The organism is Achromobacter aloeverae (genome assembly GCF_004121055.1).
Lineage (GTDB): Bacteria > Pseudomonadota > Gammaproteobacteria > Burkholderiales > Burkholderiaceae_B > Bordetella_C > Bordetella_C aloeverae.
The window spans coordinates 1-47,224 of record NZ_PYAL01000011.1; the positions used below are offsets into that span (position 1 = coordinate 1).

At 65.8% G+C, this 47,224-nt stretch carries 39 protein-coding genes and 3 pseudogenes; 14 read left to right on the forward strand and 28 right to left on the reverse strand.

Annotated features, from left to right (window positions below; translation table 11 throughout):
- Window positions 1-206, reverse strand: a pseudogene (locus tag C7R54_RS29090) (hypothetical protein); the annotation flags it as partial.
- A 777-nt stretch (window positions 207-983) separates the two neighbouring features.
- Between C7R54_RS29090 and C7R54_RS28535 the strand changes: the two are divergent.
- A complete protein-coding gene (locus C7R54_RS28535; protein WP_240039770.1) occupies window positions 984-1,520 on the forward strand; it encodes a carboxymuconolactone decarboxylase family protein in 537 nt (178 codons plus the stop codon).
- Window positions 1,521-1,533: 13 nt separating this feature from the next.
- Here C7R54_RS28535 and C7R54_RS28540 read toward each other — a convergent pair whose 3' ends face one another.
- Entirely contained in the window at window positions 1,534-1,770 is a 237-nt protein-coding gene (locus C7R54_RS28540; RefSeq protein ID WP_129154320.1) for a hypothetical protein, read from the reverse strand.
- Between the two features lie 153 nt (window positions 1,771-1,923).
- Between C7R54_RS28540 and C7R54_RS28545 the strand changes: the two genes are divergently transcribed.
- On the forward strand, window positions 1,924-2,895 hold the full coding sequence (locus C7R54_RS28545; RefSeq protein WP_129154321.1) for a LysR substrate-binding domain-containing protein: 972 nt from the start codon (window positions 1,924-1,926) through the stop codon (window positions 2,893-2,895).
- Here the strand turns inward: C7R54_RS28545 and C7R54_RS28550 are convergent.
- Complete coding sequence (locus C7R54_RS28550; protein WP_129154322.1) at window positions 2,871-3,578, reverse strand: glutathione S-transferase; 708 nt, start codon at window positions 3,576-3,578, stop codon at window positions 2,871-2,873. The two genes, C7R54_RS28545 and C7R54_RS28550, sit on opposite strands and share 25 nt — an antisense overlap.
- A 356-nt stretch (window positions 3,579-3,934) precedes the next feature.
- Here C7R54_RS28550 and C7R54_RS28555 point away from each other — a divergent pair, with 356 nt between their 5' ends.
- Entirely contained in the window at window positions 3,935-6,361 is a 2,427-nt protein-coding gene (locus C7R54_RS28555) for a DUF3772 domain-containing protein (protein WP_129154351.1), read from the forward strand.
- A gap of 65 nt (window positions 6,362-6,426) precedes the next feature.
- On the opposite strand, the gene C7R54_RS28560 is transcribed toward C7R54_RS28555, so the two are convergent.
- Window positions 6,427-7,038 carry a transglycosylase SLT domain-containing protein gene (locus tag C7R54_RS28560; protein WP_204524398.1) on the reverse strand — a complete coding sequence of 204 codons (612 nt, stop codon included), beginning with the start codon at window positions 7,036-7,038 and terminating at the stop codon, window positions 6,427-6,429.
- A gap of 264 nt (window positions 7,039-7,302) precedes the next feature.
- On the opposite strand from C7R54_RS28560, the gene acnB reads away from it, so the two are divergent.
- Window positions 7,303-9,888, forward strand: a complete 2,586-nt coding sequence (acnB, locus tag C7R54_RS28565; protein ID WP_129154324.1) for a bifunctional aconitate hydratase 2/2-methylisocitrate dehydratase — start codon at window positions 7,303-7,305, stop codon at window positions 9,886-9,888.
- Window positions 9,889-10,012: 124 nt separating this feature from the next.
- Window positions 10,013-10,192 (forward strand): annotated as a pseudogene (locus C7R54_RS29525) (Arm DNA-binding domain-containing protein); the annotation flags it as partial.
- On the opposite strand, the pseudogene C7R54_RS29360 reads toward C7R54_RS29525, so the two are convergent.
- Window positions 10,181-10,750 (reverse strand): annotated as a pseudogene (locus C7R54_RS29360) (LysR family transcriptional regulator); the annotation flags it as partial. The pseudogenes C7R54_RS29525 and C7R54_RS29360 overlap by 12 nt on opposite strands.
- Window positions 10,751-10,760: 10 nt before the next feature.
- Window positions 10,761-11,723, reverse strand: coding sequence for an SDR family NAD(P)-dependent oxidoreductase (locus C7R54_RS28580; RefSeq protein ID WP_129154325.1), 963 nt, complete (start codon window positions 11,721-11,723; stop codon window positions 10,761-10,763).
- Between the two features lie 122 nt (window positions 11,724-11,845).
- Here C7R54_RS28580 and C7R54_RS28585 point away from each other — a divergent pair, with 122 nt between their 5' ends.
- Both C7R54_RS28585 and C7R54_RS28590 read left to right on the forward strand, forming a co-directional pair.
- Window positions 11,846-12,766 (forward strand): AraC family transcriptional regulator, encoded by a 921-nt coding sequence (locus C7R54_RS28585; protein WP_129154326.1) that lies wholly within the window; start codon window positions 11,846-11,848, stop codon window positions 12,764-12,766.
- Between the two features lie 419 nt (window positions 12,767-13,185).
- Window positions 13,186-13,827 (forward strand): HD domain-containing protein, encoded by a 642-nt coding sequence (locus C7R54_RS28590; protein WP_129154327.1) that lies wholly within the window; start codon window positions 13,186-13,188, stop codon window positions 13,825-13,827.
- 44 nt (window positions 13,828-13,871) lie between these two features.
- Here the strand turns inward: C7R54_RS28590 and C7R54_RS28595 are convergent, their stop codons facing one another.
- Together C7R54_RS28595 and C7R54_RS28600 are read right to left on the reverse strand one after the other, a co-directional pair.
- A complete protein-coding gene (locus C7R54_RS28595) occupies window positions 13,872-14,840 on the reverse strand; it encodes a GlxA family transcriptional regulator (RefSeq protein ID WP_129154328.1) in 969 nt (322 codons plus the stop codon).
- A 126-nt stretch (window positions 14,841-14,966) separates the two neighbouring features.
- Complete coding sequence (locus C7R54_RS28600; RefSeq protein WP_129154329.1) at window positions 14,967-15,869, reverse strand: alpha/beta fold hydrolase; 903 nt, start codon at window positions 15,867-15,869, stop codon at window positions 14,967-14,969.
- Between the two features lie 347 nt (window positions 15,870-16,216).
- Between C7R54_RS28600 and C7R54_RS28605 the strand changes: the two genes are divergently transcribed.
- Complete coding sequence (locus C7R54_RS28605) at window positions 16,217-18,463, forward strand: TonB-dependent receptor (RefSeq protein WP_240039772.1); 2,247 nt, start codon at window positions 16,217-16,219, stop codon at window positions 18,461-18,463.
- A gap of 27 nt (window positions 18,464-18,490) precedes the next feature.
- On the opposite strand, the gene C7R54_RS28610 is transcribed toward C7R54_RS28605, so the two are convergent.
- The 3 genes from C7R54_RS28610 to C7R54_RS28620 form a co-directional block, all read right to left on the reverse strand.
- The gene (locus C7R54_RS28610; RefSeq protein WP_129154330.1) at window positions 18,491-19,885 is read right to left on the reverse strand and encodes a sodium:solute symporter family protein; all 1,395 of its coding nucleotides are present in this window, start codon (window positions 19,883-19,885) and stop codon (window positions 18,491-18,493) included.
- Between the two features lie 38 nt (window positions 19,886-19,923).
- Window positions 19,924-20,127: a DUF3311 domain-containing protein gene (locus C7R54_RS28615; RefSeq protein ID WP_129154331.1), complete on the reverse strand. Its 204-nt coding sequence runs from the start codon at window positions 20,125-20,127 to the stop codon at window positions 19,924-19,926.
- An 80-nt stretch (window positions 20,128-20,207) separates the two neighbouring features.
- Entirely contained in the window at window positions 20,208-20,612 is a 405-nt protein-coding gene (locus C7R54_RS28620) for a cupin domain-containing protein (protein WP_129154332.1), read from the reverse strand.
- Window positions 20,613-20,703: 91 nt separating this feature from the next.
- On the opposite strand from C7R54_RS28620, the gene C7R54_RS28625 reads away from it, so the two are divergent.
- Both C7R54_RS28625 and C7R54_RS28630 read left to right on the forward strand, forming a co-directional pair.
- The gene (locus C7R54_RS28625; RefSeq protein ID WP_204524396.1) at window positions 20,704-21,498 is read left to right on the forward strand and encodes an AraC family transcriptional regulator; all 795 of its coding nucleotides are present in this window, start codon (window positions 20,704-20,706) and stop codon (window positions 21,496-21,498) included.
- A gap of 46 nt (window positions 21,499-21,544) precedes the next feature.
- Window positions 21,545-22,462, forward strand: coding sequence for a LysR family transcriptional regulator (locus C7R54_RS28630; RefSeq protein WP_338026265.1), 918 nt, complete (start codon window positions 21,545-21,547; stop codon window positions 22,460-22,462).
- 4 nt (window positions 22,463-22,466) lie between these two features.
- Here the strand turns inward: C7R54_RS28630 and C7R54_RS28635 are convergent, their stop codons facing one another.
- From C7R54_RS28635 to C7R54_RS28685, 11 genes are all read right to left on the reverse strand, one after another.
- Window positions 22,467-23,360: an amidohydrolase family protein gene (locus C7R54_RS28635; protein ID WP_129154334.1), complete on the reverse strand. Its 894-nt coding sequence runs from the start codon at window positions 23,358-23,360 to the stop codon at window positions 22,467-22,469.
- A gap of 87 nt (window positions 23,361-23,447) precedes the next feature.
- A complete protein-coding gene (locus tag C7R54_RS28640; RefSeq protein WP_129154335.1) occupies window positions 23,448-24,236 on the reverse strand; it encodes a class II aldolase/adducin family protein in 789 nt (262 codons plus the stop codon).
- A 191-nt stretch (window positions 24,237-24,427) separates the two neighbouring features.
- The gene (locus C7R54_RS28645) at window positions 24,428-25,156 is read right to left on the reverse strand and encodes a haloacid dehalogenase type II (protein WP_192903766.1); all 729 of its coding nucleotides are present in this window, start codon (window positions 25,154-25,156) and stop codon (window positions 24,428-24,430) included.
- A 69-nt stretch (window positions 25,157-25,225) separates the two neighbouring features.
- Window positions 25,226-25,891 carry a GntR family transcriptional regulator gene (locus tag C7R54_RS28650; protein WP_192903767.1) on the reverse strand — a complete coding sequence of 222 codons (666 nt, stop codon included), beginning with the start codon at window positions 25,889-25,891 and terminating at the stop codon, window positions 25,226-25,228.
- A gap of 243 nt (window positions 25,892-26,134) precedes the next feature.
- Window positions 26,135-26,884, reverse strand: a complete 750-nt coding sequence (locus C7R54_RS28655) for an ABC transporter ATP-binding protein (RefSeq protein WP_129154337.1) — start codon at window positions 26,882-26,884, stop codon at window positions 26,135-26,137.
- Complete coding sequence (locus tag C7R54_RS28660) at window positions 26,881-28,740, reverse strand: branched-chain amino acid ABC transporter ATP-binding protein/permease (RefSeq protein ID WP_240039773.1); 1,860 nt, start codon at window positions 28,738-28,740, stop codon at window positions 26,881-26,883. The genes C7R54_RS28655 and C7R54_RS28660 overlap by 4 nt, the downstream gene beginning before the upstream one ends.
- Window positions 28,727-29,764 (reverse strand): branched-chain amino acid ABC transporter permease, encoded by a 1,038-nt coding sequence (locus tag C7R54_RS28665; RefSeq protein WP_129154338.1) that lies wholly within the window; start codon window positions 29,762-29,764, stop codon window positions 28,727-28,729. Before C7R54_RS28665 ends, C7R54_RS28660 begins: the two co-directional genes overlap by 14 nt.
- 167 nt (window positions 29,765-29,931) lie before the next feature.
- Window positions 29,932-31,098 carry an ABC transporter substrate-binding protein gene (locus tag C7R54_RS28670; RefSeq protein ID WP_129154339.1) on the reverse strand — a complete coding sequence of 389 codons (1,167 nt, stop codon included), beginning with the start codon at window positions 31,096-31,098 and terminating at the stop codon, window positions 29,932-29,934.
- 133 nt (window positions 31,099-31,231) lie between these two features.
- A complete protein-coding gene (locus tag C7R54_RS28675) occupies window positions 31,232-31,786 on the reverse strand; it encodes a biotin transporter BioY (protein WP_129154340.1) in 555 nt (184 codons plus the stop codon).
- 80 nt (window positions 31,787-31,866) lie between these two features.
- Complete coding sequence (locus C7R54_RS28680) at window positions 31,867-32,463, reverse strand: energy-coupling factor transporter transmembrane component T family protein (RefSeq protein ID WP_129154341.1); 597 nt, start codon at window positions 32,461-32,463, stop codon at window positions 31,867-31,869.
- Complete coding sequence (locus tag C7R54_RS28685) at window positions 32,460-33,137, reverse strand: energy-coupling factor ABC transporter ATP-binding protein (RefSeq protein ID WP_129154342.1); 678 nt, start codon at window positions 33,135-33,137, stop codon at window positions 32,460-32,462. The genes C7R54_RS28680 and C7R54_RS28685 overlap by 4 nt, the downstream gene beginning before the upstream one ends.
- Window positions 33,138-33,378: 241 nt before the next feature.
- Here C7R54_RS28685 and C7R54_RS28690 point away from each other — a divergent pair, with 241 nt between their 5' ends.
- From C7R54_RS28690 to C7R54_RS28700, 3 genes are all read left to right on the forward strand, one after another.
- Window positions 33,379-33,951: a septation protein A gene (locus tag C7R54_RS28690; protein WP_129154343.1), complete on the forward strand. Its 573-nt coding sequence runs from the start codon at window positions 33,379-33,381 to the stop codon at window positions 33,949-33,951.
- Entirely contained in the window at window positions 33,952-34,236 is a 285-nt protein-coding gene (locus C7R54_RS28695; RefSeq protein ID WP_129154344.1) for a BolA family protein, read from the forward strand.
- 69 nt (window positions 34,237-34,305) lie between these two features.
- Window positions 34,306-35,082, forward strand: coding sequence for a peptidylprolyl isomerase (locus C7R54_RS28700; protein WP_129154345.1), 777 nt, complete (start codon window positions 34,306-34,308; stop codon window positions 35,080-35,082).
- Window positions 35,083-35,340: 258 nt separating this feature from the next.
- On the opposite strand, the gene C7R54_RS28705 is transcribed toward C7R54_RS28700, so the two are convergent.
- From C7R54_RS28705 to smc, 5 genes are all read right to left on the reverse strand, one after another.
- On the reverse strand, window positions 35,341-36,858 hold the full coding sequence (locus tag C7R54_RS28705) for a tripartite tricarboxylate transporter permease (protein WP_377813877.1): 1,518 nt from the start codon (window positions 36,856-36,858) through the stop codon (window positions 35,341-35,343).
- Window positions 36,855-37,283 (reverse strand): tripartite tricarboxylate transporter TctB family protein, encoded by a 429-nt coding sequence (locus C7R54_RS28710; RefSeq protein WP_129154346.1) that lies wholly within the window; start codon window positions 37,281-37,283, stop codon window positions 36,855-36,857. The genes C7R54_RS28705 and C7R54_RS28710 overlap by 4 nt, the downstream gene beginning before the upstream one ends.
- 492 nt (window positions 37,284-37,775) lie before the next feature.
- The gene (ligA, locus tag C7R54_RS28715; protein WP_129154347.1) at window positions 37,776-39,899 is read right to left on the reverse strand and encodes an NAD-dependent DNA ligase LigA; all 2,124 of its coding nucleotides are present in this window, start codon (window positions 39,897-39,899) and stop codon (window positions 37,776-37,778) included.
- A complete protein-coding gene (locus tag C7R54_RS28720) occupies window positions 39,896-41,026 on the reverse strand; it encodes a cell division protein ZipA C-terminal FtsZ-binding domain-containing protein (RefSeq protein WP_129154348.1) in 1,131 nt (376 codons plus the stop codon). The genes ligA and C7R54_RS28720 overlap by 4 nt, the downstream gene beginning before the upstream one ends.
- Window positions 41,027-41,071: 45 nt before the next feature.
- Complete coding sequence (gene smc, locus C7R54_RS28725; protein WP_129154349.1) at window positions 41,072-44,602, reverse strand: chromosome segregation protein SMC; 3,531 nt, start codon at window positions 44,600-44,602, stop codon at window positions 41,072-41,074.
- A 405-nt stretch (window positions 44,603-45,007) separates the two neighbouring features.
- On the opposite strand from smc, the gene lplT reads away from it, so the two are divergent.
- Window positions 45,008-46,339, forward strand: coding sequence for a lysophospholipid transporter LplT (gene lplT / locus C7R54_RS28730; RefSeq protein ID WP_129154350.1), 1,332 nt, complete (start codon window positions 45,008-45,010; stop codon window positions 46,337-46,339).
- Between the two features lie 151 nt (window positions 46,340-46,490).
- On the opposite strand, the gene C7R54_RS28735 is transcribed toward lplT, so the two are convergent.
- On the reverse strand, window positions 46,491-47,224 hold a 734-nt coding region (locus tag C7R54_RS28735; protein WP_240039774.1), incomplete at its 5' end, for a uracil-DNA glycosylase.

A 47,224-nucleotide genomic window follows, 5' to 3' on the forward strand; every position in this document is an offset into this window, starting at 1 on the left:
CTCGATGGTCGCGCGATCCGCATCAAGCGCCCACACTTATCGGTTGTTTCGTTGTTAAAGAGCGGTACTGCCAACTGCCTTTCGCTGTTTGCCTGACTCGCTACGCCATTTTCGTTGCGTCGCTGTGTCAGCAGCAGAGAAACGAGATTATGAAGCAGTTTTTTGAAGTTGTCAAATTCATTTCTGAACTTTTTTACTTCTTTCAAACGCTGCGTGCTTCTTCGAAGTCACCGCCTTGCATCTGAAACCTGCCTTGCTCGGTCCGCTACCGGACTTCGCTGAAACCATTCTCGGCGGCGCTGCGCGCCCGACCTTGAACTGCTTCTTCTCACTTCACCTTCACGACTACAGACTCGTTTTTTGCGCCTTCGAAACTGCGGGAAATTCCTACTGTTTCGTCGTTGCGTTTTCGTGTCAGAGCAGCGAAGGAGCGAGACTATAGCACAGCTTTCTGGCGCGTGTGGGAGACCCCCGCAAAAATTTTTATCCAACGTCGGCGTTCATCCGACACATGCTCGGCGCAAGGGGCACGGCGTGACGCGGACCCGTGTCGCTGGCTGGAATCCTCTGCCTTATATGACCACGCACAGAGATGGCCAATGCACGCGGACGGACGCACATACACGTATGGACGCGCACCCACGCGCATACACATATGGACGCGCATACACGTACTTATATGGACGCACACGCATGGGCACGCAACCAGCACATGCGCAGCGCACGCCGTGCCGCCATGCCGCAACGCAACAGTTTCAGATGCATGTAGGCGCGCACCCGCCACAATGGCGGCCATGAGTCGCTCGAAGTTCAGCGGTTTGAACTTCGGCAGTTTTAAATCGGCAGTTGGCAGTTTTGTAGTGCGCGCCAACCCGGCCGCGCCGGAATAGCCGGTTCGCTGGCCAGCGTGGCCCTGGATGCCTTGGAGAAGTCATATGAGTTCGACCCGTTTGCCCCGAGTTCCCATACTGGAGCCCGCTCAGATGACGCCCGAACAAAAACGCATACACGACGTGATCACGTCCGGACCGCGCGGCCAGGTGCGCGGCCCTCTCGCCGTGTGGCTGCATCGCCCCGCGCTGGCGGAGCCGGCCCAGGCACTGGGCCGCTATTGCCGTTTCGAGACCAGTCTGCCGGCCCGGCTTTCGGAATGGGCCATCCTGATATTGGCACGCCATTGGCGTTCGGACTTCGAATGGTGGGCCCACAAGCCGGCGGCGCTCAAGGCGGGCATCAGCACGGAAATGATAGAGGCCCTGCGCGATGGCCGCCCCATTCCTTACGGCAACCCGGATGAAGCCTTGATTCACGAGTTCCTCGATGTCCTGCACGCGGAACGCGCCATCGGGCAAGCACTCTATGACCGCATCGTGCATGTGCTGGGCGAAGCGGGGGTCATCGACCTGGTTGGCATCGCCGGCTACTACACGATGATCTCGATGACCTTGAACGTCTTCGATATACGCCCGCCGGAAGGCAAGCCTTGCGAGCTGGGCGCGACGGAGCAGGAAGGCCACTGACGCCGCCGGCGCCTCACCACAACCACGGCTCGCTATCGCGCCCTTGCGACAAGAGTCGGTCCACCCGCAGCCTGTTGACCTCGTCCTGCGGCAGGCCTATGTCGCGCGCCAAATGCTCGTCCAGATGCCCGACGGCATTGCCCCCTGCCGGCCGGCGCCACCATGCCAGCCAACGCGGCAACCACCCCTCCCCAACCGCTTGCGCGGGCGCCGCCGACAGCGCATCCGGCACGACCTGTTCCCGACTCATCGATATCTCCTGAAAAGACCTCCCGCCCGTTTCGGCTCGGTGGCGTGGAAAGCGGCCTGCGTTCCGACCGGCCCGGTTCACCGCGGGTCTGGAAATGACATTCTGTTCAGGATATGGAACCAAACCTCCCTTGGGAATCGACTTGTTCTGCCCATGCTGGACAGCTATCCTTACCAGATGCCCAGACTGCCGCTAAACACCCTCCCCACCTTCCGTGCGATCGCCGAACTGCAGAACCTGCGCGCGGCGGCGGATGCCCTGCACCTGACGCACAGCGCCGTCAGCCAACAGCTGCGCGTGCTGGAAACGCAGCTGGGCCATTCCGTATTCGACCGGCATGGCCGGCGCTTGCGTCTCAATGCCGCGGGCGCCGCCTTGCTGCCTTACGTCAAGGAAGCGCTGGCGCAACTGGATGAAGGGATGCAGGCGGCCGCGGCCGTGGCCGGTTCAACCCGCCAGCGCTTGCGACTGAGCGTGCTGCCGTCGTTCGCGCAGCGCTGGCTGCTGCCCCGCATGGGACGTTGGCGCGAACAGCATCCCGAGATCGCCCTCGAGATCGAGAGCTCGCAGCAACTGGTCGACGTGCGGCGCGAAGGCTTTCACGCCGCCTTGCGGCAAGGACGCGGCCCGTGGCCCGGCCTGGAGTCGGAGAAATTGTTCGACCACCCCATGCCCATGATCCTGGTCGGCTCGCCCGCCGCGGCGCGGCGGCTGGCCGGCGCGACGCCGACCGACTATGCGCGCGAGCCCCTGCTGGGTGAAGCAGGACTGTGGGAGCAGTGGTTCAGCGCGGCCGGCGCGCCCTGCAAGGTAAGCACGGTCGCGGTTTTCAATGACGCAGGCCTGCTCTTGGCGGCGGTCGAACAGAACCTGGGCCTGGCGGTGGTGCGTGAACTGCTGGCGGCGGACGCCTTGCGCGACGGCCGCCTGGTGCGCCTGTCGCCGGTCGAAATTCCCTACGACACCGCCCACGCCTACCAGCTCGTCTACCCGACCAATCTGCGGGACTGGCCACCGCTATTGATCCTGCGCGACTGGATACGGGCAGAGCTGGACGCGTCGCGGCTGGCGCTGCGGCAAGACAGGCCGGAGCCGGCCTCTCACGCGCTATCCAGTTCCCGGTAGTGGCGGAAAATGCCGTCGCCATAAGGAAGGCGCCGGTCGCTCTTGAAGTAGTCCTGCAACTCGGGCAAGCCGGCCACCCGCGCATGCAGCTCGGTCACGCGCGGATATTGCCGGACCAGCGTCTCCATGCGCTTCGGAAAGGCATAGAGCAAGCCGTCGACCAGATGGAACAGGGAAAGATCGGCATAACTCCAGCGCACGCCACCCGCCAGCCAGTCGCCGCGCGCGGCCAGGACGGCGTCGAAGTAGCCCAGGAATTTCGGCATGCGGCTATTGCGGAAATCGTCGGCCCGGCGCCGCGCCTCTTGCTGCTGCTCGTCGTAGTAGAGGCCGGCGGCCACCGGATGATGGCTGTCATGCGCCTCGGTCACCACGTCCGCGATGGTGAGCTGCAACTGGTTGACCCACAGCCGGCCCGCCACATCATCCGGCGCCAGGCCGTGCTTTTCACCCAGGTACAGCAGGATATTGGCCGTCTGCGCGATGACCAGCTCGCCGGCCACCAGATACGGCGGCGCGAAAGGCGGGCACAGCGGATGGGCGCGCATGTCGCGCAACATGGCCTCCTCCCCGTTCGGCTCCCGCGCGCGGTCCCGATACGGCAGGCCCGCGGCCTCCAGCGCCAGGCGGACGAACTCGCCACGCCCGGGAATGCCTGTCCAATACCAAAGGTCATAGACCATTACCGCCTCCTGTAAAAGGAATGAGGAAAGTCCAACCGGGCGCAACCGGGATGCCTGCCCTTGCTGCCCGCCTGGATACCCCACGGCTGTCCTGCGCAGGAGTCCACGATATGCCGACTGGAGCCGGTCCCTCGCCACCGCATTAGTTTGTTGCACATGGGGGGAATCGGCTTGTTATGCTGCGACCGTCCCAAAACCCTCCCGCAAGAATGAACTCCTCGATCGTTACGCGCCCCCGCACGCCAGCCTTGGCGGCGGCCCAGGGCACGCACCTGGCGCAAGGCGCCGGCCCGGCCCATGGGATTGCCCGCGGCCTGGTCCTGTCCCTGTGGCTCTGCCTGAACCTGTGCCTGGGCATGCTCCTGGCCGGCGTCGCCCCTCCCGCCCACGCGCAAGGCGGCGCCACGGCAACCACCGATGCCGAAAAATCGCCGGAAAAGGCCCTGGACGCCGCGCGCAAGCAGATGGATGCCCTACGCAAGGGCCTGAGCGACGTGACGGACGATGCCGAGCTGTTGCGCCGCCGCGCCGCCGCCCTCGACATCCAGACCAAGGCCGACGCCATCGCCGACCGCCTGGCGCCCGCGGTCGCCGCGATGCAGGCCCGCCTGACGGAGCTGGGCCCGGTGCCCGACGGCGCCAAGGAAGCGCACGATGTCGCCACGCAGCGCGCCGAACTGGAAAAATCGCGTACCGCGCTGGACGCGCAGGTCAAGCTGGCGCGCCTGCTGTCGGTCGAGGGCGTACAGACCGCCGAGCAGGTCGCCAATGTGCGCCGCGCGCAATTCCAGGCCCGCCTGGGCGAGCGGCGAGCGTCCATTCTGGGCGCGCCCTTCTGGTCGGAATTCCGCGGCGACGGCCCACGCGACATCGCGCGCCTGGGAGACCTGACCGAAGAACTGGAGGCCGCGCTGGCCGGCCCGCCGGCGTGGGCCTGGATCGCGCTGGCCGCGGCGCTGGCGATCGTCATTGGCTTGTGGACCTTGATCAGCCGCGCGCTGATCCGTCTCACCGCGTCACGCGTCCCCGCCGGACGCCTGCGCCGCTCCGTGCATGCCTTGACCATCGTCCTGCTGGCGACGATCACGCCAGGGCTGATCGCGGAACTGGCCTTCATCGCGCTGGACTGGACCGGCGACCTGGCCGACGACACCCGCGCGCTGCTGGCCGGCACCGCCGGCATCATCTGCTTCGGCGGCTTCGTGGCCGGCCTGGGCATCGCGCTGCTGGAGCCCTCGCGCCCCTCGTGGCGCCTGCTCAACATCCCCGACGAGATCGCCACGCGCATGCGCTGGTTCCCATTGACGCTGGGACCGCTGGTGAGCCTGATCTGGGTATTCGAACGCCTGCCCGGCGTCATCAGCGCCAGCCTCAGCACCACCATCCTCGCGAATTGCATTGCCGCCTTCGCGCTTGGCAGCATCGTGGCGCTGGGGCTGACACGGCTGGAACGCGCGCGGCGCAGCGCGCTGCGCGACCCCGAAACAGGGCGCGTGCCGCCGCGCAGCCTGCTTTACGTCATCGCCGTCAGCGCCATCTGGCTGGCGTTGACCGGCGCGCTGGTGGCGCTGCTGGTCGGCTACGTGGCGTTCGGCAACTTCGTGGTGAAGCAGCTGATATGGAGCATCATCGTGGTCGCGGCCACCTACCTGCTCTCCCTGCTGGTCGACGATTTCTTTATCGCCGTGCTGGGATCCCGGCGCGACCATGGCGACAAGGACAAGGACCAGGACAGGCACACGCCCCGCCTGCGCGACCAGGCCGCCGTGCTGCTGTCCGGCGTCGCGCGGCTGTTCATCGCGGTGGTGGCCATCACCCTGGTGCTGAGCCAGTTCGGCGAAGGGCCGACGGAACTGCTGCAACGGGTGGACCAGTGGCGCAACGGCCTGGCCATCGGCGAGGTGCAACTGCGTCCCGCGGCCCTGATGCAAGGCCTGCTGGTGCTGGCCCTGGGGCTGCTGGCCGTGCGGGTGCTCAAGCGCTGGCTCACCGCGCACTTCCTGCCGACCACGACGCTGGACACCGGCATGCAGACGTCCACCACGACCTTGTTCGGCTACGTGGGCATCGTGATCGCGGTTGCCTTGTCGCTGTCGGCGCTGGGCATCGGGCTGGAAAGAGTGGCCTGGGTCGCCAGCGCCCTGTCGGTGGGGATAGGTTTCGGCCTCCAGGCGGTGGTGCAGAACTTCGTCTCGGGCCTGATACTGCTGGCCGAGCGGCCGGTCAAGGTGGGAGACTGGGTGTCGCTGGGCGGGGTGGAAGGCGATATCCGCCGCATCAACGTGCGCGCGACCGAGATCCAGATGAGCGACCGTTCCACGGTGATCGTGCCGAACTCGGAATTCATCACCAAGACGGTGCGCAACGTCACCCACGCCAACCCGCTGGGCCTGGTCCAGATCAAGCTGCCGATGCCCTTGAGCGCGAACGCGGCCACGGTCAAGGAAACCATCCTGGCGGCCTTCGCCGAGCATCCGGATGTCCTGGAAGCGCCGCCGCCCAACGTCTACCTGGACGCCATCGACGCCAGCAATCTGCAGTTCAACGCCACCGCGTATGTCTCGTCGCCGCGCCAGGCCTACGGCACGCGGAGCACGCTGCTGTTCGATATCCTGCAACGGCTGGCGCAGAACGGCATCACGCTGGGCAAGCCGCCCACCCTGCTGGTAAGCGCGCCCGTGGCAGCCTCGATGCCGGCGCTGGCGCCCTTGGCGCCATTGGCGCCAAGGGCGCCATCTACCGTGGCGGCCGCGCCTCCGGCGTCGGACGACGCGCAGCCCTGAGTCCCTGGGTAGTCCACCCGGTACTCCACCCCGGAGCACCACCCCGCGCCGGGCGCCGGCGCGGGCTAGAAGAAACTCCAGAAGCCCCGGTCGAGGTCCTTCTTGCAGCCCGCGTATTGCACGCGGTAGCGCTCGGCCCGCGCCTGCACCTTGCGCGAAACGCCCGTCAGCCAGGCCTTCTTGCGATAGGTGCCGGCACGATAGCCGCCCCAGCCTTCGTGATAGTTCAGGTACTGGCCATAGGCGTCGGTCTTGGCCACGCCGTTCAGGCGCTGGGTCTTGGTGATGTACCAGCCCATGAAGTCCATGGCGTCGCTGAAATCGTCACGGTGGGCGAACCAGCGGCTGTTCTCCCGGACATAATCGTCCCAGGTCTCGTCCTTGACCTGGGCGTAGCCGTAGGCGGAACTGACCCGGCCCCAGGGAATGACCCATAGCAGATAATCGCGCGGCGGCTTGGCGTCCTGGCGGAAGCCGGACTCCTGGTACAGGATGGCGAAGGGGACCTGCACCGGCACGCCCCATTTCTTCTCGGTGGAGACGGCCGCATCGTACCAGTCGTCTTTTTCGCGAAAGATGGCGCAGATGTCGTCGGGATTGCGGGGCGGCGACGTGGCGCAACCGGCCAGCGCGCCCAGCACCGCCAGCAGGACGGCAAGGCTAAGGGCGCGCACGATTCCTCCGGCAGGCCGGCGCGCGGCGCGGCATGGGCGTGAGCGGAGCAGGTCGGGCAAGCGCGCCTCCCAGAAAAGCGAAGCGCCGATTGTAACGGTGTGCATCGCCCCCGCGCCCCGCGCCGCCCGCATCGGCCGCGCCCCGTTTTACGTTGCACGCCGTCCTCATGTCTTATATAAGATATAAGACCCCTTGATCCCACGCCGGCGGACTACTACAATCGCCGCCGAGACTCTTCCCTCACCAACCGCTAAGCAGGCACCTTCATGCTAGAAACTTATCGCCAACACGTCGCCGAACGCGCGGCCTTGGGAATCCCCCCGCTGCCTCTGTCGGCGCAGCAGACCGCCGACCTGATCGAACTGCTGAAGGCGCCCCCGGCCGGCGAGGAAGCCTATCTGCTCGACCTCATCACCCACCGCGTGCCCGCCGGCGTGGATGACGCCGCCAAGGTCAAGGCTTCGTACCTGGCCGCCGTCGCGCTCGGCAAGGAATCGTGTCCCCTGATCAGCCGCGCCAAGGCTACGGAACTGCTCGGCACCATGCTGGGCGGCTACAACATCAGCGCGCTGATCGAACTGCTGGACGATGCCGAAGTGGGCGCCGTGGCCGCCAACGGCCTGAAGACCACCCTGTTGATGTTCGACCAGTTCCACGACGTCAAGGAAAAGGCCGACAAGGGCAATGCCAACGCCAAGGCCGTGCTGCAAAGCTGGGCCGACGCCGAGTGGTTCACCAGCCGTCCCGAAGTCCCCCAAAGCCTGAAGCTGACCGTTTTCAAGGTCACCGGCGAAACCAATACCGACGACCTGTCGCCCGCGCCCGATGCCTGGAGCCGTCCGGACATCCCGCTGCACGCGCTGGCCATGCTGAAGAACCCCCGCGACGGCATCGTGCCCGACGAGCCGGGCAAGGTCGGCCCCCTCAAGTTCCTGAACGAACTGAAGCAGCGCGGCAACCTGGTCGCCTACGTCGGCGACGTGGTGGGCACTGGCTCCTCGCGCAAGTCGGCCACCAACTCGGTGCTGTGGTTCACCGGCGAAGATATCCCCTTCGTCCCGAACAAGCGCTTCGGCGGCGTCTGCCTGGGCAGCAAGATCGCCCCGATCTTCTACAACACCATGGAAGACGCCGGCGCGCTGCCGATCGAGCTGGATGTGTCCGGCATGAACATGGGCGACGAAATCGAACTGCGCCCCTATGAAGGCAAGGCGCTGAAGGACGGCAAGGTCATCGCCGAATTCCAGGTCAAGTCCGACGTGCTGTTCGACGAAGTGCGCGCCGGCGGCCGCATTCCGCTGATCATCGGCCGCGGCCTCACCGCCAAGGCGCGCGAATCCCTGGGCCTGCCGCCCTCCACGCTGTTCCGCCTGCCCCAGGACCCGGTCGCCAGCACCAAGGGCTACACCCTGGCGCAGAAGATGGTCGGCCGCGCCTGCGGCCTGCCGGAAGGCAAGGGCGTGCGCCCGGGCGCCTACTGCGAACCGAAGATGACGTCGGTCGGCAGCCAGGACACCACCGGCACCATGACCCGCGACGAGCTGAAGGACCTGGCCTGCCTGGGCTTCTCGGCCGACCTGGTGATGCAGTCGTTCTGCCACACCGCCGCCTATCCCAAGCCCGTGGACGTCAAGACGCACCACACGCTGCCGGCCTTCATGAGCAACCGCGGCGGCATTTCGCTGAAGCCGGGCGACGGCGTGATCCACTCGTGGCTGAACCGCATGCTGTTGCCCGACACCGTCGGCACCGGCGGCGATTCGCACACCCGCTTCCCCATCGGCATCTCCTTCCCGGCCGGTTCGGGCCTGGTGGCGTTCGCCGCGGCCACCGGCGTGATGCCGCTGGACATGCCGGAATCGGTGCTGGTCCGCTTCAAGGGCAAGATGCAGCCCGGCGTCACCCTGCGCGACCTGGTCAACGCCATTCCGCTGTACGCCATCAAGGCTGGCCTGCTGACCGTTGAAAAGCAGAACAAGAAGAACATCTTCTCCGGCCGCATCCTGGAAATCGAAGGCCTGCCGGACCTGAAGTGCGAACAGGCTTTCGAGCTGTCGGACGCGTCGGCTGAACGCTCGGCCGCCGGCTGCACGGTGCGCCTGAACAAAGAGCCCATCATCGAATACATCAACAGCAACATCGTGATGTTGAAGTGGCTCATCGCCAACGGCTACCAGGACGAGCGCTCGATCCGCCGTCGCATCCAGGCCATGGAAGCCTGGCTGGCCAACCCGCAACTGCTGGAGCCCGATGCCGACGCCGAATACGCGGCCGTCATCGAAATCGACCTGGCCGACATCCATGAACCCATCGTCGCCTGCCCCAACGACCCGGATGACGTGAAGACGCTGTCCGACGTCGCCGGCGCCAAGATCGACGAAGTGTTCATCGGCAGCTGCATGACCAATATCGGCCACTTCCGCGCGGCGTCCAAGCTGCTCGAAGGCAAGCGCGATATCCCGGTCAAGCTGTGGGTTGCCCCGCCCACCAAGATGGACGCGCAACAGCTCACCGAGGAAGGCCACTACGGCGTCTTCGGCGGCGCCGGCGCGCGCACCGAAATGCCCGGCTGCTCGCTGTGCATGGGCAACCAGGCCCAGGTGCGCGAAGGCGCGACCGTCATGTCGACCAGCACCCGCAACTTCCCCAACCGCCTGGGCAAGAACACCAACGTCTACCTGGGCTCGGCGGAACTGGCCGCCATTTGCTCCAAGCTGGGCCGCATCCCGACCCGCGAGGAGTACATGGCCGACATCGGCGTCATCAACGAGAACGGCGACAAGATCTACCAGTACCTGAACTTCGACAAGATCGAGGACTACAAGGACGTGGCCGATGTGGTCGAAGTCTGAGTAAGCGCTTGAACGGCCCGGGCGGCCTCGCGGCCGCCCAGCTTCGGAAACCCGGCTTCGGCCGGGTTTTTTCATTTCACGATGACTCCAGTACCGCATTTCGCTGGACTACGCCAAGGCTCGATACATGCTCCAGTACCGCACAAACGCGGGCGAGCGCCGCAAGCCTGCCTTGGGCCAGTACGGGGAATTGACCGTCGAGCAGGCCCGCTCGCTGGCGCAGGAATGGCTGGCCCAGGTGCGCCGGGGCGGCGACCCCGCCGCCGACAAGGCCGCAGCGCGCAAAGCCCCCACGGTCAAGGAAGGATAGCGGTTCAGAAGGAACCGTATCGACCCGCAGCAGGTAGGTTGTCAGGACAGACGACACGCCCGCCAGCGGGCGGCTGGTCACGTCAGTGGAACGGCAAGCCGCGATCTGCGATGCCCCGATCAACGCCAAGGCATAACCGGCTGAAACCAGAGTCAGCATTAGATCGAGCGAAGCGACTTCTTCGGCCACCAGCGGCTCCACATCTACAGTGCGCAGCACCCGTGCAATCTGCCGGCAGTAGCCCTCGCAAGCGTGCGGGTCGCCCATCGCCGAGGGATAGCGCAGGACTTTTTCCAGGGGGATGCGTTTGTGGGTCAGCAGCGGATGCTTGGCCGGCACCGCGACCACCAGTGGGTGATGCCATGCAGGCACCGCCAGCAAGCCGTCGCCCACTTCGTTGGACTAAGCGAATCAGGCGTCGTAGAGGTCTTCGCGCAGTCCGGCGATTTGCCGCGACAATGGCGACTGTTCGATGTGCAGTTTCTCTGCTGCGCGGGCGAAATGGAGTTCTTCGGCAACGGCCAGGAAACAGCGCAAATGCCGAAGTTCCATATCAAACTACTCACTTCGCCGAGAAAGCGTCAATCCCGGTAAGTTGAGCGGATAGTGCCCAAAGACGTTCGGCTTGCTCGGGGTCAGTGGCGTAAGCGCGCACGCCAACGAAGGATGGCGGTTCGCTTCCATCCACTTCGGCGATCTCGCAGTCTTCGCAATACACCCCACCCATGCCATTCAACTGCGAGGAGGTCGCCGCCCATACTTGGGTCGCTGCGCCTTGCTCGGTGGTCTTGAACGTCGGGTCAGCAGGATTGCCGTTGGCATCAAGCCATCCTGCGGCAATCATTTCGTCTTGTGTTAGATGGCGCTGAAGCGGCGTGAAAATTTTGCCGGGATGGAGGGAGAAAGCACGCACGCCCTCGCTTTGACCAAGCCTGTCCAGATGAACGGCGAACAGGGCATTCGCGGTTTTTGATTGCCCATAGGCCAGCCACTTGTCGTAACCCTGTGTGAACTGCACATCATTCCATCGAATGGCCGACTGGTGATGGCCCGCCGATGAGACTGCCACGACCCTGGCACCGCCTTTGAGCGCAGGCCAAAGCAGATTGACCAGCGCGTAATGCCCGAGGTGGTTGGTGGCGAACTGCGCTTCCCAGCCCGGCCCCACGCGGGTTTCCGCGCACGCCATGATGCCTGCGCTGCCGATCAGGATGTCAACGTGCTGCTTACGGGCGAGAAAGCGGTCGGCAAACTCGCGCACGCTGGCTTGATCGGAAAGATCGAGCCGTTCAACTTCCGCATCGGGAATGGCGCTGATCTTCGTTCGTGCGGTGTCCACGTCACGGGCGGCGACAATGACATGTGCGCCAGCACCCGCCAATGCCCGCGTCGTCTCCAGCCCCAAGCCGGAATGACCACCAGTGACGATGGCCGTGACGCCGGACAGATTGCGCCCCGCGAGTACCTCCGCTGCGGTGGTTGCCGCGCCGAAACCGGAGTGGATGGGAAGTTGTTTGCTGGTCATGGAATGTTCCTGTGACGGTGGCATGAAATCGGGGTAAAGCCCATGTCCGGCATTGTCCGCGCTAGACTTAGGACTGTGAATGCAACAAAGTCCTGATTTCTATCGACATCGTCCGAAAGCCAATGGATCCGCTATCTGAAGTCCTCTCACTCCTGACTGCTCAGGGTTCCGTTTTTGCAGGGCTGAAAGCCGGTGGCAGTTGGGCTATCGACTTTCCGCCCCCTGACGGCATCAAGTTCAACGCCATCGTTGAAGGAGCCTGTTGGCTGACCGTGGACGGTGTGGAGAAACCCATCCGACTGGAAAGCGGAGATTGTTTTCTGCTGTCACGCAAGCGCACGTTTTCGCTTTGCAGTGACCTTTCTCTGCCAGCTATTCATTCCGACGAAATTTATTGCCATGCCGTCAACGGCATCGCGCGCTGCGGCACAGCCGATGCGTTCTTCTTGATCGGTGGCCGCTTTGCATTCGGTGAGGAAGCCAACCTTTTGTTCGATGGACTGCCGCCCGTGGCAGTCATCAAAAGCGGCTCAGATCAAGCGTCCGTGTTGAGCTGGGCCTTGCACCGTCTGGCCCATGAACTTGCGACGCCCTCACCGGGCGGCTCGGTGGTGGTTCAACATCTCGGCCACATCATGCTGGTGCAGGTTCTGCGGCTTTATCTGGAACAGGAAGGTAACAATATGCCCAGTTGGTTGCTGGCCGTTTCCGATCTACGCATCGGCACCGCCATACAAGCGATCCATGCCGATCCTGCGCGTTCTTGGACAGTCGAAGACCTTGCCCAAGTCGCAGGCGTGTCTCGCTCGACCTTTGCCTTGCATTTCAAGCAGAAAGCCGGCATCACGCCGCTGGAATACGTTTCACGCTGGCGAATGCAGCTGGCTTCACGATCATTGAAAGCCAATCACGCCACGATTTCCTCGATAGCGCAGAAATTGGGCTATGACTCTGACAGCGCATTCAGCCATGCTTTCAAGCGCATCATGAAATGCTCACCGCGTGAGTACAGGGAGAAATCGGCATCTGTTATCAGACCCTAGCATTCCGTATCCACCATCGTGCATGGTTATCCTGCATACGTTGCATCACGCCAGCGTTAACCTCGGAAAGGCCCCCATGTTGCCCCTGGCGGCTCAGGCGCAAGATTCGGACGACGCCTCAAATTCGGCCTGACCGATTGCTCTGTAAGGCCTTTCGTGCCGCTGCGCTTCCATGCTCGATGCTTGACAACAGACATTTTTCATGCCGGAACGAAGCCGGCGGGACCAGGGGAAGCAAGCATCGGCCTCTGTGTCGCTTACGTTATTCGTTATCGGGTCCCTTATCGGGCCCTTCAGAGGGCCGTTTAAGCGCCGTGTCGCCTTTCCGCGCAAATTGGCAGGAATTGACGTATCAAGCCTATTGAAGCCACCCCCATCCCTGCGCAGAATGAAGTCGAGCACTTTTCAAGGAGCCCGACATGAGTCTCGACATCGATGGCGTAACGATCCCCGACAGCCAGCTTGCCCGCGAAATCACCGAGCTGGTGCGCGACACCGAGTCGCCGCTGCTGTTCCATCACTCCAGTCGCGTCTATTACTTCGGCGCGCTGGCGGGCAGGAAGCGCGGCCTGAAATTCGATCCCGAGCTGCTGTATTGCGGCTGCATGTTCCATGACATGGGCCTGACCCGCGCGCACAGCAGCGATTGCTGCCGTTTCGAAGTGGACGGCGCCAACGCCGCCCGCGACTTCCTGGAAAGCCACGGGATCAGCCAAAGGGACATCGACCTGGTCTGGACCAGCATCGCGCTGCATACGACGCCCGGCATCCCCGAGTTCATGGATCCGGTCATCGCCCTGGTCACGGCGGGCGTGGAAATGGATGTGTTGGGGCTCGCCTACGGCCAATACAGCGACGCCGAGCGCGAGTCCATCGTGGCGGCCCATCCGCGCACCCCGCGGTTCAAGGAAGACATCATCCAGGCCTTCCATGACGGCATCAAGCACAAGCCGCACACGACCTTCGGCAATGTGAAGGCCGACGTGCTGGCCGACAAGAACCCGTCGTTCAAGCCGATGAACTTCTGCGGCGTGATCCGCGCTTCGGCCTGGGCTGCGTAGGATGCCCGCGGCCAGGCGCGCCGAAAGGATGATGGGATGAGGGTCTACCCGGCACCCATCCTGCCCTGATTGCGCCGGTACATCGCCGGCGACACGCCGACGTGCTTGATGAAGCTGCGGCGCAGGGTATCGGCATTCGCGAAGCCGCATTTGGCCGCCGCCTGCTTGGGCGTGTCCGAGCCCGCCTCCAGCAGCGCGCGGGCGGCGGACACCCGCATCATTTCTACCCAGGCGGCAGGCGTGACGCCGACTTCCGCCTGGAACAAACGCGCAAAGTGCCGCTGGCTGAGCTTGGCACGCGCAGCCAGCGCGCCCACCGACAAATCCTCGGTGGGATGGGCCGCGGCCCAGCGCTGCACCGCTTGCAGCACGGAACGCCCCGCCAGGCCGGTGCGCCCCTTGCGGCTGAATTGCAATTGCCCGCCGGGACGCTTGAAGAACATGACCAGTTGGGATGCGACCCGGGCCGCGATCTCCCTGCCGCAGTCCTCCTCGACCAGGGCAAGCGCCAGGTCCAGGCCCGCGGTGACGCCCGCCGAAGTCCTGACCTTGCCGTCTCGCACATGCAGGGCGTCTTCCTCGACCGTGATGGACGGATAGGCCTGCTTCAGGTCGCTTGCCACCGCCCAGTGCGTCGTCACCCGCTTGTTTTCGAGCAGTCCGGCCGCGGCGAGCATCAGGGCGCCGGTGCAGACCGAGCCGAAGCGCCGGGTTCTCCGGGCGGTGGCCCGCAGCCACTGCTTCGCCTGCTCGCTCAAGAGCATGTCCGCGGCATGGGGCCCGCCGGCGACCAGCAGCGTATCGATTTTCCGGTTCGCATCGCCGATGACGGCGTCGGGCAGCAATCGCGCACCGGAGGAACTGGTGATGGGCGAGGCGTCCTGCCCCACCACCAGCAGCGCATAGACCTTGCGGCCCAGCTCGATATTCGCTTGCGCGAAGACATCGAGCGGGCCTGACACATCCAGCAGCTGGACGCCGGGAAAGGCGAGGATGGCGATGGTCCTGGTCATGGTCCGGTGTGGCATGGCAGCGTGGCGCGCAGCTTGAAACGGCCATCATTCAACGCGCCATCATTCCTGTCTGTTATACGCACAATACATCGATTCAGGACAAAATTGACGCCCTGCCATGCGCGCCTAGGTCCGGCTCTCCCGCCATCCCGCATTACGGGCGATTGCGTCCGCCAGGACGGGATAGAGCGGCGCGGGCAGGTCGTGCCCCATGCCGTCGATCATCATGAGCGTGGCGCCGGGGATGGAGGCGGCGCTGTCCTCACCGCAAGCCGGAGGTACCAGCGGATCGTCCGCGCCGTGGACCACCAGCGTCGGCGCCCGCACCCGCGCCAGCCAAGGCCGGATATCACCCGTGGCGGCGATGGCGGCAAGCTGCCGAGCGGTGCCGGCGGGATCGTAGGCGCAGCGCAGTTCGTCCCTCAGCAACGCACGGCGGGCGTCCTCGTCGAAGGGAAAGGCCGGGCCGGCGAGGCGCCGCGCCTGCGCCATGCGATGCGCCAGGTAGGCGGCTTCGTCCGTGGCGGGATGCGGCGCCGGTCCGGTCAGCAAGGCCAGCACTTCAGGCGCGGCGCCGGGCAGTTCCGGATTGCCCGTGCTTGACATGAGTGTAGCCAGCGACAGCACCCGCCGTGGATACCTGGCTGCCAGCAGCTGGGCAATCATGCCGCCCATGGAACTGCCGACGACATGGGCCCGTTCGATGTCCAGGGCATCGAGCAGGCCGACCGCGTCGTCCACCATGTCGTGCAAGGTATAGGGCACGTCCGGCTTGCGCCCCTCGGCCGCGGCGCGCGCCAGTTCGGCGAAGTCGGGCACCGGCGCCTGGTCCAGGTGCCTGGAGTCGCCAGCGTCCCGATTGTCATGACGAATGACGCGGAAACCCCGTGCCACCAGGTTCGCCCAGAAAGGCGCCGCCCAGCGCAGGCGCTGCGCGCCAAGGCCGGAGATCAACAGCATCGGCTCCGCGTGCGCGTCGCCGAAATCGTCGTAGCCCAGGACGATGCCGTTGGCCTTGACCAAACCCATATGCTCTCCTTGTGATCGTTTGGAGTGCCGGAAGCAGGATGCCCGGCGGTGGTCAAATATTACCCGGGCATAAATAATAAATCAATATTACCCGGGTTAATTTTGACTAGCGCCCCGTCAAGCGATAGGCCGCACAGGGACGCTGCTGTCTTCATTTATCTCCGTGTTTTCCGGCCCGGTTGGCGTCCCGGACGTCTGATCCGCACAACGGTCGAATTGCAGAGAGGCGATTCAAGAAGGATAATGCGAACTATTCTTGTTTAATGTTTCAATTCTCCCGTCCGACTATCGACCGCGCCCGTCCGCCCTGGCGCCGGGCCGCCCGCTTTCTCCCGCCAAGGAAACCCATGTCTACTCCCGCCGTCACCCCGGCAGGCGCCGCATTGCACGCCACGCGCGCACGCCGTCGCGGCCAGCCGGCCATGCGCCCCCTGTCGCTGGCCCTGGCCATGCGCGCCGCCTTGACCTATGCCGCCCTGGGCGCCGCACCCCTGGTGGGCAATGCGTGGGCTCAGGCGACGCCGGACACCACCACGACCACCACGCTGGCGCCGGTCAGTGTCGTGGGAACCGCGACGACCCAGGGCGACGTCCTGCCGCCCGCCTATGCCGGCGGCCAGGTTGCCAAGGGCGGCCGCATGGGCGTGCTGGGCGAACAGGATGCCGCCAACGTGCCCTTCTCCGTCACCAGCTTCACGTCCAAGCTGATCGAGGACCAGCAGGCCAAGTCGCTGGGCGATGTATTGCGCAACGACTCGTCCGTACAGATCACCAAGGGCTACGGCAACGACGCGCAACTGTTCGTCGTCCGCGGGTTTGCCTTGAACGGCGACGACATCTCCTACGGCGGCCTCTACGGCGTGATGCCGCGCCAGATCCTGTCCACGCAAGGCATCGAGCGCGTCGAACTCTTCAAGGGCCCCAGCGCCTTCCTGAACGGGGTGCCGCCGGGCGGCTCGGGCATCGGCGGCATGGTCAATATCGAACCGAAGCGCGCCGATGATGAACCGCTGACGCGTGTCGGCCTGGACTACAGCAGTTCCTCGCAGGTCGGCGTGTCCGCCGATGTCGCCCGCCGCTTCGGCGCCAGCAAGCAGTTCGGCATCCGCGTCAATGCCTTGCAGCGCGAAGGCGATGTCGGTATCGGCGACGAAAGCCAGCGCATGACCTTCGGTTCGGTCGGCCTGGACTACCGTGGCGAACGCCTGCGCGCATCGTTGGACCTCGGTTACCAGAAACAGCACACCAGCCAGGGGCGCCCCATGGTGCGGGTGCAGGACGGCTTCGGCATCCCGGACGCTCCATCCGCGCGCCACGACTACGCCCAGCCGTGGACCTATTCGGAAACCGAAAACACCTTCGGCATGGCCAAGGTGGAATATGACCTGGCCGACAACTGGACGGCCTTCGCGGGCTTCGGCATGAACCACGCCAACGAATACGGGTCCTATTCGTCCCTGAATGTGGATGGCAAGGGCAATAGCACTTCCACTCGCATGGACGTGCCCTATGTCTCCGATACCTTCGGCCTGATGACCGGCGTGCGCGGCAAGTTCGATACAGGCCCCGTCTCGCACGCGGTGACGGTCGCATTCTCCAGCAACTACTTGAAGAAGCGGTCCGCCTACGTCCTGAGTTCCGGTTTCGCGACCAGCCTCTACGACACGCCCGCTGTCGCCGCGCCGACCGGCTTTCCGTACAAGGGCGGCAACATGAGCGATCCCGGCGTGACCGCGCGCAGCCGCATGAGCGGCACGTCGGTGTCCGACACCCTGTCTTTCCTGGACGACCGGGTGCTGTTCACGGCCGGCATCCGCCACCAGGACCTGACGACCACGAACTACGACTATACCGGTGCGGTCGGCAGCAGCTACGACAGGTCGGCCAATTCGCCGGTGTATGGCCTGGTCGTCAAGCCGGTGGAACATCTGTCGCTGTACGCCAACCACATCGAGGGCCTGCAGCAAGGCGACACGGCGCCGAACACGTCCAATACGCCGGGCAGGATCCTGCCGCCGGGCAAGTCCAAGCAGAACGAAGCCGGCGCCAAGCTCGACATGGACAACTATGGCGCGTCGTTGGCCATCTTCCAGATCGAGAAGGAAGTGGGTCTGCTCCACAGCAACGGCGATTTCACGGCGGCCGGCCGCCAGCGCAACCGGGGCATCGAACTGAACGTCTTCGGCGAGCCCGTGCGCGGCGTGCGCCTGCTCAGCGGCATCACGTTCATCGACCCCAAGCTCACCAAGACCGGCGACGACACGGAAGGCAACAAGGCGCCTGGCGTGCCCAAGTACACAGCCGTCCTGGGCGGCGAATGGGACCTGCCGTGGGTCAGCGGCCTGACGCTGCAAGGCCGCGTCAACCACGCCGGCACGCAATACCTGGACGCGGAGAACACGCAGAAGCTCAAGCCCTACACCACCCTGGACCTGGGCGTGCGCTACGCCATGAAGGTGGACAGCCATGACGTCGTCTGGCGCCTGGGCGTGGACAATGTCTTCAACAAGGCCTACTGGGCATCGGCCTGGGGCGGCTACCTGACCCAGGGCGACCCGCGCACCGCCAAGCTGTCGGTGTCGTTCGACTTCTAGGCCACCCTCCAGGCCACCCAATAGGCCTCAGCGTGTCGCGACAGGATCCAGGCGCTGCTGGAAAACCCATCCTGTCGCCACCACCACCGCGACGTTGGCAAGCAAGGCGGCCAGGCCCGCGCTGAACCCGAACAAGGGCGGCTGCGTGAAATACAGCGCCAGGGCCAGCGCCTGCCCGGTCAATATGCCCGCGAGCACGGCGTGCTTGCGGATGCGCCAGCCGAACAGCGCGATGATGACCCCAGGAAAGAACTGCGTGATGCCGTTGTAGGCCGTATTGAGCAGCGTGACCATCAGGTTCGACGTCGTCAGCGACAACACGATGGACAGCAGCAGATAGACGACGATGACCGTGCACGCGCACCCCTTCTGCCTGGACTCCGCCAGGTTGGGCACCAGATTGCGCGTGGACATGGTGCTGATGCACAGGCACACCCCCGCCAGCACCACCAGTGCCGACAGCGACGCCGCGGCCGCGATGATGCCCAGCGACCATTCCGGAAGCAGGCTGGTCGCGGCGGCGAAGAACGCCTCGTTGGGCGACCCCAGCTTGAGGTTCGCGCTGATGGCGTAATAGGACGCCAGCACCAGGAAGGGGAACATGAACATGTAAAGCGGCATGCCGATCAGGCTACGCCGGATGGTGTCGGGGCTGCGGGCGGTGAAGACGTTCTGCACATTGAACGGCAGCACGTAGAAGCCCAGCGATTGCAGCAGGATCGTGCTCATGGTGAAGCACAGGTCCTGCGCGCCCATCGTCGTGCTGAACTTCGCGCCGGCGGCATCGAAGACGGGTTGCACGCCGGCCTCCAGCGCCACGGCGACGCCCACGGCCACGATCGCCACGACCATCAGCACGTCTTTCAATACCGCGACGTAGGCCGACCCGCGGATGCCGGAAATCGCGACGTAGAGAAAGGCCAGCACGGCGGCGAAGCAGATCAGCAGCACCGGGTCGAAATGCCAGCCCAGCGCCTTCAAGGCCGCGATCAATCCGGTGAACTGCAGCTGCCCCCAGGGCAGCAGGAACAGGATGGCCGTGGCGGCGACGACTTTTTCGAGGGCCGGGCTGCCGTAGTAGCCGAGAAAGAGATCGGGCAGCGTGGTGGCGTCGTAGCGCCGCCCCAGCTCCCAGATCCTCGGCGCCATGAAATAGCCGACCGGATAGGCCAGCAGCACATACCCGAGAAACCAGACGCCATACAGCGGCCCCTTTGCGTATATCCCGCCAGGCAAGCCCGCCATGGTGGTGATGCTGTAGATTTCCCCCGCGGACAGGAAGAAGACCAGCGCGGCACTGAACTGCCGCGAACCAACGAAGAAGTCCTTGGCGGACTGCCGCCCATGTCCATGCCGGCCCTTGGACAACAGGGACAGCAGCAGCGAGAACGCCAGGAATCCGATGAAGATAGCCGTTGACACATTCATCCCCTTGCATGATTAGTGTTGTGCGGGTCGGCTCATTGCGTGCCGGCGCGCTGCGTGCCCGCGTCGAACCACCGGTAGCACAGGTAGAGGCAACCGGAGGTGAGCAGGAACCACGAGAACATCCAGAAATAGGCGAACGGCACGCCGGCGACCGGGCGCTCGACCGATACGACCCAGGGCAGGAGACCGAGCACGCCGATGAAGGGCGTGACCAGTCCTATCAAGACCTTGAACATGTGTTTTCCCCTTGCGCGATGTATTGCCCGCCCGCCGCGCGGCGCGCAGCGGGCGGGATGGGCGACGTGCCGGCGTCGCCCTAGTCGGGCGCGTACGCGCCCGGGCCGTCGTAGTTCACCACCGTCTCTCCCTGGCCGACCCGGACGAAGACGTAATGAACGTCGTCACCGCCTTCGAGGATCTGGCAGCGATGAATCGCCCGCCGGGGGAAGTAGGCGTAATCGCCCTTGCCTATCTCGAAGGATTTCTCGCCGTGCTCGCCGTAGTCGACGCGGATGCGGCCCGACAGCATGAACATGACGCTGTCGAACTCCTTGTGGTGGTGCCACTGGCTGGGCGCGTCCAGCGCCGTCACATGGCATTGGCCCACCCATAGCTCGCCCGCCTCCAGCGCTTTCTTGCGCACCTGGCCCGGCGTCAATGGCCCCTCTTCCAGCTCGCCCGCCTTGACGTAGCCGATTTCCGTAAACAGTCCTGTGCTCATCTGGTTTTCCCTTAGAAATCATGAGGTTCCCTCTGTTGTAAGAGGGGTTCGGCTACTCTAAACTCGCGCAATGAAGATATCTGGCCAATTTTTGTCGCCAACCAGACAAGCCGAGATCGAGCCTTTCGAGACGGCGCAGCGGCCCGTGGTCGGGTTTTCATGCAATTACGAGTCCGGCCTGTGGTCGGGCTTTCACAGCCATCCCAGGGCCCAGCTGATGTACGCCGTCTCCGGCGTGATGCGCGTCGATACGCTGGACACCAGCTACGTGGTGCCGCCGACCACGGCCCTCTTCCTGCCCGCCGGCGCCCAGCACGCGATGGGCATGGATGGACCGGTCGCCCTGCGCGAGCTGTTCCTGACGGAGGACGCCGCCGGCCGCGTGGGCAACATGCCCAAGGTGATCGCCGTCTCCGGCCTGCTGCGCGAAGTCATCCTGGCGGCCTGCGCCGAACCCGTGGACTGGGAACCGCAGGGGCGCGGCCACCATCTCGCCGAACTGGCGCTGGACGAGATCGCGCGCGCGACGCCCCTGCCCCTGAGCTTGCCGCTGCCGCGCGACCCCAGGCTGCGCAAGGTCATCGAGGCCTTGCGCGAACGTCCGCACGACACGCGCGGCATCGAGGCATGGAGCGAGGTCGCGAACACCTCGGCCCGCACGCTGGCGCGCATGTTCCGTTCGGAGCTGGGCCTGAGTTTCAGGCAGTGGCGGCAGCAGACCCGCCTGACCGAGGCGCTGCGGGCCTTGACGCTGGGCACGTCTCCCGCGCGCGCCGCCGCCATCGCCGGCTTCGAAAGCACGCCGGCGTTCGGCGCGGCGTTTCGCGCGCACTTTGGCATTACCCCGGGGCAGGCCCGCAAGTTGCAGCCAGGCGCCGCGCCATGAACCGGCGCCGTCCTCGCCCCCGCCGCCTACGCCTCATAATGCAAGCATGAAAATCGACCTGTCCGCCCTGCAGATGCTGGTCGCCGCCATCGAGGAGCGCAGTCTCTCCAAGGCCGGCGAACGCGAAAACCTCGTGACCTCCGCCGCCAGCAAGCGCATTGCCGAGCTCGAACGCCAGGTGGGCACCGCCCTGCTGCTGCGCCACAATCGCGGCGTGGAGCCGACGCCCGCCGGCGCCGCGCTTTATCACAAGGCCCGCGCCATTCTCCAGAGCGTGCGCACCCTGGAAGACATGTGCGAGGAGTTCTCGCCGGACGGCATCCCCAAGATCCGCCTGGCCGCCAACCGGTCCGCGATCATTGAATTCCTGCCCATCGACATCGCCCATTTCCAGCGCCAGGTGCCGCGCTCGCGCGTCGACCTGGTCGAGGCCTATAGCGGCGACATCCCCCGCATGGTGTCGGACCAGGAAGTCGACCTGGGTATCTACCATGCCAGCGGTCCCGCGCCGGGGGTGCTGTCCGTGCCCTACCACAACGACCGGGTCGTCCTGGTCCTGCCGCAGGGCCATCCCCTGGCGCGCGCGTCCGCCCTGCACCTGGACGAGGCGCGCGCCTACGATTTTCTCGGCTATTTCCCGCGCCACTCCTTCGAGGCCTTCATGGAACTGGCCGGCCCCACGCTGAGCGGTCCCTTGAACGTCAAGATCCAGGTCGCCAACTATGAAGCCCGTTGCCGCATGGTGCGCGAAGGCCTGGGCATCGCCATCATGCCCGAGCCCATTGCCGATACATACCTGAACCTGCTGAGGCTGGTGAAGGTGGCGCTGAAGGATGAGTGGGCGGCCCGCCAGTTCTACCTGTGCGCGCGCGACCGCCTGCAGATGCGGCCGGCCGCGGGCGATCTCTTCGAGTTCCTGGCCGCCGCGCGGCGCGGCGACCCGGCGCGCGAGGCCGACCGCTGAATCCTCAGCCGCTGAACCCGTACAGCCGCGCCGGATTGTCCACCAGCACCTGGCGCCGCAGTCCCTCGTCGCTCAGCCATTCGCCCAGCAGGTTCAGCAGCACGCCGTCGTCGGGAACCCGCGCGGCCTCGTAGTAGTTGATGTGCGGCCAATCGGTGCCCCAGACCACCCGCTGCGCGTTCGCGCGCAGGAGGGCCTGCGCGAAGGGCGTGATGTCCGCATAAGGCGGCCCGCCAGCCGTATTACGGTCCGCGCCGGAAATCTTGACCCAGGCCCGCCCGGCGCGCAGCAGCTCGCATAGATAGCGAAAGCCGGTGTCCTCCACCCCACGGGCGGTGTTCATGCGTCCCATGTGGTCGACCACCAGGTCGATGCCGGGCTTCAGCAACACCGACGACAGTTCGGGCAGGTCCGGCGCGTGCACCCAGATCTGCGCATGCCAGCCGCGTTCCTTCAAGCGCGGCGCCAGCGCCTCGAAATCGGCCAGGCCCACGCCGTTGCGATAGACCGACTTGCCTTCGTGCTTGTAGAGATTGAAGCGCGCCCCGCGCACGCCGGCCTCGGCCAGGGCGTCCAGCTCGGCGTCGCTGATGTCCGCGCGCACCACGGCCACCGCGCGCAGGCGTTCCGGATAGGCTTGCAGCGCCGCCACCACATTGCGGTTGTCCACGCCCTGGGCGCTGGCCGTCACCAGCACGCCGCGCGTCAGGCCCAGCCTGTCCAGATGCTGGATGAAGCGCTCGGCCCCGTTCTCCGGCGGCGTGTAGCTGCGGTCTTCGTCCAAGGGAAAGGCCGCATAGGGGCCGAAAACATGCGCATGGCTATCGCATGCGCCGGCCGGCGCGACGAAGCGCGGCGCGGTGATCTCGGCATAGGGTGGCAGACAGGCACGGGTCATCGTGATACTCGCGTAAAGGTGTTTCAATCAACGACTCGACCCGCTCCCCGGAGCGGGTCGATCAAGGCGTTCCGGCGCGTAGGCCGTTCAGGTGCGGTAGGACGGATCCAGGCGATCCATCAGGCGCAGCAGGGCCGGCCATTCCATCTGGCCGTAGGGACGGCGGGTACCCGGTTGATATTGCTTGTACGTGGCCTCCTGCACTTCCTTGGAGACATAACGCAGCGGCGCATTGCAGGCCATGGCGGCCAATTGCGCGCGGCAGGACAGCTCCAGCCGGTGCATCCAGTTGAACGCTTCGCCTATGGTGCGGCCCACGGTCAGCAGCCCATGGTTGCGCAGGATCAGCGCTTCGTTCTGGCCGAGGTCGCGGCACAGCGATTCCTTCTCGCTGAGATCCAGCACCACGCCTTCGTAATCGTGATAGCCGATCTTCAGGAAACGCATGGCCGTCTGGTTCAGCGGCAGCAGGCCGCAGTCCAGCGAAGACACCGCCATGCCGGGCCAGCTATGCGTATGGATGACGCAATCGACTTCCGGACGCGCTTCGTGGATGGCGCTATGGATGACGAAGCCCGCGCGGTTGACGCCATACGACAGGTGCGGGCCGAAGTCGGGCTTGCTCAGGATGTTGCCGTCATGATCGATTTTCAACAGGCTGGAGGCGGTGATTTCCTCGTACAGCAGGCCATAGGCGTTGATCAGGAAGGAACCGTCCTCCCCCGGCACGCGCAGGGAAATGTGGTTGGCCACCATGTCCGACATCCCATAGTGCGCCACCAGGCGATAACAGGCCGCCAGGTCCACCCGGGCTTCCCATTCCGCCTCGGAGACCTTGTCCTGCATAGAGGAAATTTTCAATTCATGCTTCATCATGGCGAACCTCCCGGATAGCGAAAACGCGGCGCCGCGCTTCGGCGGCCGACCCGCACAGATTACCTGCCAGCCCTGGCCTGGCTTTGAATTTTCGAGAAAGCGGCGTTTCCCCCGCTTCGATGGTGCATCGCAATGTCCGTGCGCTCGCCCCGGGCCTGTCCGGCGCGGCGTACACCAACAGGCAAAGCGAATCAGACACCCATCTGGCTGGCGAAGTCCCCGATATCCTTGGCGATCCGGTCCCAGTCCTCTTCCGCCCGCAGGTCCTTGGACTGGTTGGGCCCGTATTCGGTGGGCCGATGGATATAGCCGGTGCGCAGGCCGTGCGAGCGCGCGTGGCGCAGGTCGTTGTTGTGCGCCGCCACCACCATGACTTGCGACGTAGGCAGGTCCAGGAACCGGGCCACGCCCAGGTACATTTCGGCGTCCGGCTTGTAATGCTGGACGATGTCGGAAGAAAACACGCAATCCCACGGCAGGCCGCCATGCTTGGCCATGTTCACCAGGCAGGGCACGCTGCCGTTGGAAAACGTCGAGATGATGTATTTACTCTTCAGCCGGCGCAGGCCGGCCACGCTGTCGGGCCAGGGATCGAGGCGATGCCAGACACGATTCAGGTGATCCTTTTCCGCTTCCGTCAGTCCCTGCACCTGGAATTGATCCAGCAGGACATCCAGCCTCTCGCGATGCAGCACGTCGACGCTGGTCCAGGGGCGCTTGCCCTGCCGCACCGTATCCATGCCCGGGGCGTATCCCGCCCGCCAGGCGTCGGCCATCGCCACCCAATCGGCATCCAGGCCCTTGCGCCGGCCCAGGTCGCGCAGTTCATGGATCACGCTGTCCCGCCAGTTCACCACCGTACCGAAAGTATCGAAAACCAGGGCCTTGACCGGGATCTCGGCCACATCTACGTTTTGCATGCCTATCTCCTCACGGGTAGCGCCGAGCATACGGCCACGCGCCTCACAAGAAACTGACCGGCGCGAACATCAAAGGATGGCGTTGTAACGTGACGCCATCGCATCCAATTGGGCCAGCGCGCTGGCGCGCACCCGTTCCGTATCGCCGGACGCAAAGGCGTCGTACAGGCCCACCATGTTCTCGACGGTCAGGCCGCGCATGGCGGCGTCGCCCACCGTCAACAGCCGCGCCACATGCACGTGGTCGTAAAAACGCTCGATGGCTTCCACCAGCGTGCGGTTGGGCACCAGGTCCATCCACGCGCTCCGGAAACAGGCCTTGTGGCGCAGGAACGCCGCGCTGTCGCCGGCGGCGTGCGCCTGCGTCAACAGGTCCAGGGGCCGCGGCAATCCTTGCAGATCGCCCTCATCGGCCGCCATGCATGCCATGACGGCGGCTTGCGGCTCGATCAGGCGCCGCACCTCGAAAGCCTCGTTCATCTGCGCGCGGGTATAGCGCCGCAATACGAATCCCCGCGCCGTGCTTTGCAACGCCCCCTCGCTCCTGAGCTGCATCAGGGCCTCGCGTACCGGCATGCGCGAGATGTTCAGGCGACTGGCGATGTCCTGGTCAACGAGCTTTTCCTCGTAGCCGATTTCCCCGAACAGGATACGCTCGCGCAGCATTTGATAGACGCTTTCGCGCAGATTGGGAGGACGTTTGACGCCGGCACGGACCGAAGCAAGGGTTTCCATCACGAATCTCCGACCTATCGCCGCTGCATGGCGGCGGTGGCTGGCCAAAGGGCGCCCGGGGACGAGCGCGAACCTGGGATGCAAGCTGAGACGGATGCTGCGTTGGGTCAGCCACGGCCGGGGGAACGTCATGCCGCCGGCCGGGGCGAATGCCATACTAACCGCGAAACACGGGTTTGGGTTGGAGGGTGGATTTGGGCGATGGGCCTGGACCATTCAAGCCGGGATGGAAGCGAATAACGATCAGGCCTGGTTGCCACCCAGGCCAAGATAGCTTTCCACCACGCGCGGATTGCCCGCCAGTTCATGGGACGGGCCGGCCAGCACCACTTCGCCGGTTTCCAGCACATAGCCATGGTCGGCCACCTGCAAGGCGGCGCGCGCGTTCTGTTCCACCAGCAAAATGGCGACGCCGCCCTGCCGCAGCCGCGCGATGATATGGAAGATCTCCCGCACGATGCGCGGGGCCAGCCCCAGGCTGGGCTCGTCCAGCATCAGCAGGCGCGGCCGCGCCATCAGGGCACGGCCGACGGCCAGCATCTGGCGTTCGCCGCCGGACAACGTCCCGGCCTGTTGGGCGCGCCGTTCGCGCAGGCGCGGGAACAGGTCGTAGATCTCGGCCAGGCTATCGCGCCAGCCGGCCTCGCGCGCGCGATAGCGGCGGAAGCCGCCCAGCAGCAGGTTGTCCTCCACGGTCATGGTGGCGAACAGCTCACGCTTTTCCGGTACCAGCGACATGCCGGCGCCGACCCGGCGTTCCACCGGCCACGCCGACACATCCTGGCCGGCGTAATGCACCGCACCCGTGGCATGGCCGGCAAGCGGCAAGGCCCCCATGATGGCGTTCAGCAGGGTCGACTTGCCGGCGCCGTTGGCGCCGATCACCGTGACGATGCTGCCCGCCGTGACCGACAAGGACGTGGCCCCCAAGGCCGCCACCTTGCCGTAGCGCGCGGACAGGCCGTCGATCCGCAACAACTCCTGGGCGCTCATCGCTCCCCTCCCTGCAGCGCCGCGGCGGGCACGAGGTCCAGGTCGTCGTCCAGGCCGCCCAGGTAAGCCTCCAGCACCGCCGGATTGTCGCGCACCTCGGCGGGCGGCCCTTCCGCCAGCTTGGCGCCGAAATCCATCACCACCAGGTGATTGGTCAGCCGCATGACGAAATCCATGTCGTGTTCCACCAGCAGGATGCTCATGCCCTCGGCGCGCAATTGCTCCAGCACCCCGGCCAGCGCCTGCTTTTCCTTGTAGCGCAAGCCGGCGGCCGGCTCGTCCAGCAGCAGTAGCGTGGGGTCGCCGGCCAGGGCCCGCGCGATTTCCAGGATGCGCTGCTGGCCCAGCGCCAGGTTGCCTGCCTGCTCGTACAGATAGTCGCCCAGGCCCACCCGCTGCAACTGCAGCGCGGCCTCATGCAGCAGCCGCGCCTCGCTGGCGCGATCGGTGCGCAGGACGCCCGACCAGATGCCGCCCGCGGCGCGCAAATGGGCGCCCAGCGCCACGTTCTCCAGCACCGTCATGCCAGGCAGCAGTTGCACGTGCTGGAAAGTACGGCCGACGCCACGGCGGGCGATCTCGCGCGCGGACAGGGTGTCCACCCGCTCGCCCATGAAGCCGACCTTGCCGCTGGTAGGCCGCAGAACGCCCGTGATGAGGTTGAAGGTCGTGCTCTTGCCGGCGCCGTTCGGACCGATCAGGCCGACGATCTCGCCGGCGCGGACCTTGAACGAGATATCGTTCACTGCCACCAGGCCACCGAACTCCTTGCGTATGGCGTCCACTTCGAGCACCAGTTCGCCCACGCCCGCTTTTTCGCGCTGGCCCAGCGCGGGCGCGGCCGAAGGCGGCAGGCGGCGGCGCGCCGCCGCGCCGGGCGCCACGCGCGCCCAGGCGTTCGCCAGGATGGGCCAGACGCCGTCGCGCGCATATTGCAGCATCAGGATCAGCAATACACCGAACACGATGAGTTCGAAATTGCCGGTGGTATTCAGCAGCCGCGGCAACCAGTTCTGGATCTGGTCCTTGAGCACCAGGATGATGCCGGAACCCAGCACCGCGCCCCAGACATGCGCCGCGCCACCCACCACCGCCATGAACAGGTATTCGATGCCATAGTTCAGGCCGAACGGACTGGGGCTGACGGCGCGCTGCATGTGCGCGTACAGCCAGCCCGACACGCAGGCCAGCAGCGCCGCGTAGACGAACACCGCCACCTTGTACCCATTGGTGTTCACGCCCATCGACTCGGCCATGCCGGCGCCGCTGCGCAGGGCCCGGATCGCGCGCCCCGGCCGTGAATCCAGCAGATTGCGCGTGCCCCAGACGGCCAGCAGCACCAGCACCCAGATCAGGTAATACATATGCCGCCCGCTGGACAGCGACAGTCCCAGGAAATCCAGCGCCGGCACGCCGGCGATGCCGTCGTAGCGGCCCAGCACGTCCACGTTGCCGTAGAGGTAGAACAAGGCCAGGCACCAGGCTATGGTTCCCAGGGGCAGGTAGTGGCCGGACAGCCGCAGCGTAATGGCGCCCAGCACGTAGGCTATCAGCGCCGTCGCCAGCAAGGCGGCCGGCAGGGTCAGCCAGGGCGACCAGGCCATGGCCGTGCTGAGCCAGGCGGTCGCATAGGCGCCTATGCCCACGAAGGCGGCCTGGCCGAACGAGGTCAGGCCCGCCACGCCGGTCAGCAGGACCAGACCCAGCACGACCAGGCTGGCCAGGCCGATGTAGTTGAGCTGGGTGATCCAGAACTCCGGCGTCACGGGCAGCAAGGGCAGCGCGGCCAGGACCAGCAGGAAGACGATCAGGGGCAGGCGGTTTTTCATGGCGTTGACCGGCTCACTCTTCGTCATGCGCGGGGCCCGCGCGCAGCGACAGCCAAAGCAGCACGGGGATGATCAGCGTGAACACGATGACTTCCTTGTAGGCGCTGGCCCAGAAAGACGAGAAGCTCTCCAGCAAGCCCACCAGGACGGCGCCGGCGGCAGCGGCCGGGTAGCTGGCCAGGGCGCCGATGATGGCGCCGACGAAACCCTTCAGGCCGATGAGAAAGCCGGTGTCGTAGTAAATGGTCGTGACCGGCGCGATAAGGATGCCCGACACCGCGCCCAGCAGGGCCGCCAGCGTGAACGTCAGGCCGCCCGACATGTCGCTGCTGATGCCGACCAGCCGCGCGCCGCGCCGGTTCACCGCCGTGGCGCGCAGGGCGCGGCCGTACAGGGTCTTGCCGAAGAACAGCCACAACGCGGCGATCAATACCACGGCGGTGCCGATGACGAACAGGCTTTGCGCCGACCAGGACGTCAGGCCCAGGTCCACCTGGCCGTCGATGAAGGCAGGCGTGCGCCACCCCTCGGCGCCAAAGAAAACCAGCCCCAGGCCGACCAGCACGAAGTGCACGGCCACCGACGTGATCAGCAGCACCAGCACGCTGGCCTCGGCCAGTGGGCGATAGACGATGCGATGGATCATGCCCCCCATGGGCACGATGAGCAGCAGGGTCAGCAGCATGTCCACCCATAGCGAAGTGTCCGGCCCCGCCAGGCGCCGCGTCACCCAGAACAGCACCGCGGGCAGCGCGATGCAGGCCAGCGCGGTGCGCGGCAGGACCCGCCACTGGCCGCTGCGCGCCGCGCGCGCAAACGCTTGCAGGAACACCAGGCCGCCCAACAGGAGCAGCAGATAGACCGTGCCGGGCACCTTGCCGTCCACCAGCATCGCCAGGGTCAACGCGCCGAACGTCACGAACTCGCCTTGCGGGATGAAGATGACGCGCGTCACCGCGAACACCAGTACCAGCGCCATGCCCAGCAAGGCATAGATGGCGCCATTGACCAGGCCATCCTGCAACAATATCAGCGCTATCGAGGAATCCATGGACGTAAAACCTTCGCCGCGAGGGCGGACCGCTAGAACCCGCTAATGCGGGATGGCGCGCAGGCGCCCCGACAAAAGCTCACCGGCCCGCGGGCCGGTGCATTGCCCGGTGCCTGGCATGGGCACCGGACGGGAAAGAACCGTGGAAGGACGCGGGGAGATCGGTATCAAAGCCCGGGCTGGTACACCCACTTGCCGCCCTGCACCTTCACCATGACCCGGGCGCGCTGGTCGAAACCGGCATGGTCCGTGGGACTCATGTTGAAGACGCCTTGCGACACCGCCAGTTCCTTGACGTTTTCCAGCGCGTCGCGCAAGGCCTTGCGGAAAGCCGGCGTGCCCGGCTGCGCGCCGGTCTTGAGCGCGACCGGAACCGCGGCCACGACCAATTGGCCGGCATCCCACATATGTCCGCCGAACGTGCTGACCGAGCCCGCGCCGTGGACCTTCTCATAGGCATCGATATAGGCCAGGGCCGACTTCTTGACGGGATTGTCGTCGGGCAATTGCGCGGCCACCAGCAGCGGGCCGGCCGGCAGGATCATGCCCTCGCAGTCCTTGCCGCACACGCGCAGGAAATCGCCGTTGGCCACGCCGTGGGTCTGGTAGATGATGCCGCCGTAGTTGCGGGCGCGCAGCTCTTTCTGCGGCAGGGCCGCGGGCGTGCCGGAACCGGCGATCAGGATGGCGTCCGGGCGCGCGCCCATCAGCTTGAGGACCTGGCCGGTGACGCTGGTATCCGTGCGGCCGTACTTTTCGGCGCCGACCACCTTGATGCCCTTGGCCTCGGCCGCCTTTTTCGTCTCGTCCAGCCAGCTTTCGCCGTAGGCGTCGGCAAAGCCGATGAAACCCAGGGTCTTGACCTTGGACTTGACCATGGCGTCGACCAGCGCGCCGGCCATCAGGGCGTCGTTCTGGGGGGTCTTGAAGGCCCATTTGCGCTTGTCGTCGACCGGATCGACGATCTTCACGCTGGCCGCCACGCTGATCATGGGCGTGCCGGTTTCGGCGGCGACGTCGACCATGGCCAACGAGCCGGGAGTGGCGGAGCTGCCGATGACGACGTCGGCCTTGTCCTCGCTCACCAGCTTGCGCATGTTCTTGACCGCCTGCGTCAGGTCGGTGGCATCGTCCAGGACGATCCACTCTATCTTCTGCCCCGCCACTTCCTTGGGCAGCAGGTCCACGGTATTGCGTTCCGGAATGCCCAGCGAGGCCGCCGGACCGGTGCTGGACACCGTGACGCCCACCTTGACCTGGGCCTGCGCCGCCCACGGCAAGACCATGACTAGCGCGGCCAGCGTGGCCTGGCGCACGTGTTTGATACGGATCATCTGTTGTTGTCTCCGCTGAACGGGATACGGCTCGGCCCCATGGGCCGGTCGCCTTTTAGTGCAATGCGATGCCTGGGAAAAGAACGCATTATAGGGATAAGGACGGAGGATAAGGGGTGGGCCGGGCGCGGACTCAGCGTCCGTCCATGGGCCAGACGCGCTGGACGCGATAGGCCACCAGCGCGCCGACGCCCGCCTTGGCGACGTCGACCGGTATGAACGGCAGCATGCCCAGCATCGCCTTGCCGTTGTCGATGCCCGCCACCGCGGCCAGCCAGGGGGTGCCGATGGCATAGACCACGACCACGCAGGCCAGGGCCGCCAGGAAGTTGCCGACCACGGCGACGAACGGATTGTCGCCGCGCGGCGCCGTCAGGCGCGCCAGGGCGCCGCAAGCGGCCGCCCCCACCAGCATCCCGACCAGGAAGCCGCCGGTCGGGCCGGAGAACACGCCCAGGCCGCCGCGCCCGCCCGGCAGCACGGGCAGGCCGATGGCCGCCAGCACCAGATAGAGCAGCACGGCCAACGCACCGCGCACGGGCCCCAGCAGGCAGCCGGCCAGTATCACGCCCAGCAGCTGCAAGGTCACCGGGACCGGCACGCCCGGCATCGGGATGGGCGGCACCAGGCTCAATACGACGAGCAGGGCCGCGAACAGGGCGACGGACACGGTATTACGGGTGCGCATAAGAAACTCCCACTGCCTTGATAGAAAGAGATAAGAACCCCGCCAGGCATCCTGTCCGGCATCCCCCGCGGGCCACGCGCCTAGCCATCGCGCGCATCGATCGCGTCAGCCACTTCCTCCGCGCGCTTGAGCGTGCGCACCAGCAAGGGCACGACCACCGCCAGCGGATGGCTGCCCAGGCCGCGGGCGGCCTGGGCCTCGCGGATTTCCTGGTAGTTGCGCCAGATCTCCGGCACGAAGCGCAAGGTCAGCGCCAACGCCAGCGCGGCGCGGCTGGCGTCGACCAGGCCCAGCCGCTCCAGCGGCCGCAGGACCTGCTCGCAGACTTCGATCAGCGCGGCCGTGCGGGTGCTCATCGTAACGGCCAGCGCCAAGGCGACCAGGGTGGCCACGCGCGTCACCATCTCGGCCGCCGCCGCGTAGCCGTTGAAATAACATGTAAAGGCAGCCAGCACCACCAGGATCAGCAGCATCCCGCGCACATGCCGCCACAGGGTCGCCGGCCGCACGCCGGTCGACGCCAGCAGTAGCGCGGCGGCCGCGAAAGCCACGGCCAGCGCATCGAGCCGATGCACCAGGAACAACGCGGAGCCGGCTGTCACCAGCCCGCCCAGCTTGAGCCAGGCCGGCAGGCGGTGCAGGAGCCCCTGCCCGTCCTGGTACAGCGGCTCCATCATCCGCAGTGCTCCCGATACCAGCGCAGCGCCGCCGCCGGCGCATCATCGACCGCGATGCGCCCGTCGACCACGACCAGCACGCGATCGAAATCCGCCAGCAGGTCAAGGTCATGGCTGACCACCACCGCCTGCCGGTCCAGCGACGCGATGGCGTCGCGCACGCGGTTGCGATTGCGCAGGTCGAGCTGCGTGGTCGGCTCGTCGAACACCACCAGGTCCGGATGGGTCACCAGCACCGCGGCCAGGGCGGCCAGCTGCCGCTCCCCGCCCGACAGCAGATGGCTGGCGCGGTCGGCCAGGTGGCCGATGCCCAGGGCGTCGAGCTGCGCCGCGATGCGGGCACGCCGCTCGCTCTTGTCCGGCACGCGCTGTTTCAGGCCAAAGGCCATGTCCTCGCTGACGATGGGAAAGACGATCTGGTTTTCCGGGTTCTGGAACACGAAGCCGACGCGGCGGCGCACCGCCCGCACGTCTTCCCGCGTATCGACGCCGTCCACGCGCACCCGTCCCTCGCTGGGCAGGACCAGGCCGTTGAGCAGGCGCGCGAAAGTGCTCTTGCCTGCCCCGTTGGGCCCGACCACGCCGATGCGCGATTCCGACAAGGCCAGGTCCAGCGCATGCAGGATCGTGGCCCTGGCGTTCTTGACGACGGTGTGTTCAAACTCGATTAACATGGGGCGCGATTATGCACGAACCTTTACAAACTCCTTTGCAAGCCCCTCTCCGCGGAACGTTCCGCGAACCTTTTCGGCGATGCCGGCGTCCAAGAGTCCGTACGACCGTCGTCCGCCCTCCCCGCGATGACGGCGCGCTACACTCGCGGCCGGAACGCACCGGCCCGAAACGGGGACACAGAGGCTCCGTGCCGGCGCGCTCGTTGAATTCCTTTTTTTGCCTAACGCCGGGTCCGGCCCCATGAAAAAATTCCTGTTCGATCTCTTCCCGCTGCTGCTGTTTTTCATTGCCTATTATTTCGCAGGCATTTATGTGGCCACGGGCGTCTCGATCGCCGCGTCGATCGGCCAGATCATCTGGCTGCGCATGCGCGGGCACCGCATCGAAGGCATGCATTGGGTCAACCTGGTGGTCATCGTCGTTTTCGGCGGCGCCACCCTGATCCTGCACAACGACGCCTTCATCAAATGGAAGCCGACGGTGCTTTACTGGCTCTTCGGCATCACGCTGCTGGCGGGACGTTTTATTTTCGGACGCAACCTCGTCCAGCGCATGCTGGGCAAGCAGATCCAGTTGCCCGCGCCCATCTGGGACCGCCTCAACCTGGCCTGGGGCATTTTCTTCCTGCTGGCCGGCGCGCTTAATCTGTATGTGGCATTTTCGGGCCACTTCACGGAAGCCCAGTGGGTTTCGTTCAAGGCCTTCGGGCTGACCGTGCTGATGCTGGCCTTCGTGGTGGTGCAGTCGCTTTGGCTGGGCCGTTATATTCAAGCACCGGAAGCCGGCAAGGATGCGCCGCCGGAGAAAAACTGAATGACTGAGAATATAGTCACCACAAATTTCGATGCGTTGGCGAATATTATTCGAGAACGCCTGCAGGAACTCGATCCCGTCACGCTCGACATAATCGACGACTCGCATTTGCACGCGGGCCATGCCGGTGCGCATGGCGGCGCTTCGCATCTTACGGTACGTATTGTCACCGCACGTTTCCACGGACTATCCCCAGTTGCGCGGCATCGGCTGGTGTATGATCGGCTGCAAGATTTAATACCCTATCCCATCCATGCGCTGGCGCTGGATACCAAGAGCGCCTGAATTCATTCCCGGATTCATTTCCCTGAACTCATCTCCCTGAACTCACCGTCAGAAGGCTAAAGGACATACATGAAACGCATTATCCTGTTGGCGGCGGCCTGCGCGATCGCCGTTCCCGCTTTTGCCCAGAATGTGGCGACCGTCAACGGCAAGGCCATTTCGCAAAAGAGCCTGGATCAATTCGTCAAGCTGCTGGTCAGCCAGGGCGCCACCGATTCGCCGCAGTTGCGCGAGCAGGTCAAGCAGGAGATGATCAACCGCCAGGTTTTCGTCCAGGCCGCCGAGAAGGCCGGCATCGCCAAGCAGGATGATGTCCAGACCGAACTGGAACTGGCTCGCCAAGGCATCCTGGTGCGCGCCCTGATGGCCGACTACCTGCAAAAGCACAAGGTCACCGACCAGCAGATCCAGACCGAGTACAACAAGGTCAAGCAGGAACAGGCCGGCAAGCTGGAATACAAGGTGCGCCACATCCTGGTCGCCGACGAGAAGACCGCCAACGACCTGCTCGCGCAGATCAAGGGCAACAAGGCCAAGTTCGAGGACCTGGCCAAGAAGAACTCGAAGGACCCCGGCAGCGCCGACAAGGGTGGCGAGCTGGGCTGGGCCCCCGCCACCAACTACGTGCCGCCTTTCGCCCAGGCCGTGACCTCGCTGAAGAAGGGTGACGTGTCCGACAAGCCGGTGCAGACCCAATACGGCTGGCACATCATCCAGGTCGAGGACACCCGCCCGGTCGAGTTCCCGCCGCTGGACCAGGTGCGTCCGCAACTGGAAGAAATGCTGCGCCAGCAGACCTTGGCCGACTACCAGAAGTCGCTGCGCGACCAGGCCAAGATCCAGTAAGCCCCCCGATTGCCGGGCAGGCTGCCTGGCAAATAAAAAAACGCCGCAATATTTTGCGGCGTTTTTTTTCACCGGGCCGCCCCAAGACAAAAGCCCTCTCGGGGGGCAGCCAGCGGCGTAAGCCGCTGGCGTGGGGGCCTTTTTTGTCGCCGGGCCGCCCCAAGACAAAAAAGCCCCCTTTGGGGGCAGCCAGCGGCGTAAGCCGCTGGCGTGGGGGCCTTTTTTCCCCTTGGTTTACCGTGCGCCGCGGACCGTCATTCAGTCGTTCTGCGTCTGCACTTGCAGGGCGGCGTCCTTCTTGCGGCCCTTGCGCATGAACACGAACAGCTGCCAAGCCACGATGGCGCCGATGACCGCGAACAGCGTGCCGCTGATGGGTCGGGTCACGAAGGCGCTGAAATCGCCGCGGGAAAGCAGCATGGCGCGACGGAAGTTCTCTTCCAGCATGGGGCCGAGGATGAAGCCCAGCATCAGCGGCGCCGCCTCCATGCCCAGGCGCAGGAACAGGTAGCCGATGAAGCCGAACACCGAGGTGATGAAGATGTCATCCAGGCTGTTGTTGATGCTGAAGGTGCCGATGCAGCAGAAGAACAGGATGCAAGGGAACAGCACGGTGTACGGGATCTTGAAGACCGACAGCCAGTAGCGCACCAGCGGCACGTTCAGGATCAGCAGGAAGCAGTTCCCCACCCACATGCTCGCCACCAACCCCCAGAACAGGTCCGGATGGGTGCCGATCATGTTGGGACCCGGCTGGATACCCTTGACGATGAAGGCCGCCAGCATCAGGGCCATCACGGCGTTCTCGGGAATGCCGATGGCCATGAGCGGGATGAAGCTGGTGCGCGCGGCGGCTTCGTCGGCGGCGGCCTGGCCGGCCACGCCTTCGATGGCGCCGGTGCCGATTTCGTCGCGGTGCTTGCTGAAGCGCTTGTCCGCGGCGTAGGCGGCGAACTGGGCGATGGTCGGGCCGCCGCCTGGCAGGATGCCCAGGACCGAGCCGATGAGGCTGCCGCGCAAGGCGCTGGGGATGATGCGCTTGAACTCGGCCCACGTCGGGATCAGCTTGATCTTGCCATTGAACGGCGTCAGCGTGTTCTTCGCGTCCAGGTTCTTGACGATTTCAGCAATGCCGAAGCAGCCCAGGGCGATACTGATCAGGCCCACGCCATCCTGCAGGAAGACGAGATCCATCGTGTAGCGCATCATGCCGCTGTTGACGTCCGTGCCGATCACGCCCAGCAGGATGCCGATCAAGGCCATGGCCAGGCCGTTGAGCAGGCTGCCGCTGCTGACGAAGCTGACGCAGAAGAACCCCAGCAGCATCAGCGCGCAGTAGTCGGCCGGCCCGAACAGCAGGCCGACCTCGCCCAGCGCGGGCGCCATGGTGGACAGGACCACGATGGCCACGGTGCCGCCGATGAAGCTCGACATGCCGGCCGTGAACAGCGCCAGCCCGGTCTTGCCCTTGAGGTTCATCGCGTACCCGTCGATGCAGGCCACGATACTGCTGGCATGCGGAATCTTCATGGTGATGGCGCTGACGCTATCGCCGTACTGGGCGCCGTAATAGATGCCCGCCAGCATGATCAGCGCGCCGCTGGCCGGAATGCTGTACGTGATGGGCAGCAGCAGGCTGATGGTCGACAGCGGACCGAGGCCCGGCAGCAGGCCGATCAGCGTGCCCACCGTGCACCCCAGGGCGCAATACATCAGGTTTTCGAGCGTCAGGGCGTGATCAAAGCCCAGCGCGAGGTTGTTGAAGATTTCGATCATAGTATCGGGAGCGCCAAGCCGAGCAGATGTTTGAAGGCGAAGGCCACGGCGATCAGGCCGGCCGAGATCTTCACGTTGCGGACCCACGAGTACGAGGTACCGGCGAGCGTCGAGCAGAACACCAGGAAGACGATGCCGACCAGCATGTTCAGGAAGTGCGACACCAGCACGAAGCCGCACAGGCTGGCCATGATGATGCCGATGTTCTTGAAGCTGTAGTTCAAGGGCACCGGCTCCACGAGGCGAGCACGCAGGACCGTGATGAGGCCGATCAGCAGCAGGCAGCCGCTGATCAGCAAGGGGAACAGGCCCGGGCCGAAGCGAGCGAACGTACCCAGGGGATACCGTGCCGCCGCGCCGCCGAAGACCAGGGCGAAGACGATCAGGAACAGGCCCCTGACAAAGTTGCGGTTGCTGAAGTTCATAGTGGGTGGCCCCCGTGGCGGGCCGCCTGGCGGTAGGTTGGGTACATGGGGTCGCTGCCTCCAAAAAATCCGGTATCTGTTATGGACGCTTTACGCGCGGCGCGGGAAACGCATTGCATAAGGCGCTGGACGCGATACTAGGCAGCAGCGCTTTCAGCTTGCTGTCGGTTTTTACGGAAAGAGGCCGCGTTAGCGTATTCACCTAGGGTGCAAAAGCAACAAGTTCCTGAACGAAAGCCAACTGTTAGCTGAACCTGATATGTCATTTGCCTGAATAAAATCTGTCCCGTCTTTGAATTATTTCTGTCTTGGAACTGAATTGTTTTGCCCATCAGCGCATATTAGATATTTGTCTGCGCGAAAATACAGGGAGACTGGAACAATCAGGCGCAAAAAAGCCCGGGACGGCGCATACACCGTCCCGGGCTCGGGTTTTACTGACTGAATGGCGACTTGCGCACAGCTTTCTCGCTGGGCGGGCGGGCCGTCAGGCTATTCGTCGACTCCCAGCAGCGCCTTCAGGCCATCCTCGTCCAGGATGGGTACGCCCAGCTCCTGCGCCTTGGCCAGCTTGCTGCCGGCCTCCTCGCCCGCCACCACATAGGCGGTTTTCCTGGACACCGAACCGCTGACCTTGCCGCCCGCGGCCAGGATATGGCGGGTGGCGTCGTCCCGGGTCCAGGTGGGCATGGTGCCGGTCAGCACCACGGTCTTGCCTGCCAGCACGCCGCCACGCGCCGCGGCCTCCGCCACCGGATGTACGCCGTGCTTGCGCAAGGCGTCCACGATTTCGCGATTGTGATGCTCGGCGAAGAAGCGATGAATGGACGCGGCGACGGCCGGCCCGACGTCCGTCACCGCCAGCAACTGTTCCTCGCTGGCGTTCATGATGGCGTCCATGTCGCCGAAATGGCGAGCCACGTCGCGCGCGGTGCTCTCCCCCACATGGCGGATGCCCAGCGCGAACAGCAAGCGGCCCAGCGTGGGCTGGCGCGCCTTGTCGATCGCGGCAACCAGGTTTTCCGCCGACTTGGCGCCCATGCGGTCATACCCGGCCAGTTCATCGGCGCTCAGGCTGTAGATATCAGCCAGGGACTTCACGCGCCCCTTGTCGACCAGTTGCTCGACCAGTTTCTCGCCCAGGCCCTCGATGTCCAGGGCCTTGCGGCCGGCCGCGTGCTGCAGGGTCTGCTTGCGCTGCGCCGCGCAGAACAGGCCGCCGGTGCAGCGCGCAATGGCTTCGCCCTCGGGGCGCTCGATGGCCGAGCCGCACACCGGACACGACACGGGGTAGGTCCAGGCGATATCGCTGGCCGCCACTTCGGGAGGCCGCTTCGCCAGCACCGGCCCAACGACTTCAGGAATGACGTCGCCGGCGCGGCGCACGATCACGGTATCGCCCTTGCGCACGTCCTTGCGGCGGATTTCGCCTTCGTTGTGCAGCGTGGCGTTGGTCACCGTGACGCCCCCGACGAAGACCGGCTTGAGCCGCGCCACGGGCGTGATCGCCCCCGTGCGGCCCACCTGGACCTCGATGTCGAGGAGTTCGGTGGTGGCCTCCTCGGCCGGGAACTTGTGCGCCAGGGCAAAGCGGGGAGCGCGCGCCACGAAGCCCAGGACCTTTTGCGCGGGCAAGGCATCGACCTTGTAGACCACGCCGTCGATGTCATAGGGCAGCGACGCGCGCAGCTTGCCGACTTCCTCGTAGAAGCCCAGCAGGCCCGCCGCGCCGCGCACCAGCCGGTTGTGCTTGACGTTGATCGGCAGGCCCAGGTCGCCCAGCCAGGCCAGCATCGCGCCATGCGTATCGCGCGGCAGCGTGGAGGTCTGGCGCGTGCCCGGCGCCGGCTCTTCGTACTCGCCATGCTGCGTGCGCGGCAGGCCATGCACTTCGCCCCAGCTATAGGCGAAAAACCGCAGCGACCGTTGCGCGGTGATGCGCGGGTCGAGCTGGCGCAGGCTGCCGGCCGCGGCGTTGCGCGGATTGACGAAGATTTTTTCGCCGCGTTCGCCCTGCGCCTGGTTCAGGCGGTCGAAGTCGGCGCGGAACATCAGGACCTCGCCCCGCACTTCCAGCACGTCGGGCGCGGCGCCCTTGAGCTTCAAGGGGATGGATTTGATCGTACGGATATTGGACGTGACGTCCTCGCCGGTCTGCCCGTCGCCGCGCGTGGCGGCCTGCACCAGCAGGCCTTTTTCATAGCGCAGGCTGATGGCCAGGCCGTCGAGCTTGAGCTCGCAGAAGTAGTCCGTCTCGTCCTCCGGCCCCAGCAGGCCGGCGCTGCGCAGGGTGTCGGTGACGCGCTTGTCGAACTCCAGCACGTCCTCCGCCTCGAAGGCATTGCCCAGCGACAGCATGGGCACGGCATGCGTAACGCTGCCAAAGGCAGCCAGCGGCGCCGCCCCTACCCGCTGGGTGGGCGATTCGGCGGTGACCAGCTCCGGATGCGCCGTCTCCAGGGCGATCAGCTCGCGCATCAGGGCGTCGTATTCGGCATCGGAAACCGAGGGCTCGTCCTGGACGTAATAACGAAAATTGTGCGACTCGATCTCGGCGCGCAGGCGCGCGATGCTTGCCTGCGGCGAAGACGCCGTCCTGGAATCGGATGCGGTCACGCAAATACCCGCAACGCACGCTCGCTGCCGGCGCGCAGGCCAGCCTGCTCCAGCTGCGAAAACAAGACCTGCAGACGCTCGTCGATGACCGCGGCCGAGCCTTCGGCCAAGGGCTTGCCTTGGTCGTCCACCAGCTCGGCGCGCAGGCGCTGGGCCAATTGATGCCCCACATCCACCATGCGGCCGAAAGCATGTTCGTCAGGCGGGCTGCACGGCACGTCCAGCAAGAGGTTCAGCCGTTCGACGCCGCCCATGCCGGCGTCGAACGCGGCGCCATCGCCGCGCGTCAGCGTGAAGCGCGGCTGCCCCTCGTCGGACACCCAGGCCAGGCGCGGGCCATCATGCATGAAGCCCAGGTCGCGCGCCACCGCCAGCACTTCGGCGGCGGGCTGGGCGCTGCCCAGCAACAGCGTCAGGCCAACCTGGGTATCCAGGGCCGCGCACGTATCGTCCAGGCGCGCCGCGCGTTCCAGCACGGCCTGCTGGTCGGGTCCCTCGATGGTGGCCTCGAAGCGTTCGCCCAGGTCCTGCACGCGAGCCCATGCCTGCGACCACTCGATGGCCGTCAGCGGGCCCGTACGATTGGCCAGCAGCACGGCGATCTGCAGCGCGCTGTAGGACTCGTCGGCATGCAGGCGGGACCGGTGGCGCGCGCGATCGGTCACGCCGAAGATGCGGATGGGCTTGCGTCCGGCGCTGCGCAGGCCTTGCAGGCCATGTTGAAGATCGGCGCCGCGCACCGGCTCGGCGAACGCGACCTCGATGACGACCTCGGTCGCGGGATCGGCCTCCTCGACATCGTCGCTCTCGCCCGCCAGGGCCGGCGCTGGCGCGGGGGCGGCGCGCACGCCGCTTTCGCCCACCGAAGGTTCACGCTTGCCCAGTCCGGGCTCGCGCCGCGTCGCCGCCGGCGTATCCCAGGCCGCCTCCTCGCCCTTGCCGCTGCTGGAGCCGCCGGTACGGACGGCCGCTTGCTCGCCGGCGCCCAGGAGCGGATCGTGTTCGTTGGTCGGGAAATGCGCCTGCATCTTGCGTCGCACCCGGCGGTCCTGCCACCAGTTGAATCCCAGCACCATCAATATCAGCAGGGCACCCACGACGATCAGGCCGATCTGCAAATCACTCATGTGTCTATCTCGCGCCCCGAGGGCAGCGTCTCGGTAGGTTCTTGATCAAGCGGCCTCGGTGGCCATCTGCACCGCGGAATCGATATCGACCGCGACAATACGGGAAACACCCTGCTCCTGCATGGTAACGCCAACCAGCTGCTTTGCCATTTGCATGGCGATCTTGTTGTGCGAAATGAAGAGGAACTGGGTCTGGTCGCTCATGCTGCTGACCAGGTTGGCGTAGCGTTCGGTATTGGCGTCGTCCAGCGGCGCGTCGACCTCGTCGAGCAGGCAGAAAGGCGCCGGGTTGAGCTTGAACAGCGCGAACACCAGCGCGGTGGCGGTCAGCGCTTTTTCGCCGCCCGACAGCAGGTGGATGGTGCTGTTGCGCTTGCCCGGCGGCTGCGCCATCACCTGCACCCCGGCGTCGAGGATCTCGTCGCCGGTCATCGACAGGCGGGCCTCGCCGCCCCCGAACAGGCGCGGGAACAATTCGCCGAAATGGCCGTTGACGGTGTTGAATGTCTCCTGCAACAGCTCGCGGGTTTCGCGATCGATCTTGCGGATGGCGTCTTCCAGCGTCTCGATGGCCGTCAGCAGGTCCTTTTCCTGCGAGTCGAGGTAGTCCTTGCGCTCGCGCGCGCTGTTCAACTCGTCCAGTGCGGCAAGGTTGACCGAGCCCAGGCTGTCGATCTGGCGCGAAATGCGCGACACCTCGGATTGCAGCCAGTTGGCGCGGCGCCATTCGTCCGGACGCTCCGCCAGCGATGCGGCCAAGGCGGCGCGGTCCACTTCGTGCGCATCGAGCTGCTCGCTGAATTGCTCCTCGGCCAGGCGCGCCGCCTGCTCCTGCAACTGCAATTCCGTGATGCGGGCGCGGCGCGGTTCCAGGGTCTGTTCCTGGCGCACGCGTTCCTCGTCGGCGACGCGCAACTGCGACGCCAGGTCGTCCATTTCGATGCGGGCGCGCTGCAGCGCTTCCTCGCGTTCGGCCCTCAGCTCCAGGGCCTCCTGCAGGCCAGCCTGGGCGGCGCTGGCATCCAGCTCGAACAGCTCGCCCTGCAACTGCTCCAGTTCGCCGGTCGCGCGGCGGCTCTGGTCGGCCGCCAGTTGCTGGTTGCGCTGGAGATCCTGGATGCGGGCCTCGATGCCTCGCTGCGCGAATTCGGCTTCGTGCACCGCCCGTTCCAGGTCGCGCAGCGCGGTGCGCGCGGCGTCGGCCTTCTCGGCCAGCGCCTCGCCGTCGATCTCCGCGTCGGCGAAACGCGACTGGTGCTCGGCCAGTTCCTGATCCAGGGTCTCGAAGCGCACTTCGGCGTCTTCGCGGGTGGCGCGCAGGTCTTCCTCGTGGGCGGTAATTTCCGCCAGGTCTTCCCGCAGACGCTTGCCACGCTCGCCGGATTGCTCGGCCTGCTGTTGCAGGCGCGAATGTTCCAGCTGGATATCATGCACCCGGCGGGTGACCTCGGCGACGCGCTGGCGGGCAGGGCCCAGCGACTGCGAGACCTGCTGCCAGGCCGCCTCGGCACGCGCCACGGCGGCACGCGCCTGGTCGGCGATCAACTGCTGCGCCTTGACCTCGCGTTGCAGGTTGGCGATTTCGGTCTGCCGCGCCAGCAAGCCGGCCTGTTCGGAATCCGGCGCGTAGAAACGCACGCTATGGGCATCCACCAGGTGGCCGCTCTTGACCACGTAGACGGCGCCCGGCGGCAAGGCGGGACGGGCCGCCAGGGCCTGGGTCAGGTCGTCCGCCACATAGACGTCGCGCAGCCAGTCGCCCATGAGACTGCGCAGCCCGGGATCGGTCAGTTGCAGCTTGGCGGTCAGCGGCGCCAGTCCCGTGGCCGCCGCCGGCGCGGGGCCGGCCGCGGGCGCCTGGAAAAATGCCAGCCGCGCGGGCGGCGCATCGTCGACGAAGGCCTTGGCGAAATCCAGGTTGCGCAGCTCCAGCGCGGCCATGCGCTCGCGCAACACGGCTTCCAGGGCGGTTTCCCACCCTGCCTCGACATTCAGCTTCTGCCACAGGCGGGCCATGTTGGCCAATTCGTGCTTGGCCAGCCAGGGCTCCAGCGCCCCCTGCTTTTGCACGTCGTCCTGCAACTTGACCAGGGCCGAGAGCCGCGCCTCCAGGCGCGCCAGCGTCTGCGCCTCGCGCTGCGCCGCCTCCTGGGCCTGGCTGCGCTCGGCATCGGCGACGGGCACGCGCGCCTCCAGCTCCGCCAGTTGTCCCTGGGCCTCTTCCAACTGGTCCTCGCCGGCGGCACGGTCGCCCGCCAGCTGTTCAAGATGGGCCGGGTCCGGCGTCTGCAATTCGCGCATTTCCTGCTGCACGCGTTCGCGGCGCTGCTCCAGGGCCTGCAACTGGCGGTCGGCATCGCGCTGGCTTTGGGCCACCAGCGCCAGGTTCTGCTCCACGCGCGCCAGGGCGCTGCGCATTTCGTCGCGGGCCGCCGCGGCGTCGCGCACGCTGGCCTCGACCGACGGCAGCGCCGCCTGGGCATCCTCGGCGCGGGCGCGGGCCTCGGCGGCCCGTTCGCCGGCCATGGCCAGGTCTTCCTCGGCCTGGGCGATCTGTTCGGTGCAATGCGTCTGCTGGGCGTCCCACTCGGCGATCTGGGCCTGCAACTGGTCGCGCCGCGCCTGGACCCGGTTGCGGGAGTCCACCACGTGACGGATCTCGGCCTCCAGGCGGCTGACCTGGCCATTGGCCTCGTACAAGGCGCCCTGGGCCGTGTGCACGCGGTCGCTGGCTTCGTAATGGGCCTGGCGGCGCGCTTCCAGGGCGGCCTCGCCGGCGCGCAGCCCCGCCATGGCGCCTTCCAGCTCGGCCTGGGCCTTTTCGATCTCGGCGCTTTTCTTCTGCCTTTCCTCGCGGGCGCCGGTTTCCTTGAGCAGCCACAGCGCGTGCTGCTTCTGCTCGCCGTCGCCCTGGAGTTCGCGGTACTGGCGCGCCACCTCGGCCTGGGCCTCCAGCTTGTCCAGCTGGCTGCCCAGTTCGCGCAGGATGTCCTCGACCCGGGTCAGGTTCTCTCGCGTATCGGACAGGCGGTTCTCGGTTTCGCGGCGGCGCTCCTTGTAGCGCGACACGCCGGCGGCCTCTTCCAGGTAGACCCGCAATTCCTCGGGCCGCGCCTCGATCAGGCGGTTGATCATCCCCTGCCCGATGATGGCATACCCGCGCGCGCCCAGGCCGGTGCCCAGGAAGATGTCGTGGATGTCGCGGCGCCGCACCTGCTGGTTATTGACGTAATAGCTGCTGGTCCCGTCGCGGGTCAGCACCCGCCGCACGGCAATCTCGCCGTAGCTGCTCCACTGCCCGGCGGCCCGCCCCTCGCTGTTGTCGAACACCATTTCGACCGATGCGCGGGCGGCCGGCTTGCGGTTGCCGGAACCGTTGAAGATGACGTCCTGCATGGACTCGCCACGCAGTTCGGACGCCTTGGCCTCGCCCAGCACCCAGCGGACCGCATCGATGATGTTCGACTTGCCGCAGCCGTTGGGTCCGACCACGCCCACCAGCTGGCTGGGCACGGGGATCACGGTCGGATCGACAAATGATTTGAAGCCGGCGAGTTTTAACTGGGTAAGACGCACAATAGATCAGGGACGGACGGGAGGGTTGAACGAGGCGTTGAACGGACCTGCCGCACAGATTGCAAATCGGCCCCAGGGGGCCGATGCAAGCACGCGGCCGCGTAAGCCGCGTGGAATCAATTCGGGCCCTATGATACCCCAGGTGTAACCCCGAACCAGTATGCCGGAGGCCACCCAGGCCCCGGCAAGGCAGCCCCGCCGAAGCACTTGATTACCTTCCCGGAGCCGGGGGTGCCGCGATTTCGAGAATCGCCATACGCCGCCCGGGGAGCGGCGGACGCTATACTCGCTGACACTTTTTTTTGGCGCCGGGAGCTCGTCCGCGAGCATGGGACCCCTGGTACGGCCTATTTTGAAGACGGCGAATGGCCGGCAACTGGACGGCGACGTCGCGCGGGGACACTTTTGAAACGAGGCTTTTACCTGGTCATGGCCGCACAGGCCCTGTCGTCACTGGCGGACAATGCCCTGTTCATCGCGGCCGTCAGGCTGATCGAGGAATTGCACGGTCCGGACTGGATGACGCCAGCCATGAAATGGTCCTTCGCCCTGGCCTATGTGCTGCTGGCGGCCTTCGTCGGAGCGTTCGCCGACTCCTATCCCAAGGGTCGGGTCATGTTCGTGACCAACGCGCTGAAGGTGGCCGGCTGCCTGCTGATGTTCTCCTATGCCAGCCTGGGTATCAGCCACGACCACCAGGTCTACCTGGTCAGCGCCGCCTACGCCCTGGTCGGCGTCGGCGCGGCCGCCTATTCGCCCGCGAAGTACGGCATCGTCACGGAAATGCTGCCGCCGCACATGCTGATCAAGGGCAATAGCTGGATCGAAGGGCTGACCGTCTTTTCCATCATCCTCGGCACGGCCCTGGGCAGCGCCCTTATTTCGCCCAGTATCTCCCACGCGCTGCTGCACGTTCCCCTGGTGCGCCGCCTGGCCCACACGCCGGCCGAAGCCGCCATCCTGGTGATCGCCGTCGTGTATCTGGTGGCAGCGGTGTGCAACCTGCTGATTCCGAACACCCACGTCCGCTATCCGCCGCAGCAGAAGAACCCCATCAAGCTGATCTCGACCTTCGGCGGCTACGTGCGCATCCTATGGAAGGATCGCCTGGGCCAGATTTCCCTGGCGGTGACCACGCTGTTCTGGGGCGCGGGCGCCACGCTGCAACTGATCGTGCTGGAATGGGGCCGCCACCAGCTTGGCTACGAGCTGAACCAGTCCTCCATCCTGATGCTGGTCGCGGCGGTGGGGACCGTCATCGGCTCGGTGCTGGCCGGGCGCGTGCCGCTGCGCCGCGCCCTCGATGTCCTGCCCATAGGCGCCCTCATGGGGGTGGTGGTGCTGTTCATGCCCTTCGTCCATGCCACCGCCAGCGTGTACGCGCTGCTGCTGGTGATCGGCGGCCTGGCCGGATACTTCGTCGTGCCGATGAACGCCCTGCTGCAACACCGCGGCCACGTGCTGCTGTCGGCGGGCCACTCCATCGCCGTCCAGAACTTCAACGAGCAGTTGAATATCCTGCTGATGGTGGCGATCTACGGCGTCCTGCTGTACCTGAAGCTGCCTATCGGCACCGTGATTTTCATCTTCGGCAGCGCGGTGGCCCTGCTGATGCTGATTTTCATGCGCTGGAGCCGCAGCAACCTGCGCAAGATGCCGGAACTGCTGGAACAGATCGGCCAGGAAGGACATGGCCAGGCGCTGGATCACGGCCATGGCCGCGACCATGATCGCTGACCGGTGATCGGCGGCCCATGGCCGGGGATCGCTGGCCATTGATCACTGGCCATTGGGCGGGTGGGCGGTGATCGCGGGTCATTGGTCGTTCGCCGCCGGCCGGCCAGGCCGCGCCGGACCCGCCCGGCGGGGCCTGGCGGGTCCGACGCGTTCAGGCGCCAGCCACGGCCAGTCGCAGGTCCTTCCAGCTGCGCGCCTTCTCGCTGGGGCTACGCAACAGATAAGCCGGGTGATAGCTCACCACCACCGGGATCTCCCGCCCTTCGTCGGTGCGCAGGGTGTGGACCCGTCCACGCAGGCTGCCTACCGCCGCGTCGGTGCCCAGCAGGGTCTGGGCCGCGAAACGGCCCAGCACCAGGATGCGCTCCGGCTTCAACAAGGCGATCTGGCGCATCAGGTAGGGACTGCAGGCGGCGATTTCCTCTGGCTTGGGATTGCGGTTGCCGGGCGGCCGGCACTTGATGACATTGGCGATGAACACATCGTCCCGGCGCGTCATGCCCACGGATGCCAGCATGGCATCCAGCAACTGCCCCGACCGGCCGACGAAGGGCAGGCCCTGGCGGTCCTCCTGCTCTCCCGGCGCCTCGCCCACCACCATCCAGCGCGCGGGAAGCGCGCCGTCGCCGAAAACGGCATGGCGGCGGCCATTGCACAGCCCGCAGGCGGTGCAGCCGCTGACCTGCTCGCGCAGTTGATCGATATCCAGGGTATCGAGGTCGGGCATGGGCGCGGGCGCCGTCTCGCCCTTGGCCTGCCTGGAGGGCGCGGCCGCCAGCGGTCGTGGCGCCTGGCCGCGCGCGGCGGCCGCAGCGCCGGCAGGGCCGGCCGGTCGCATGGCGGCGCCGGCCGTGCCGGGAGCGCCCGGCGACCCGGCGGAGGCCG

Bases quoted from the DNA above. Each gene is read 5' to 3' on its own strand.
- C7R54_RS28535 (WP_240039770.1), top strand. From the start codon at position 984: ATGACGCCCGAACAAAAACGCATACACGACGTGATCACGTCCGGACCG.
- C7R54_RS28540 (WP_129154320.1), bottom strand. From the start codon at position 1,770: ATGAGTCGGGAACAGGTCGTGCCGGATGCGCTGTCGGCGGCGCCCGCG.
- C7R54_RS28545 (WP_129154321.1), top strand. From the start codon at position 1,924: ATGCTGGACAGCTATCCTTACCAGATGCCCAGACTGCCGCTAAACACC.
- C7R54_RS28550 (WP_129154322.1), bottom strand. From the start codon at position 3,578: ATGGTCTATGACCTTTGGTATTGGACAGGCATTCCCGGGCGTGGCGAG.
- C7R54_RS28555 (WP_129154351.1), top strand. From the start codon at position 3,935: ATGCTCCTGGCCGGCGTCGCCCCTCCCGCCCACGCGCAAGGCGGCGCC.
- acnB (WP_129154324.1), top strand. From the start codon at position 7,303: ATGCTAGAAACTTATCGCCAACACGTCGCCGAACGCGCGGCCTTGGGA.
- C7R54_RS28580 (WP_129154325.1), bottom strand. From the start codon at position 11,723: ATGACCAGCAAACAACTTCCCATCCACTCCGGTTTCGGCGCGGCAACC.
- C7R54_RS28585 (WP_129154326.1), top strand. From the start codon at position 11,846: ATGGATCCGCTATCTGAAGTCCTCTCACTCCTGACTGCTCAGGGTTCC.
- C7R54_RS28590 (WP_129154327.1), top strand. From the start codon at position 13,186: ATGAGTCTCGACATCGATGGCGTAACGATCCCCGACAGCCAGCTTGCC.
- C7R54_RS28595 (WP_129154328.1), bottom strand. From the start codon at position 14,840: ATGACCAGGACCATCGCCATCCTCGCCTTTCCCGGCGTCCAGCTGCTG.
- C7R54_RS28600 (WP_129154329.1), bottom strand. From the start codon at position 15,869: ATGGGTTTGGTCAAGGCCAACGGCATCGTCCTGGGCTACGACGATTTC.
- C7R54_RS28605 (WP_240039772.1), top strand. From the start codon at position 16,217: ATGTCTACTCCCGCCGTCACCCCGGCAGGCGCCGCATTGCACGCCACG.
- C7R54_RS28615 (WP_129154331.1), bottom strand. From the start codon at position 20,127: ATGTTCAAGGTCTTGATAGGACTGGTCACGCCCTTCATCGGCGTGCTC.
- C7R54_RS28620 (WP_129154332.1), bottom strand. From the start codon at position 20,612: ATGAGCACAGGACTGTTTACGGAAATCGGCTACGTCAAGGCGGGCGAG.
- C7R54_RS28630 (WP_338026265.1), top strand. From the start codon at position 21,545: ATGAAAATCGACCTGTCCGCCCTGCAGATGCTGGTCGCCGCCATCGAG.
- C7R54_RS28635 (WP_129154334.1), bottom strand. From the start codon at position 23,360: ATGACCCGTGCCTGTCTGCCACCCTATGCCGAGATCACCGCGCCGCGC.
- C7R54_RS28640 (WP_129154335.1), bottom strand. From the start codon at position 24,236: ATGATGAAGCATGAATTGAAAATTTCCTCTATGCAGGACAAGGTCTCC.
- C7R54_RS28645 (WP_192903766.1), bottom strand. From the start codon at position 25,156: ATGCAAAACGTAGATGTGGCCGAGATCCCGGTCAAGGCCCTGGTTTTC.
- C7R54_RS28650 (WP_192903767.1), bottom strand. From the start codon at position 25,891: ATGGAAACCCTTGCTTCGGTCCGTGCCGGCGTCAAACGTCCTCCCAAT.
- C7R54_RS28655 (WP_129154337.1), bottom strand. From the start codon at position 26,884: ATGAGCGCCCAGGAGTTGTTGCGGATCGACGGCCTGTCCGCGCGCTAC.
- C7R54_RS28660 (WP_240039773.1), bottom strand. From the start codon at position 28,740: ATGACGAAGAGTGAGCCGGTCAACGCCATGAAAAACCGCCTGCCCCTG.
- C7R54_RS28665 (WP_129154338.1), bottom strand. From the start codon at position 29,764: ATGGATTCCTCGATAGCGCTGATATTGTTGCAGGATGGCCTGGTCAAT.
- C7R54_RS28670 (WP_129154339.1), bottom strand. From the start codon at position 31,098: ATGATCCGTATCAAACACGTGCGCCAGGCCACGCTGGCCGCGCTAGTC.
- C7R54_RS28675 (WP_129154340.1), bottom strand. From the start codon at position 31,786: ATGCGCACCCGTAATACCGTGTCCGTCGCCCTGTTCGCGGCCCTGCTC.
- C7R54_RS28680 (WP_129154341.1), bottom strand. From the start codon at position 32,463: ATGATGGAGCCGCTGTACCAGGACGGGCAGGGGCTCCTGCACCGCCTG.
- C7R54_RS28685 (WP_129154342.1), bottom strand. From the start codon at position 33,137: ATGTTAATCGAGTTTGAACACACCGTCGTCAAGAACGCCAGGGCCACG.
- C7R54_RS28690 (WP_129154343.1), top strand. From the start codon at position 33,379: ATGAAAAAATTCCTGTTCGATCTCTTCCCGCTGCTGCTGTTTTTCATT.
- C7R54_RS28695 (WP_129154344.1), top strand. From the start codon at position 33,952: ATGACTGAGAATATAGTCACCACAAATTTCGATGCGTTGGCGAATATT.
- C7R54_RS28700 (WP_129154345.1), top strand. From the start codon at position 34,306: ATGAAACGCATTATCCTGTTGGCGGCGGCCTGCGCGATCGCCGTTCCC.
- C7R54_RS28705 (WP_377813877.1), bottom strand. From the start codon at position 36,858: ATGATCGAAATCTTCAACAACCTCGCGCTGGGCTTTGATCACGCCCTG.
- C7R54_RS28710 (WP_129154346.1), bottom strand. From the start codon at position 37,283: ATGAACTTCAGCAACCGCAACTTTGTCAGGGGCCTGTTCCTGATCGTC.
- C7R54_RS28720 (WP_129154348.1), bottom strand. From the start codon at position 41,026: ATGAGTGATTTGCAGATCGGCCTGATCGTCGTGGGTGCCCTGCTGATA.